This window comes from Thermocatellispora tengchongensis, assembly GCF_014202315.1.
Lineage (GTDB): Bacteria > Actinomycetota > Actinomycetes > Streptosporangiales > Streptosporangiaceae > Thermocatellispora > Thermocatellispora tengchongensis.
Map to the genome: position 1 here is coordinate 357,227 of NZ_JACHGN010000005.1, position 56,654 is coordinate 413,880.

The 56,654-nt window shown below is 73.0% G+C and carries 49 protein-coding genes (1 of these 49 cut by a window edge); 24 read left to right on the forward strand and 25 right to left on the reverse strand.

Annotation, left to right across the window (positions count from 1 at the left end; genetic code table 11):
• From HNP84_RS13745 to HNP84_RS13755, 3 genes are all read right to left on the reverse strand, one after another.
• Positions 1–1,033, reverse strand: a 1,033-nt coding sequence (locus tag HNP84_RS13745) for an amidohydrolase family protein (protein WP_185050046.1), incomplete at its 3' end; no start/stop codon positions are given.
• Positions 1,034–1,570: 537 nt separating this feature from the next.
• Positions 1,571–3,031, reverse strand: a complete 1,461-nt coding sequence (hflX, locus tag HNP84_RS13750) for a GTPase HflX (protein WP_246518117.1) — start codon at positions 3,029–3,031, stop codon at positions 1,571–1,573.
• A gap of 98 nt (positions 3,032–3,129) precedes the next feature.
• On the reverse strand, positions 3,130–3,834 hold the full coding sequence (locus HNP84_RS13755) for a DUF4097 family beta strand repeat-containing protein (RefSeq protein WP_185050048.1): 705 nt from the start codon (positions 3,832–3,834) through the stop codon (positions 3,130–3,132).
• Positions 3,835–4,082: 248 nt separating this feature from the next.
• On the opposite strand from HNP84_RS13755, the gene aceB reads away from it, so the two are divergent.
• The 5 genes from aceB to HNP84_RS13780 are packed head-to-tail and all read left to right on the forward strand — an operon-like array spanning position 4,083 to position 10,462.
• Positions 4,083–5,672, forward strand: a complete 1,590-nt coding sequence (gene aceB, locus HNP84_RS13760; protein WP_185050049.1) for a malate synthase A — start codon at positions 4,083–4,085, stop codon at positions 5,670–5,672.
• A gap of 38 nt (positions 5,673–5,710) precedes the next feature.
• A complete protein-coding gene (locus HNP84_RS13765) occupies positions 5,711–7,159 on the forward strand; it encodes an FAD-linked oxidase C-terminal domain-containing protein (protein WP_185050050.1) in 1,449 nt (482 codons plus the stop codon).
• On the forward strand, positions 7,159–8,427 hold the full coding sequence (locus HNP84_RS13770) for an FAD-binding oxidoreductase (protein WP_185050051.1): 1,269 nt from the start codon (positions 7,159–7,161) through the stop codon (positions 8,425–8,427). Before HNP84_RS13765 ends, HNP84_RS13770 begins: the two co-directional genes overlap by 1 nt.
• The gene (locus tag HNP84_RS13775; RefSeq protein WP_185050052.1) at positions 8,427–9,704 is read left to right on the forward strand and encodes a (Fe-S)-binding protein; all 1,278 of its coding nucleotides are present in this window, start codon (positions 8,427–8,429) and stop codon (positions 9,702–9,704) included. Before HNP84_RS13770 ends, HNP84_RS13775 begins: the two co-directional genes overlap by 1 nt.
• Positions 9,701–10,462, forward strand: coding sequence for an IclR family transcriptional regulator (locus HNP84_RS13780; protein WP_185050053.1), 762 nt, complete (start codon positions 9,701–9,703; stop codon positions 10,460–10,462). The genes HNP84_RS13775 and HNP84_RS13780 overlap by 4 nt, the downstream gene beginning before the upstream one ends.
• Here the strand turns inward: HNP84_RS13780 and HNP84_RS13785 are convergent.
• Positions 10,443–11,225: a VOC family protein gene (locus tag HNP84_RS13785; RefSeq protein WP_185050054.1), complete on the reverse strand. Its 783-nt coding sequence runs from the start codon at positions 11,223–11,225 to the stop codon at positions 10,443–10,445. The genes HNP84_RS13780 and HNP84_RS13785 overlap by 20 nt on opposite strands.
• A gap of 125 nt (positions 11,226–11,350) precedes the next feature.
• On the opposite strand from HNP84_RS13785, the gene HNP84_RS13790 reads away from it, so the two are divergent.
• Positions 11,351–11,569, forward strand: a complete 219-nt coding sequence (locus HNP84_RS13790; protein ID WP_185050055.1) for a DUF2277 domain-containing protein — start codon at positions 11,351–11,353, stop codon at positions 11,567–11,569.
• Positions 11,570–11,575: 6 nt separating this feature from the next.
• On the opposite strand, the gene HNP84_RS13795 is transcribed toward HNP84_RS13790, so the two are convergent.
• The 3 genes from HNP84_RS13795 to HNP84_RS13805 form a co-directional block, all read right to left on the reverse strand.
• Positions 11,576–12,538 carry an SPFH domain-containing protein gene (locus HNP84_RS13795; protein WP_185050056.1) on the reverse strand — a complete coding sequence of 321 codons (963 nt, stop codon included), beginning with the start codon at positions 12,536–12,538 and terminating at the stop codon, positions 11,576–11,578.
• Positions 12,539–12,618: 80 nt separating this feature from the next.
• The gene (locus tag HNP84_RS13800; protein WP_185050057.1) at positions 12,619–13,413 is read right to left on the reverse strand and encodes an SAM-dependent methyltransferase; all 795 of its coding nucleotides are present in this window, start codon (positions 13,411–13,413) and stop codon (positions 12,619–12,621) included.
• Between the two features lie 93 nt (positions 13,414–13,506).
• Positions 13,507–14,025: a septum formation initiator gene (locus tag HNP84_RS13805; protein ID WP_185050058.1), complete on the reverse strand. Its 519-nt coding sequence runs from the start codon at positions 14,023–14,025 to the stop codon at positions 13,507–13,509.
• A gap of 94 nt (positions 14,026–14,119) precedes the next feature.
• Between HNP84_RS13805 and HNP84_RS13810 the strand changes: the two genes are divergently transcribed.
• Genes HNP84_RS13810 through HNP84_RS13820 form a run of 3 tightly spaced genes read left to right on the forward strand, consistent with a single transcriptional unit; the run spans position 14,120 to position 16,429 of the window.
• Positions 14,120–14,800, forward strand: a complete 681-nt coding sequence (locus HNP84_RS13810) for a response regulator transcription factor (RefSeq protein ID WP_185050059.1) — start codon at positions 14,120–14,122, stop codon at positions 14,798–14,800.
• A gap of 10 nt (positions 14,801–14,810) precedes the next feature.
• A complete protein-coding gene (locus HNP84_RS13815) occupies positions 14,811–16,079 on the forward strand; it encodes a sensor histidine kinase (protein ID WP_185050060.1) in 1,269 nt (422 codons plus the stop codon).
• Positions 16,080–16,126: 47 nt separating this feature from the next.
• Positions 16,127–16,429, forward strand: coding sequence for a PepSY domain-containing protein (locus HNP84_RS13820; RefSeq protein ID WP_185050061.1), 303 nt, complete (start codon positions 16,127–16,129; stop codon positions 16,427–16,429).
• Positions 16,430–16,456: 27 nt separating this feature from the next.
• Here HNP84_RS13820 and HNP84_RS13825 read toward each other — a convergent pair whose 3' ends face one another.
• Together HNP84_RS13825 and HNP84_RS13830 are read right to left on the reverse strand one after the other, a co-directional pair.
• Positions 16,457–17,155, reverse strand: a complete 699-nt coding sequence (locus HNP84_RS13825; protein ID WP_312924711.1) for an HNH endonuclease family protein — start codon at positions 17,153–17,155, stop codon at positions 16,457–16,459.
• An 85-nt stretch (positions 17,156–17,240) separates the two neighbouring features.
• Positions 17,241–18,155 carry a TetR/AcrR family transcriptional regulator C-terminal domain-containing protein gene (locus HNP84_RS13830; RefSeq protein ID WP_185050062.1) on the reverse strand — a complete coding sequence of 305 codons (915 nt, stop codon included), beginning with the start codon at positions 18,153–18,155 and terminating at the stop codon, positions 17,241–17,243.
• A gap of 111 nt (positions 18,156–18,266) precedes the next feature.
• Here HNP84_RS13830 and HNP84_RS13835 point away from each other — a divergent pair, with 111 nt between their 5' ends.
• A complete protein-coding gene (locus tag HNP84_RS13835; protein ID WP_185050063.1) occupies positions 18,267–19,457 on the forward strand; it encodes an FAD-dependent monooxygenase in 1,191 nt (396 codons plus the stop codon).
• A gap of 36 nt (positions 19,458–19,493) precedes the next feature.
• Here HNP84_RS13835 and HNP84_RS13840 read toward each other — a convergent pair whose 3' ends face one another.
• The 5 genes from HNP84_RS13840 to HNP84_RS13860 form a co-directional block, all read right to left on the reverse strand.
• Positions 19,494–21,827 (reverse strand): ATP-binding protein, encoded by a 2,334-nt coding sequence (locus HNP84_RS13840; protein WP_246518118.1) that lies wholly within the window; start codon positions 21,825–21,827, stop codon positions 19,494–19,496.
• A 97-nt stretch (positions 21,828–21,924) separates the two neighbouring features.
• Positions 21,925–22,680: an SCO6745 family protein gene (locus HNP84_RS13845; RefSeq protein ID WP_246518119.1), complete on the reverse strand. Its 756-nt coding sequence runs from the start codon at positions 22,678–22,680 to the stop codon at positions 21,925–21,927.
• A 74-nt stretch (positions 22,681–22,754) separates the two neighbouring features.
• Positions 22,755–23,564, reverse strand: coding sequence for a diaminopimelate epimerase (dapF, locus tag HNP84_RS13850; RefSeq protein ID WP_185050064.1), 810 nt, complete (start codon positions 23,562–23,564; stop codon positions 22,755–22,757).
• Entirely contained in the window at positions 23,552–24,442 is an 891-nt protein-coding gene (miaA, locus tag HNP84_RS13855) for a tRNA (adenosine(37)-N6)-dimethylallyltransferase MiaA (RefSeq protein ID WP_376771876.1), read from the reverse strand. The genes dapF and miaA overlap by 13 nt, the downstream gene beginning before the upstream one ends.
• 53 nt (positions 24,443–24,495) lie before the next feature.
• Positions 24,496–25,023: a methylated-DNA--[protein]-cysteine S-methyltransferase gene (locus tag HNP84_RS13860; RefSeq protein ID WP_185050066.1), complete on the reverse strand. Its 528-nt coding sequence runs from the start codon at positions 25,021–25,023 to the stop codon at positions 24,496–24,498.
• Between the two features lie 76 nt (positions 25,024–25,099).
• On the opposite strand from HNP84_RS13860, the gene HNP84_RS13865 reads away from it, so the two are divergent.
• Together HNP84_RS13865 and HNP84_RS13870 are read left to right on the forward strand one after the other, a co-directional pair.
• Positions 25,100–25,417 (forward strand): hypothetical protein, encoded by a 318-nt coding sequence (locus HNP84_RS13865; protein ID WP_185050067.1) that lies wholly within the window; start codon positions 25,100–25,102, stop codon positions 25,415–25,417.
• Positions 25,418–25,819: 402 nt separating this feature from the next.
• The gene (locus HNP84_RS13870) at positions 25,820–26,746 is read left to right on the forward strand and encodes a ribonuclease Z (protein ID WP_185050068.1); all 927 of its coding nucleotides are present in this window, start codon (positions 25,820–25,822) and stop codon (positions 26,744–26,746) included.
• Positions 26,747–26,752: 6 nt separating this feature from the next.
• Here HNP84_RS13870 and HNP84_RS13875 read toward each other — a convergent pair whose 3' ends face one another.
• Positions 26,753–27,487: a class III extradiol dioxygenase subunit B-like domain-containing protein gene (locus HNP84_RS13875; protein ID WP_185050069.1), complete on the reverse strand. Its 735-nt coding sequence runs from the start codon at positions 27,485–27,487 to the stop codon at positions 26,753–26,755.
• Between the two features lie 381 nt (positions 27,488–27,868).
• Between HNP84_RS13875 and HNP84_RS13880 the strand changes: the two genes are divergently transcribed.
• Positions 27,869–28,492 (forward strand): hypothetical protein, encoded by a 624-nt coding sequence (locus HNP84_RS13880; protein WP_185050070.1) that lies wholly within the window; start codon positions 27,869–27,871, stop codon positions 28,490–28,492.
• Positions 28,493–28,811: 319 nt separating this feature from the next.
• Here the strand turns inward: HNP84_RS13880 and miaB are convergent, their stop codons facing one another.
• Positions 28,812–30,314: a tRNA (N6-isopentenyl adenosine(37)-C2)-methylthiotransferase MiaB gene (gene miaB, locus HNP84_RS13885; protein WP_185050071.1), complete on the reverse strand. Its 1,503-nt coding sequence runs from the start codon at positions 30,312–30,314 to the stop codon at positions 28,812–28,814.
• Positions 30,315–30,502: 188 nt separating this feature from the next.
• Between miaB and HNP84_RS13890 the strand changes: the two genes are divergently transcribed.
• The 5 genes from HNP84_RS13890 to HNP84_RS13910 all read left to right on the forward strand — a co-directional run bounded on the left by HNP84_RS13890 (position 30,503) and on the right by HNP84_RS13910 (position 35,982).
• Positions 30,503–31,258: an amino acid ABC transporter ATP-binding protein gene (locus tag HNP84_RS13890; RefSeq protein ID WP_185050072.1), complete on the forward strand. Its 756-nt coding sequence runs from the start codon at positions 30,503–30,505 to the stop codon at positions 31,256–31,258.
• 109 nt (positions 31,259–31,367) lie between these two features.
• A complete protein-coding gene (locus HNP84_RS13895; RefSeq protein WP_185050073.1) occupies positions 31,368–32,264 on the forward strand; it encodes a glutamate ABC transporter substrate-binding protein in 897 nt (298 codons plus the stop codon).
• 96 nt (positions 32,265–32,360) lie between these two features.
• Positions 32,361–33,029, forward strand: a complete 669-nt coding sequence (locus tag HNP84_RS13900) for an amino acid ABC transporter permease (protein ID WP_185050074.1) — start codon at positions 32,361–32,363, stop codon at positions 33,027–33,029.
• Positions 33,026–33,934 (forward strand): amino acid ABC transporter permease, encoded by a 909-nt coding sequence (locus tag HNP84_RS13905; RefSeq protein WP_185050075.1) that lies wholly within the window; start codon positions 33,026–33,028, stop codon positions 33,932–33,934. The genes HNP84_RS13900 and HNP84_RS13905 overlap by 4 nt, the downstream gene beginning before the upstream one ends.
• A gap of 122 nt (positions 33,935–34,056) precedes the next feature.
• Complete coding sequence (locus tag HNP84_RS13910) at positions 34,057–35,982, forward strand: S9 family peptidase (RefSeq protein ID WP_185050076.1); 1,926 nt, start codon at positions 34,057–34,059, stop codon at positions 35,980–35,982.
• A 4-nt stretch (positions 35,983–35,986) separates the two neighbouring features.
• Here HNP84_RS13910 and rny read toward each other — a convergent pair whose 3' ends face one another.
• Together rny and HNP84_RS56025 are read right to left on the reverse strand one after the other, a co-directional pair.
• Entirely contained in the window at positions 35,987–37,609 is a 1,623-nt protein-coding gene (gene rny, locus HNP84_RS13915; RefSeq protein WP_185050077.1) for a ribonuclease Y, read from the reverse strand.
• Between the two features lie 425 nt (positions 37,610–38,034).
• Positions 38,035–39,300 (reverse strand): regulatory protein RecX, encoded by a 1,266-nt coding sequence (locus HNP84_RS56025; protein WP_312924835.1) that lies wholly within the window; start codon positions 39,298–39,300, stop codon positions 38,035–38,037.
• On the opposite strand from HNP84_RS56025, the gene HNP84_RS56030 reads away from it, so the two are divergent.
• Positions 39,226–39,390, forward strand: coding sequence for a hypothetical protein (locus HNP84_RS56030; protein WP_185050307.1), 165 nt, complete (start codon positions 39,226–39,228; stop codon positions 39,388–39,390). The two genes, HNP84_RS56025 and HNP84_RS56030, sit on opposite strands and share 75 nt — an antisense overlap.
• 1,128 nt (positions 39,391–40,518) lie before the next feature.
• On the opposite strand, the gene recA is transcribed toward HNP84_RS56030, so the two are convergent.
• Entirely contained in the window at positions 40,519–41,640 is a 1,122-nt protein-coding gene (gene recA / locus HNP84_RS13930) for a recombinase RecA (protein WP_185050078.1), read from the reverse strand.
• 247 nt (positions 41,641–41,887) lie between these two features.
• Here recA and HNP84_RS13935 point away from each other — a divergent pair, with 247 nt between their 5' ends.
• Positions 41,888–42,160 (forward strand): hypothetical protein, encoded by a 273-nt coding sequence (locus HNP84_RS13935; protein ID WP_185050079.1) that lies wholly within the window; start codon positions 41,888–41,890, stop codon positions 42,158–42,160.
• A 37-nt stretch (positions 42,161–42,197) separates the two neighbouring features.
• Here HNP84_RS13935 and HNP84_RS13940 read toward each other — a convergent pair whose 3' ends face one another.
• The 3 genes from HNP84_RS13940 to HNP84_RS13950 form a co-directional block, all read right to left on the reverse strand.
• On the reverse strand, positions 42,198–44,195 hold the full coding sequence (locus HNP84_RS13940; protein WP_312924719.1) for an ABC1 kinase family protein: 1,998 nt from the start codon (positions 44,193–44,195) through the stop codon (positions 42,198–42,200).
• 78 nt (positions 44,196–44,273) lie between these two features.
• A complete protein-coding gene (locus HNP84_RS13945; RefSeq protein ID WP_185050080.1) occupies positions 44,274–44,468 on the reverse strand; it encodes a DUF3046 domain-containing protein in 195 nt (64 codons plus the stop codon).
• Positions 44,469–44,764: 296 nt separating this feature from the next.
• The gene (locus HNP84_RS13950) at positions 44,765–45,253 is read right to left on the reverse strand and encodes a VOC family protein (RefSeq protein ID WP_185050081.1); all 489 of its coding nucleotides are present in this window, start codon (positions 45,251–45,253) and stop codon (positions 44,765–44,767) included.
• Between the two features lie 166 nt (positions 45,254–45,419).
• On the opposite strand from HNP84_RS13950, the gene HNP84_RS13955 reads away from it, so the two are divergent.
• The gene (locus tag HNP84_RS13955; RefSeq protein ID WP_376771881.1) at positions 45,420–50,438 is read left to right on the forward strand and encodes an Lhr family helicase; all 5,019 of its coding nucleotides are present in this window, start codon (positions 45,420–45,422) and stop codon (positions 50,436–50,438) included.
• A gap of 196 nt (positions 50,439–50,634) precedes the next feature.
• On the opposite strand, the gene HNP84_RS13965 is transcribed toward HNP84_RS13955, so the two are convergent.
• From HNP84_RS13965 to HNP84_RS13975, 3 genes are all read right to left on the reverse strand, one after another.
• Positions 50,635–51,735 carry a carboxylate-amine ligase gene (locus tag HNP84_RS13965; protein ID WP_185050082.1) on the reverse strand — a complete coding sequence of 367 codons (1,101 nt, stop codon included), beginning with the start codon at positions 51,733–51,735 and terminating at the stop codon, positions 50,635–50,637.
• Between the two features lie 400 nt (positions 51,736–52,135).
• Positions 52,136–52,792, reverse strand: a complete 657-nt coding sequence (locus HNP84_RS13970) for a M15 family metallopeptidase (protein WP_185050083.1) — start codon at positions 52,790–52,792, stop codon at positions 52,136–52,138.
• A 151-nt stretch (positions 52,793–52,943) separates the two neighbouring features.
• Positions 52,944–54,098 (reverse strand): ROK family transcriptional regulator, encoded by a 1,155-nt coding sequence (locus HNP84_RS13975; RefSeq protein WP_185050084.1) that lies wholly within the window; start codon positions 54,096–54,098, stop codon positions 52,944–52,946.
• Positions 54,099–54,239: 141 nt separating this feature from the next.
• On the opposite strand from HNP84_RS13975, the gene HNP84_RS13980 reads away from it, so the two are divergent.
• The 3 genes from HNP84_RS13980 to HNP84_RS13990 form a co-directional block, all read left to right on the forward strand.
• A complete protein-coding gene (locus HNP84_RS13980; protein ID WP_185050085.1) occupies positions 54,240–55,568 on the forward strand; it encodes a sugar ABC transporter substrate-binding protein in 1,329 nt (442 codons plus the stop codon).
• 104 nt (positions 55,569–55,672) lie between these two features.
• On the forward strand, positions 55,673–56,590 hold the full coding sequence (locus tag HNP84_RS13985) for a carbohydrate ABC transporter permease (protein ID WP_312924722.1): 918 nt from the start codon (positions 55,673–55,675) through the stop codon (positions 56,588–56,590).
• On the forward strand, positions 56,587–56,654 hold the 5' portion of the coding sequence (locus HNP84_RS13990; protein ID WP_185050087.1) for a carbohydrate ABC transporter permease. 784 nt of this gene lie beyond the right edge of the window; the window shows 68 of its 852 coding nt (coding positions 1–68); the start codon lies at positions 56,587–56,589; its stop codon lies off the right edge, out of view. Before HNP84_RS13985 ends, HNP84_RS13990 begins: the two co-directional genes overlap by 4 nt.

The following is a 56,654-nucleotide window of genomic DNA, read 5'->3' on the forward strand; positions in this document are numbered from 1 at the left end:
GGGCGTCGCCGACGCTCATGCCGAACGCGGCGACGGCGAGGCTGATGACCAGCGACATCGAGGTGATGCCGCAGTGGCCGGGGTTGTGGTCGCTGCGGAGGGCGATCGGAACGCCCTGGGCGATCATGCGGCGGACCGGCGGGATGCTGCCGTCCTGCAGCGCGGTGCCGGGGCACAGCACGGCCGGTACGCCGTAGCGGGCCAGGACCGCGATGTCCTCGTCGGAGACGTGGTGCAGCAGGTCGGCGGAGGCGCAGCCCAGCTCGGCGGCGAGCTGCACGGCGCCGCGGCGGCTGTGGGCGCCGGCGTGGATGCGCGGCAGCAGGCCGACGTTGCGGCCGGAGGCGAGCACCCAGCGCGCCTCCTCGGTGGTGAAGTGGCCCTCGTCGCAGTAGACGTCCACGCTGTCGGCCCCGGCCGCCGCCGCGTCGGCGCACCACGCGCCGACCGCCTCGACGTAGTCGCGCTGGCGTCCGAAGTACTCCGGCGGCACGACGTGCGCGGCCAGGAAGGTGACGTGCACCCGCGGCATCATCGGCTCTTTCTCGAGCTCGCGGAGCAGGCGGACGTCGGCCAGCTCGCCGTCGCGGGTGAGGTGGAAGCCGGTCTTGGCCTCGACGGTGGTGGTGCCGCTGAGCAGCCACTCGCGCAGGCGCTCGCGGACGCCGTTGCACAGGGTCCACGGGTCGGTGCCGCGGGTCACGGTGACGGTGGAGCCGATCCCGCCTCCGGCCGCGGTGATCGCGCTGGCCGAGGAACCGCCCGAGCGCATCGCCAGCTCGGCGTAGCGGTTGCCCGCGTAGACGGGGTGGGTGTGGGCGTCGATCAGGCCCGGGGTGACCAGGGCGCCGCCGAGGTTCTCCACGTGGTCGACGTCGACGATGTCGTCCACGACGCCCGGCACGCTCTGCGGGAGGTCGGCCGCGCGGCCGACCCACGCGATCCGGTCGTTGTGCACCAGGATCGCCGCGTTGCTGCACACATCGTTGCCGGTCCAGAGCCGGCCGATGTTGGTCAGCAGGCGAACGGTCATCGCATCACCGCCCGCGTGGAGGACACCCTGCGGGAGCAGCCCCATACCACCGCGGGCGCACTGCCCATGGGGTCCGCTCTGCGTCCGGACGGCATCGGGGGTCTCCTGCTTCTCATCCGCAATAGGGTCTTAGCGGTGACCGTATCGCCGAGATCATCGTCTGGCGATTTCAGTTCAGTTACGTTATTTCACAGGTCGGCTTGGTGTACAGGGTGATTGGGGAAGAACGCCGCCTCTATTCGAGGGTCCTGAGGCCGCTCCGTGGACCTCCCCACCCTTCCCACCATCGCGTTTCGGCACCTCAGGCACGTCTTACCCGACCAGCACCACGACTCTCAGCAGGCATCACGTGGAACCTACGCCAGAAGGGGGTCGCGAGGCTGGGGCAATAGTAGCAATCCCCACCCTTCCCCGACCACTGTCGCAATCATCACTAGCTGCGTGGTTTCCCCTGCACCAGGCGTACGCACGGGGCCGGACGCGCGCCGCCGGCGGCACCGCGTGGGTACCGCCGGCGGCGTGGGTCTGGTATGGGGCCTAGACGGTCTCGACCGGCTTGGCGTGGCGGTCGAGCTCCACCTGGAGGGTGGGCAGGACCCGCGCGTGCAGGATCGTGCCGTCGGCGGTGTGCTCGATCGACAGCACCTCGGCCTCGCGGTGGGCCCGCGAGATGAGGTCGCCGCGCTCGTACGGGACCAGCACCCGCACCTCGTGGTCCAGCCGCGGCAGCTCGCGCTCGATGAGCCGCATGAGCTCGTCGATGCCGGCGCCCGTGCGCGCGGAGACGACCACGCTGTGGCGCTCGCGGGACGTCAGGTTGGCCAGGGCCACCGGGTCGGCCGCGTCGGCCTTGTTGATCACCACGATCTCGGGGATGCCGCCCGCGTCGACGTCGGCGAGGACCTCGCGCACGGCGGCGAGCTGCGACTCGGGGTCGGGGTGGGAGCCGTCCACGACGTGCAGGATCAGGTCGGCCTCGGCGACCTCCTCCAGCGTGGAGCGGAACGCCTCGATGAGCTGGTGCGGCAGGTGGCGTACGAAGCCCACCGTGTCGGCCAGCGTGAACAGGCGGCCCTCGGGCGTGCGCGCGCGGCGCACGGTCGGGTCGAGGGTGGCGAACAGGGCGTCCTCGACCAGCACGCCGGCCCCGGTGAGCCGGTTGAGCAGCGAGGACTTGCCCGCGTTGGTGTAGCCGGCGATTGCCACGGCCGGCACCTCGCGGGTGCGCCGCCTGGTGCGCTTGGTCTCGCGCGCGGTGGACATCTCGCTGATCTGACGGCGCAGCTTGCCCATGCGCTCGCGGATCCTGCGCCGGTCCAGCTCGATCTTGGTCTCACCGGGGCCGCGGCCGCCGATGCCGACGCCGCCGGCGGCCCGTCCGCCGACCTGGCGGGACAGGTTGCCACCCCAGCCGCGCAGGCGCGGCATGAGGTACTGGAGCTGGGCCAGCTCGACCTGGGCCTTGCCCTCGCGGCTCTTGGCGTGCTGGGCGAAGATGTCCAGGATCAGGGCGGTCCTGTCGATCACCTTGACCTTGACCACGTCTTCGAGCTGCCGGAGCTGGCCGGGCGTCAGCTCGCCGTCGCAGATCACCGTGTCGGCGCCGGTGGCGGCCACGATGTCGCGCAGCTCGACGGCCTTGCCGGACCCGATGTACGTGGCCGGGTCGGGCCGCTGCCGTCGCTGGATGAGCCCTTCGAGCACCTGGGAGCCCGCGGTCTCGGCGAGGAGCTTGAGCTCCAGCAGCGAGTTCTCGGCGTCCACGGCGCTGCCGGTGGTCCAGACACCGACCAGGACGACCCGCTCAAGCCGGAGCTGACGGTACTCGACCTCGGTGATGTCCTGGAGCTCGGTGGAAAGACCCGCCACGCGGCGCAGGGCCTGGCGGTCTTCGAGGTCCAGTTCGCCGACCTCCGGGACCTCGAACTCCTTGGGGTCGAGGTCGTCCCACTGGCGGGCGGTGTCACGGGTGAAGCGAGTACGGGAATCGTTCTGCATAAATGTCATCTCTGTGAGGTCAACGCCTGGACACCGTGGTGTCTTCCCCGATGGTGACACGACACTCGCCGGGCGTTCACCTGGTTATCGGATCGGGATCAGGAGGTCGCCTTCAGGACGCTGGCGTCGCCGGCGCCGGTGCTGACCTTGATCTTGCGCGGCGACTGGTCGTCGTCGGTCACCTCGGTACGCCCCTCGCCCGCGCCCGACTCGGTGGTGACGGCGTACGTGCCGTCGGGCAGCCGGACGACGGCGTCGCCGGCCCCGCTCTCCAGGGTGACGTCGTCGGGGGCGGTGACGAACTTCAGATCGATGTCGCCCGCGCCGGTCTCGGCGTAGGCGCTCTTGCCGCCCAGCCCGGCCGCCCGGATGTCGCCCGAGCCGGTCTTGGCGGTCACCGGGCCGGTGAGCTGCCGGAGGGTGATCTCGCCGGAGCCGGTGTCGACGGTCACCGCCACGCCCTTGGGCACCTCGACCTTGTAGTCCACGGCGCAGCTGTGGAAGCCGATCTTCTCCGGGCAGTCGTAGCTCAGGGTGAGCTGGTCACCCTCGACGGGGTGGGCGGTCTCGGGCTTGCCGTCGCCGCGCCAGTGCAGGGTCTCGGTGACGCGCACACCGGTGCCCCCGGTCTCGTTGACGACGACGTCGCCGGCGCCGCTGCGCACCTCCAGCTTGGTCACGTTGGCGACGTCGTAGCTGTTCACGCTCTGGTTCTCGGGACGGCCGATGTTCTGCAGGCCGCATCCGGTGAGCACCACCACGCCGGAGCCCAGCAGCGCACCGGCGAGCAGCAACCTCTTCATCTCCACACCCTCGATTCTCGGATTCGCCCCGCCCCCGCGTACCGAGGTTCGGGCGTACGCGTCAAGGTTGGCCGATCGTGTCGGGGTGGCCCATCCGGAAAGAACCCCATCTGTCCCCTGATGCCGCCGGGCACTCCCTCAGGGAAGGCCCCCCGGCTTTGACCGGGATTTCAGGGTGAAGTAGCGTCTCTTCCGTAATCCAGAAGAAGTTTTCCACTTCATGGAAAAGTACGCGGAAAGGTGGGCCCATGGGCAGCGTCGAGATCACCGGTCCCGTCCTCGAACGGTTCGACGAGATCCTCACGCCCGAGGCGCTGGAGTTCGTGGCGGCGCTCCAGCGCGAGTTCGGCGGGCGGCGGCTGGAGCTGCTCGACGCCCGCCAGGCCAGGCAGGCCGAGCTGAACGCCGGTGCCACCTACGACTTCCTGCCCGAGACGGCCTCGATCCGCGAGGACGACTCCTGGCGCGTGGCGCCGCCCGCGCCCGGCCTGGTGGACCGCCGGGTGGAGATCACCGGGCCGGTGGACAGGAAGATGACGATCAACGCGCTCAACTCCGGGGCCAAGGTCTGGCTGGCCGACTTCGAGGACGCCAACTCCCCGCTGTGGGAGAACTGCGTCAACGGCCAGCTCAACCTGCGCGACGCGCTGGACCGCACGATCGACTTCTCCACCGGCGGCAAGGAGTACAAGCTGCGCCCCGACGAGGAGCTGGCCACGATCGTGGTGCGCCCCCGCGGCTGGCACCTGGACGAGAAGCACCTGCTGGTGGACGGCGCGCCGGTCTCGGGCTCGATCTTCGACTTCGCGCTGTACTTCTTCCACTGCGCCCGCCGCCAGATCGCCAAGGGCCGCGGCCCCTACTTCTACCTGCCCAAGATCGAGTCGCACCTTGAGGCGCGGCTGTGGAACGACGTGTTCGTGCGCGCCCAGGATCTGCTGGGCGTCGAGCGCGGCACGATCCGGGCCACGGTGCTGATCGAGACCTACCCGGCCGCCTTCGAGATGGAGGAGATCCTCTACGAGCTGCGCGAGCACTCGGCCGGGCTGAACGCGGGCCGCTGGGACTACCTGTTCAGCGTGATCAAGAAGTTCCGCACCCGGGGCCGGGAGTTCCTGCTGCCCGAGCGCAACGCGGTGACGATGACGGCGCCGTTCATGCGCGCGTACACCGAGCTGCTGGTGCGCACCTGCCACAAGCGCGGCGCGCACGCGATCGGCGGCATGGCCGCCTTCATCCCCTCGCGGCGTGACCCCGAGGTGAACAAGGTGGCGCTGGAGAAGGTGCGCGCCGACAAGACCCGCGAGTCCGGCGACGGCTTCGACGGCTCCTGGGTGGCCCACCCCGACCTGGTGCCGGTCTGCCGCGAGGTGTTCGACTCGGTGCTCGGCGACAAGCCCAACCAGCTCGACCGGCTGCGCGAGGACGTCAAGGTCACCGCCGCCGACCTGCTCGCGGTCTCGCAGACCCCGGGCGAGATCACCGAGGCGGGCCTGCGCAACAACGTGGACGTGGCGCTGCGCTACCTGGCGGCCTGGATGGGCGGCAGCGGCGCGGTCGGCATCCACAACCTGATGGAGGACGCCGCCACCGCGGAGATCTCCCGCTCGCAGGTGTGGCAGTGGATCCACAACGGCATCGAGCTGGCCGACACCGGCGCCGTGGTCACCAAGGAGCTGGTGGAGCGGATCATCGGCGAGGAGCTGGCGCAGATCGCCGCCGAGCCGGGCTACGACGAGAAGCTGTACGACCAGGCGGCGGCGCTGTTCAAGGAGGTGGCGCTCGACGACGACTTCGCCGAGTTCCTGACCCTGCCCGCCTATGCCCGGATGCCGTGATGCGCGCATGATGGCAAGGTGAGACGGGAGGGAAGACGATGAGCCTCCGGGAGATCACCGAGCGGCTGGCCGGGGTCCTGGACCGCGACGCGGTCATCACCGACCCGGTCAGGCTGCGCACGTACGAGTGCGACGGGCTGACCTACCACCGGGCCACCCCCGGGCTCGCGGTGCTGCCCGACACGGCCGAGCAGATCGCCGCGGTCGTACGGCTGTGCAACGAGTACGGGGTGCCGTTCGTGGCCCGCGGGTCGGGCACCGGCCTGTCGGGCGGGGCGCTGCCGCGCACCGACGGCGTGCTCATCGTGACCTCCCGGATGCGGCGCATCCTGGAGATCGACCTGCCTAACCGGCGGGCCGTGGTCGAGCCCGGCGTGACCAACCTGGCGATCACTGAGGCCGTGCGCGACCGGGGCTACTACTACGCGCCCGACCCCTCCAGCCAGCAGGTGTGCTCGATCGGCGGCAACGTGGCCGAGAACTCCGGCGGGGCCCACTGCCTGAAGTACGGCTTCACGGTCAACCACGTCGAGGCGCTGCAGGTGGTCACGCCCGACGGCGACATCGTCGAGCTCGACGCCCGCGATCCGGGCTACGACCTGCTCGGCGCGTTCGTGGGCTCGGAGGGCACGCTGGGCATCGCGACCAGGATCACCGTACGCCTGACGCGCGCCCCCCAGGCCGTCACGACGCTGCTCGCCGCGTTCCCCGACATCGAGACCGGGGGCGTGGCCGTGTCGCGGATCATCGCGGCCGGCATCGTCCCCGCGGCGATCGAGATGATGGACGCGCTGTCGATCGAGGCGGCCGAGGCGGCGGTGCGCTGCGGCTACCCCGAGGGCGCCGGGTCGGTGCTGATCGTGGAGCTCGACGGGCCCGAGGAGGAGGTGCGGCACCAGTTCGGCCGGGTCACCGCGATCTGCTCCGAGAGCGGGGCTTTCGAGGTGCGCACCGCCGACGACCCGGCCGAGCGGGCCGCGATCTGGCGCGGACGCAAGTCGGCGTTCGCGGCGGTCGGCCGGATCAGCCCGGCGTACATCGTGCAGGACGGGGTGGTGCCGCGCACCGCGCTGCCGCGGGTGCTGGCCGGGATCGACGCGCTGTCGCGGGAGCACGGGATCAGGGTCGCCAACGTCTTCCACGCGGGCGACGGCAACCTGCATCCCCTGGTCCTGTTCGACGACGCCGAGCCCGGGGCGGGCGAGCGCGCCGAGACCGTTTCGGGGCGGATACTCGACCTGTGCATCGAGAACGGCGGGTCGATCACCGGCGAACATGGAGTTGGGGTGGATAAATCGCGATATATGCCGCGGATGTTCTCCGACGACGACCTCGACACCATGCAGCTCGTCCGCTGCGCCTTCGACCCGCGCGGCCTGTCCAACCCGGGCAAAGTGTTCCCCACCCCGCGCCTGTGCGGCGAGGTGCCGGGGGTGCGCAAGGGCGTCCACCCGCTGGTCGCCTCCGGCCAGGCGGAGCAGTTCTGATGGGCACGGCCGCCGACGCGCTGGAGAAGACCGGGGTCACGGTGCGCGACGCCGGCGACGACGACGCCGTGGCCGGGGTGCGGCCCCGGTGGGTGGCGCTGCCCGAGTCGGCCGAGGAGGTCGCGGCGCTGATGCGGGCCTCGGCCGAGCAGGACCTCGCGGTGGTGCCCGTGGGCGGGGGCACCAAGCTGCACTGGGGACTCCCGCCCGAGCGGTGCGACCTGCTGATCGACACCTGCTGCCTGACCGCCCCGGCCGAGCACGCGGCGGGCGACATGGTGGTGCGGGTGGCCGCGGGGACCACCATGGAGGAGCTGGCGGCGCTGCTGGCCCGCAACGGGCAGGAGCTGGCGCTGGACGTGCCGCTGGAGGGCGCGACGGTCGGCGGCACCCTGGCCACCGCGACCGCGGGGCCGCGCCGCTTCCGCTACGGCACCGCGCGCGACCTGCTGATCGGCATCACGGTGGTGCTCGCCGACGGCACCGTGGCGCGCAGCGGCGGCAAGGTCGTCAAGAACGTCGCGGGCTACGACCTGGGCAAGCTGTTCACCGGCTCCTACGGCACCCTCGGCGTGATCGCCGAGGCGACCTTCCGGCTGCACCCGATCCCGGCGGCGCGCCGCTGGGTCACGGCCGCGGTCGCCCCGGGACGGCTGGCCGCGCACTCCCTGGCACTGGCCGCCTCGCAGGCCGAGCCGAGCGCCATCGAGCTGGACTGGCCGGCCGGCGGCCCCGCCACGCTCTCGGTGCTGGTGGAGGGCGCGGCGGCCGACGGCCGGGCCCGCACCGTGCTCGACCTGATCGGCGAGGGCCGGATCGAGGACGAGCCGCCGCCGTGGTGGGGCCGCCTCCCCGGCGGCGAGGGCGGCGAAGGCGACTGGAGCGACGGCAGCGACGGGAGCGACCGGAGCGACGGGAGCTACGAGAGCGTCGCGGAGGCGCTGGTGGAGCTGCGCGTGCCGCCCTCGCGCGCCGCCGACGCGCTGGCCGCGCTCCCCCGCCCCGCCGAGACCTCCGTACGCGGCGCGCTCGCCTCGGGCGTGCTCCTGCTCGCGCCCCCGCCCGGCGCCGCCCTGCCCGCGTACGTCACGGCGCTGCGCGCAGCGGTGCGCGAGCACGGCGCGCGGGCCGTGGTGCTGGCCGCGCCCGACCCCGCCGCCCTGGACATGTGGGGCGAGACCGGCGCGCTGCCGCTGCTCAGACGGGTGAAGGAGCGCTTCGACCCCGGGCGCAGGATGTCACCCGGACGCTTCGTGGGGGGAATCTGATGAGCGAGGACCTGAACGACCTCATCAAGGACTGCGTGCACTGCGGCTTCTGCCTGCCGACGTGCCCGACGTACGTGCTGTGGGGCGAGGAGATGGACTCCCCGCGCGGGCGCATCCACCTGATGAAGCAGCACGCCGAGGGCACCCCGATGACGCCCGAGATGGCCGGCCACTTCGACGCCTGCCTGGGCTGCATGGCCTGCGTGACCGCCTGCCCGTCCGGGGTGCGATACGACCGGCTGATCGAGGAGACCCGGGCGCAGGTGGAGCGGGAGCATGAGCGCGAGCCCGACGACCGCGCGCTGCGCGAGCTGGTGTTCGCGCTGTTCCCCTATCCGCGGCGGCTGCGCGCGCTGCGCCGGCCGCTGCGGCTGTCGGGCCGGCTGCGCGCGGCGCTCGCGCCGAGCCTGGAGCGGGTGAACCCGTCGCTGGCGGCCATGGCCACCCTGGTGCCCCCGGCGCAGCGCCGGGTGCGCCTGCCCGCCCGGGTGGAGGCCCGCGGCGCGCGGCGCGCGGTGGTCGGGATGCTCACCGGGTGCGTGCAGGGCGAGTTCTTCCCGCAGGTGAACGCGGCGACGGCCCGGGTGCTGGCGCTGGAGGGCTGCGACGTGGTGATCCCGCGCGGCCAGGGGTGCTGCGGCGCGCTGTCGGTGCACTCCGGGCGGGCCGAGCAGGCGCGCAGGCTGGCCAAGCGGACGATCGCGGCCTTCGAGCGGGCCGGCGTGGACACGGTGGTGGTGAACGCGGCCGGCTGCGGCTCGACCATGAAGGAGTACGCCGAGCTGCTGGCCGGCGAGCCCGGCTGGGCGTCCCGGGCGGCGGCGATCCGGGCCGTGGACGTCGCGGAGTTCCTGGCCGAGCTGGGCCCGGCCGCCGAGCGGCACCCCCTGCCGGTCAGCGTGGCCTACCACGACGCCTGCCACCTGGCTCACGCCCAGGGCGTGCGCGCCCAGCCGCGGGCGCTGCTCGCCGGCATCCCGGCGCTGGAGGTCAGGGAGATCGCCGAGTCGGCGATCTGCTGCGGCTCCGCGGGGACCTACAACCTGTTCCAGCCGCGGGCGGCGCGCGACCTGGGCGACCGGAAGGCCGAGCGGGTGCTGGAGACGGGGGCCGAGCTGCTGGTGTCGGCCAACCCGGGCTGCACGATGCAGATCACCTCGGCGCTGCGCCGGCTGGGCAAGGAGGAGATCCCGGTCGCGCACACGGTCCAGGTCCTCGACGCCTCGCTGCGCGGCCTCGGCGCCGCCGCGCTGATCGGCGCCGGGAGGGGCGCTTGAGCGGCGTACAGAGCGTGGACCGGGCGCTGGACGTGCTCGAAACGCTGGCCGAGATGGGCGGCGAGGCCGGGATCTCGGAGCTGGCGTCCCGCACCGGCCTGCCGTACGGGACGATCCACCGGCTGCTGCGCACGCTGCTGGCCCGCGGCTACGTGCGCCAGGAGTCCGACCGCCGCTACGCGCTCGGGGGCGCGCTGGTGCGGCTGGGCGGGGTCGCCGAGCGGATGGTGGCCGTGTGGGCGCAGCCGTACCTGGCCAAGATGGTGGAGCTGTCGGGCGAGACGGCGAACCTCGCGGTGCTCGAAGGCGACTTCATCGTCTACGTGGCGCAGGTGCAGTCGCCGCGCAGGCTGCGCATGTTCGCCGAGGTCGGGCGGCGGGTGCTGCCGCACAGCACGGCCGTGGGCAAGATCCTGCTGGCCGACCGGCCCGACCGCGAGGTGGTCGCGCTGATCGAGCGCACCGGCATGCCGCGGCGCACGGCGAACACGATCGTGGACCACGAGGCCATGCTGGAGGCGCTGTCGGCGGTGCGCGCCCAGGGCTACGCGCTGGACCTGGGCGAGGAGGAGCTGGGCGTGCACTGCCTGGCCGTGCCGGTGCACGACGGGGAGCGGGTCGTGGCCGCGATGTCGGTCTCGGGCCCGGCCGAGCGCATCGACGCGCTCGACCGGGAGGAGCTGGCCCGCGGCCTGCGCAAGATCGCCGATGACTTCGCGCTGGAGCTGGCCCCGAGGTTCAGCCGGCCGGGCGGATGATCGTGAAGATCGCGTCGGACGGGTCGCTCAGCACCGCCAGGCGCCCGTACGGGCTGTCGAACGGCTCGTGGTGCACCTCGCCGCCCAGCTCGCGGGCGCGCTCGGCGGCCAGGTCGCAGTCGGCCACCGCGAAGTAGGTCATCCAGTGCGGCGGGATGTCGCCCTGCTCCTGCCACTCCTCGCTCATCAGCATCCGCCCGGCCACCTGCCGGCCGCCGAGCGACCAGACCGTGTAGTCGAAGCCGGCGCCGTCGCCGATCTGCTCCTGCTCGTAGCCGAACAGGGCGCGGTAGAAGGCGTCGGCGCCGTACGCGTCGGTGGTGTTGAGCTCGTGCCAGGCCATCGCGCCCGGCTCGGCGTACCGGCCGGCGCCGGCGAAGGGGCCCTCCTGCCACAGGCCGAACACCGCCCCCTGCGGGTCGCACACGATGGCGAACCTGCCGAAGCCGGGCACGTCGCCCGGCGGTGCGAGGATCTTGCCGCCGTTGGGCTCGACCTTGGCGACGGTGGCCTCGACGTCCGAGGCGGACAGGTACAGCCCCCACGTCGCCGGGCCGGGCTCCTCCTCGGGCGGCTGCGGCGAGATCGCCGCGACCGGCCTGCCGCCGACCGAGCACATGGTGTAGTGCCCGAACTCCTCGCCCTGGTCCTCGCAGCTCCAGCCGAGCAGCCCCGAGTAGAACCGCACCGCCGCCGCGACGTCGTCGGTGCTCAACTCGGCCCAGCAGGGCGCCCCGTCCTGGTATGCGGTCACTTCGCTCATCGCAGTCTCCGTCGACCACTCCGATCACGAATCCGTGATCCCCCGTGTACGCTCCGTGAGCGTGATCTCACGATACACCGGCGGAGGGTCGTGACCAGCCGGGACACGGGCGCACAATGGGGGGCATGTGCCGAAGCATCAAGACCCTGCGCCCGCCGTTCACCGAGAGCGTGAGCGAGGAGGACATGCGCGCCGCGGCGCTGCAGTACGTGCGCAAGATCTCCGGGTTCCGCGCGCCCGCGCCGCACAACGCCGAGGCGTTCGAGCGCGCGGTGGCCGCGGTCACCGCGGCCACCGCCGACCTGCTGGCCACCCTGGAGGTACGCGGGGCGGCCAAGCGGTGAGCCGGATCACTGACGGCCGGTGTTCCCCCGCGGGCTGATCTCGATACTGCCGTTCTGCGGCACCGGGATCACCTCGACCTTGCCGTCCTGGATCGCCTTCCACAGGATGGCGCCCTGCGGCCCCAGCACGCTCACCAGATCCTTGATCGACTCAAGCTCGGTGCGCACCTTGGCGTTGCGCTGCGCCTGCGCCGCGTTCTCGGCCTTGGCCGCCTGCTCGGCCGCCAGCGCGTTGATCAGCGACTCCGGCGGCTCGGGCTTCTGGATGGTCAGCACCACGTCGCCGCAGTCGCCCGAGCCCGCGTAGTTGGGGTTGCAGAAGTAGTCGCCGCCGGAGGTCTCCTTGATGAACTGCCGGGCGAGCTGGCCCACCCTGGCCTCCCACTGCTGCTTGATCGTGGGGTCGTTGAACAGCTTCTTCCACTCGAACTCCTGCGAGGCGGCGTCCATCGCGCGGTCGAGCGGCTGCTTGAAGTAGAAGTTGAGCATCCGGTTCCAGCCGTCGTCGTCCTCGTCCAGGTACGCGCCGTACTTCAGGCCGATCTTCTCGTGGAACTGGCGCAGCGTCTTGCAGTCGGTGTTCAGCGTGAACGTCGCCGACCCGGCGACCCTCATCTCGACGTTGTCCTTCGACACCACCGAGATCACCTGCGACTCGGCGTCATCGGAGCCGGAGAAGTCGAAGGTGCGCTGGCCGTACGGGTAGGAGTAGGAGGTGTCGCCGGGCCCGAGCAGCGTGGCCCCGCTCGACGGGTTGATGCACCGCTCGAACTTGATCGCCTCGAATGTGCCGCCCGCGTAGTGCAGCAGCACCTCGTCGGGCTGGGTGCTCACCCGCGAGCAGCCGCTGAGCACGAACCCGAACAGCACCGCGGCCACCACGGCGCCGATCAGCCCCTTCACCAGCCACCCCTTGCCCCTGCCCGCCGAGGCGGCCGAGGCGGTGGCACCCGTCTTACGCGCGTTCATCGCTTCCCCTGCTTGGTGGTCCCTTTACCTGGGCGCTCACGGTACTGGAATCACCACCACAGGCGCGCGCCGGTGGCCGGCTAGGGCTTGCGGGCCACCGCGCCGAGCATCGCCGCGCTCCCGCCGGGGATGTCGGCGGCGGGGTCGTCGTCGGGGTGCCACTCCCAGACCGGGACCAGGCCGGGTTCGACCGGGTCCAGGCCGTCGAGCAGCGCGCCCACGGCATGCGGGCTCCGCTCCACGACCGGGTGGGCGGTGCCGGCGAACAGGGCCTTGACCGCGGCGGCGTCGGCGGGGGTCGTACGCGGGCCGCGTACGCCGTGGCTGAGCACGACCAGCCCGCCGGGGGCGAGCGCGTCGCGGAAGGCCGCCACGACCTCGGCCGCCTCGGGCACGAAGTGCAGCACCGACACGAACAGCACCGCGACCGGCTCGCCGAAGTCGATCAGCTCGCGCAGTTCCCGGTTGCCCAGCACCTCGCCGGGCTTGCGCACGTCGGCCTCGACGGCGACCACGCCGCCGGCGCGCGCCAGCAGCGCCCTGCCGTGCGAGACCACGATCGGGTCGTGGTCCACGTACGCCACCCGGGCGCCGGGGAGGATCTCCCGCGCGACCTCGTGGGTGTTGTCCCTGGCGGGCATGCCGGGGCCGATGTCCACGAACTGCCCGACGCCCCGGGCGGCGCAGTAGCGTACCGCGCGGCGCAGGAAATCGCGGTTGTGCCGGGCCAGCAGCGCGGCCTCGGGCACCAGGCCGAGCAGGCGGCGGGCCGCCTGACGGTCGGCCGCGAAGTGGTCCTTGCCGCCGAGCAGGAAGTCGTAGATCCGCGCGCCGCTGGGCACGCTCGCGTCGATCCCCCGAGGTGCCGGCTCCATCACGTATGGACCTCCCTCGCGGACCACTATCCCGGCCCCAGATCACAGGCGGTACCCGTTTTACCGCAAGCCATTCGCCGCGTCTGGATCGGGTCAGGCGGCGCGCGTGTGCGCCACCGGGTGGCCGTCGGCGCCGCACCGGATCTCCATCTTGACCTCCAGCTCGCGGCCGGAGTCGTCGTCGCCGTCGTCGGCCTCGAACTCGATGCGGGCGCGGGCGGCGGGGCCGCGCTCCACGTCGTCCACCTGGTACCCCTGGGCCGGGTTCCACGAGCGCAGCTCGGCCAGCCCGCCGGCGCAGCGCGCGATCACGGTGCCGCCCGCGCTCTCGATCACCTCGCTGACCGCCGGCGGCGTGGGCGCGATCGTGGGCGTGGCGGTGGCCGAGGGCGTGGGGGTGGTCGTGGGGGTGGTCGTGACGGTGGGCGCGGCCGTGGGGGACGCCGGGGGCGCGGCGGCCAGCTCGCGGCGTACGTCCTCGGCCGACAGCGGGCGGCCCGCGGGACCGCTCAGCGACTCGCCGAGCAGGTTGATCACGCCGACGCCGGCGCCCGTGGCGAGCGCCGCCGTCACCGCCCAGCCCGCCGCGGCGAGCGCCAGTCTCCTTCGCACCTCTTCACCCTCCCCCACCCAACGCTAAGCGAGGGTTAAGGGGCCGATAACGGGCTTCGAGCCCCGGGCCGGTTGCGGCTACCGTGGACGGCAAATGCCGAATGTCCTGCTCGTCGAGGACGACGTGACGATCCGCACCGCGCTCACGCGCGGCCTGCGCGAGCGCGGCCACGCCGTCTCCTCGGCCCCCACCGCCATGGACGGCCTGCGCCGGGCCGTCGAAGACCGGCCCGACCTGATCGTGCTCGACCTCGGGCTGCCCGACCTGGACGGCACCGAGATGCTGCGCATGCTGCGCGCGGTCAGCGGCGTGCCCGTGATCGTGGCGACCGCCCGCGACGGCGACGCGGCCATGGTCGGCGCGCTGGACGCGGGCGCCGACGACTACGTGGTCAAGCCGTTCAGCTCGGCGCAGCTCGACGCGCGCATCCGGGCCGTGCTGCGCCGCACGGGCGACGGCCGCGCCGACACCGCGATCGAGGTGGGCGCGCTGCGCCTCGACCCGCGCTCCCGGGAGGCCACGCTCGACGGCACCCCGCTGGACCTCACCCCGCGCGAGTTCGACCTGCTGCACTACCTGGCGGCCAGGCCGGGCGAGGTGGTCAGCAAGCGGGAGCTGCTCACGCAGGTGTGGCAGGTGCCGTACGGCGGGGCCGACAAGACGGTGGACGTGCACCTGTCCTGGCTGCGCCGCAAGCTCGGCGAGACCGCCCAGGCGCCGCGCTACCTGCACACCGTGCGCGGCGTCGGCGTCAAGCTCGTCGATCCGGAGTGAGCGGCCCGGCATGAGGAGATGGCTGGCGGCCCTGGTGGCGGCGACGACGTCGCTGGTGCTGATCGCGCTGCTGGTGCCGCTCGCCCTGCTGGTGCGGGCGGTGGCCGAGAACGGCGCGGTCGGCCGGGCCACCGGCGAGGCCGAGCTGGTCGCGGTCGTGGCGGGCTCGGTGGACCGCGACGCGCTGGCGCTCACCGTGGCCCGCGCCACCCAGGCCGGCGGGCACCCGATCACCGTGTTCCTGCCCGACGGGACCACCGTCGGCTCCCCCGCGCCGCGCAGCCCGGCGGTGGAGCTGGCCGCGCGCGGGCGCAGCTTCTCCGCCGCCGCCCCCGGCGGCCGGGAGATCCTGGTGGCGGTCCAGGGCGGCCCCGGAGGCACCAGCGTGGTGCGGGCCTTCCTCAGCGAGGCCGACCTGACCCGCGGCGTGTACGAGACCTGGCTCGGCATGCTCGCGCTCGGCCTGGCCCTGATCGGCATCGGCATCGCGGTCGCCGACCGGCTGGCCCTGCGGGTGACCCGCCCGATGACCGCGACCGCCGGGGTGTCGCACCGCCTGGCCGCGGGCGACCTGTCGGCGCGGGCGGAGGTGCCGGACGGGCCCCCCGAGGCCAGGGCGACCGCGCTGGCGCTGAACCACCTGGCCGGGCGCATCGGCGAGCTGCTGGACGAGGAGCGGGAGAACGTCGCCGACCTGTCCCACCGGCTGCGCACGCCGCTGACCGGGCTGCGGCTGGACGCCGAGTCGCTGCGCGACCCGGAGGAGGCGGCCAGGATCGGCGCGCGGGCGGACGACCTGGAGCGGGCGGTCACGGCCGTGATCGGCCAGGCGCGGCGGCGGTCCGGCGGACGGCAGCGGTGCGACGCGGCCGAGGTGGTCGCCGAGCGGGCGGCGTTCTGGTCCGCCCTGGCCGAGGACCAGGACCGGCGCATGGACCTGGACCTGCACCCGGGGCCGCTGCCCGTCGCGCTCGGCGCCGAGGAGCTGGCGGCGTGCGTGGACGCCCTGCTGGGCAACGTGTTCGCGCACACCCCCGAGGGCACCCCGCTGTCGGTGCGCCTGGCGCCCGGCGTGACCCTGGAGGTCGCCGACGAGGGGCCCGGATTCCCGGCCGGCCGCCTGGAGCGCGGCAGCAGCGGCGCGGGCTCCACCGGCCTCGGCCTGGACATCGCCCGCCGTACGGCCGAGGCCGCGGGCGGCGGCCTCACCCTCGGGTCGGGCCCCGGCGGCCGGGGAGCCCGGGTGACGGTCGTGCTCGCCCCCTTAGCTCCGTCTTAACGATCACCTAGCGCCCCGCTATCGCGGCCCCCGGCACGCTGGGGGACATGAAGACACATAGCAAGCTCATCATCGCCGGCACCGCCGCCGCGGCCGTCCTCGCGGGCGGCGCCGCCCTCACCCCCGCGAGCGCGGCCACCGCCGCGGCCGAGCGGCAGATCACGTGCGCGACCGCGGTGAAGATCGCCAAGAAGAAGGTCCCGGGCGCCCGCGTCACCGACGTGGAGCGCGAATGGGAGCACGGGCATCGCACCTGCAAGGTGGAACTGGTCAAAGGCGCCTACGAGTACGACGTGTACGTCTCCCTGAGCACCGGCAAGATCGTCAAGTTCGACCGCGACCGCGACTGAGCCCCGCCGGGGGCCGCCATGGGAGGGTCAGCAGCCGTCCAGGATGCGCTCCATGGCGGCCTTCTCGGCCGAGGTGACCCACAGCTCGTACTCGGCCTTGACGTCGATCTGCCTGGCCACGTACGCGCACCGGTACCCCCTGCGCGGCGGCAGCCACGTCGCGGCGTCGCCCGCGCCCTTCTGCCCGTTGAGCGGCCCGTCCACCGCGAGCAGGTTGTCGGGGTCGTTGGCGAACTCCTTGCGGCGCTCCTCGGGCCACCGCTGCGCGCCCTTCTGCCAGGCGTCGGCCAGCGCGACCACATGGTCGATCTGCACCTTAAGGCTGGTCTCCTGGCCGCGCCGGAACTCGATGGTCTTGCCGGAGTACGGGTCGTGCAGCGTGCCGGTGAGCACGATGCAGTCGTGCGTGCCCTTCTTGAAGGTCTCGTCCTCCAGGTCCCGCTTGAGGATGTCGTTGCGGGTGTCGCAGCCGTTGCGGTCCACGTCGGCCCAGGCGGGGCCGAACTCGTCGCGGTCGAAGCCGGTCATCGGGGCGCGGCCCTTGACCTCCAGCCCGGCGAGCTTGTCCCGCGCCTCGGCCACGTCCACCTTCACGTCGGACGACGACCCTCCCCCGCCGTCGCCGCGCGGCTCGTCCAGGTTCGCCGTATCGACGCTCACACATCCGCCCAGCCCGGCCAGCACCGTCGCCGCGGCCACCGCCGCGGCGAACGTCCGTGCGCCCACCTCACACGCTCCCTAGGTCAAAACTTCGCAAAACCCAGGTATAGCAGTACCCACTACGCCACGGATCAGGGCAAAGACCGCGTGACTACGGCGTGCCGCCGGTGCGGGCGACGTACGCCTCCAGACCGTCGAGCAGCCGGGCCAGGCCGAAGGTGAACAGGCTGTCCAGGTCGAGGTCCAGGCCGGGCCGGGAGTACACCTCGGCCAGCGCCGGGAACCGGCCGGAGAAGATGGTCTCGGCGAAGGCGGCCTGCTCGGCTTCGAGCCATTCCTCGTCGGTGACGCCGGTGTCCTGGCGGGCCCGCTGCTCGGGCTCCAGGTCGGCGGCCACGCCGCGTACGTACGCGAAGACGCTGGTCGCGATGTGCAGCACGGTGTTGGCATCCAGGCCCAGGCCCGACACCGCGCGCACGACCCGCTCGGTGCGCGCGATCCCGGCGGGCACCAGCGCGGGCCGGCTGAAGGACACCGTCGCGATCAGCCACGGGTGGCGCCGGTAGCGCTCCCACTCCACCCGCGCCAGGGCCTCCAGGCGGTCGCGCCAGCCCGCCGTCTCGGGGATCGGCGGGCCGGCCTCCTCGGCGTAGACGGCGTCGGCCATGAGCAGGATCAGCTCGTCCTTGTCGCGGACGTGCCGGTAAAGCGACATGGTGGGCACGCCCAGCTCGGCGGCCAGGCGGCGCATGGACAGGGCGCCCGGTCCCTCGGCGTCGGCGATCTCGACCGCCGTCCGCACCACCCGCGCCCGGTCGGGCGGGGCCGCCGGGGCCCGGGGCGCGCGTCCCTCGGGGGCCGGCGCGACGACGGTGCCCACGCCGGGGACGGCCCGGACCAGGCCCTCCTGCCGCAGCGCGGTGAGCGCCTTGGTGGCGGTGGCCATGGCGACCCCCCACTCGCGGGTGATCTGCCGGGTGGACGGGACGCGGTCGCCGGGACGCAACTCGCCGGCGGCGATCCGGCGGCGGATGTCGGCGACGATCCGCAGGTAGGGCGCGGTCATACTAGTGCACTATAGCGGTGCACTAGTGCCTTACGCTGAAAAACTCCCTGTTTACAGTGCTTTTATGTGTTTGTACGGTGTATCCGAAGACACCGTACGAAGGAGCAGGACATGCGCAGCGCACTGATCTGCGGGGCCGGCGTCGCCGGGCCCGCCCTCGCCCTGTGGCTGAGCCGGAGCGGCTGGCGGGTCACCGTCGTGGAGCGGGCCCCGCGCCCGCGCGAGGGCGGGCACGCCGTGGACTTCCGGGGCCGGGCCCAGCTCGGCGTGCTGGAGCGGATGGGCGTGCTCGAAGAGGTGCGCCGCAGGCAGACCGGCATGGGGGCGGTCACCCTCGTCGATGCCGCCGGGCGGCGCCGGGCCACGCTCCCGGCCGCGGTCATGAGCGGCGACGTCGAGATCCTGCGCGGCGACCTGGCCCGCGTCCTGTACGACGCGACCCGCGACTCCGCCGAGTACGTCTTCGGCGACTCGGCCATCTCGCTCACCGAGACCCCCGAGGGCGTCCGGGTCGCCTTCGAGCGCTCGGCGCCGCGGACCTTCGACCTGGTCGCCGGGGCCGACGGCATCCGCTCCACGGTCCGCGAGCTGGCCTTCGGCCCCGGCGGCGTGCACCACCTCGGCGTGTACGGCGCGTCGTTCACCGCCCCCAACCCCCTGGGGCTGCGCGACCGCGGCGTCATGTACAGCGCCCCGGGCCTGACCGCCGGCATGTACGCCCATGGCGACCGGGTCACCGGCACGCTCGACTTCGCCTCACCGCCGATCCCGCACGACCACCGCGACACCGAGGCCCAGCGGCGGCTGTGCGAGGAGGCGTTCGCCGGCGCCGGCTGGCACGTGCCGGCCCTGCTGCGGGCGATGCGGGAGGCGGAGGACTTCTACTTCCACGCCGCCGAGCAGGTGCGGCTGGACCGCTACTCGCGCGGCCGGGTCGTGCTGCTCGGCGACGCCGCGTACGGGCCGGGGCCGGGCGGCATGGGCACCGGGCTGGCGCTCATCGGAGCGTACGTGCTGGCGGGCGAGCTGGCCGCGGCCGGGGGCGACCACCGGCGCGCCTTCGCCCGCTACGAGGAGCGCATCCGCCCGTACGCCGCCGTGTGCCACAAGCAGGCGCGGGGCATCGACACCTACCTGGTGCCGAAGCGGCGGCGGCAGATCTGGATGCGCGAGCAGACCTTCCGCATGATGGGGCTGATGCCGGGCAAGGGCCTGGTGCGCGCGATGATCGCACGCGGCGCCGACGCGATCGAGCTGCCCGGCTACCCCCTGCCCGAGACGGCCGTGGCGGGGGCGGCGTGACGGCCGGCCCCCGCGGGCCTCGGTGAAACATCCGGCCTACAGGCCGTACTCCTTGACGATGCGCTCGTGCCGCTCGACCTCGACGCCGACCTCGCGGGCCAGGTCGAGCCAGGCCAGCGGGTGCACCCAGCGCTCGGTGGCGTCGTCGAGCAGGGCGTCGACCTCCACCGGGCTGACGTTCGGCGGCACCGCCACCCAGCCGAAGACGCCGGGCAGCCGCTCGCCGCTGGTCGGGTGGGTCACGGTGTAGTTCTCGTCGCTGTAGACCCACATCGGCCAGCCGCGTTCGGCCAGGACCTCGTTGAACTCGGCCCAGTCGTGCTCGCTCGGCGCGGCGCCGTCGAAGAACCAGCTCGTGTAGCCGCCGGGGCGGAGCATGCGCACCGCGGCGAACGGCGGCACGAAGCTCTCGCGCTCCTGCGGGTCGTCGGGCACGGGCTCCAGGAGCTGCGGGTCGAAGACGACGAGGTCGCCCGCGTTGTAGTCCATGCCGGGCGGCTGCGGGATGGCCAGGCGGGCGGTGGCCGGGCCGGTGCGGACGCTGATCACCTGCCGCTGGCTGCCGTCGGGGGCGGGCAGGATCACCCGGATCAGGCCCATCTCCTGCTCGATCGGACCCTCGCCCGGCTCGATCGGCATGCCGATCTTGGCGGCGCCACGGCGGACGGTGGCCCAATCCTCGGCGGAGGTGGCCAGCACGATCATGCGCCAGACGTCCTCGTCCTCCAGCTCGCCGGAGTCGAGCACGTCGGCGAGCACCTTGGCGCCCTTGGCGTTCTCGTCGAGCTGCTGCGCGGCGCCGGAGTAGAGCCTGCGCGCGTCGAGGCCCGCGCCGGCCTCCAGGGCCTTCTCGGCCTCGGCCATGGTCTCGGGCCAGCGCTCGCGCGCCCGGTGCAGCCGGGCCAGCGTGAGGTGCCGCTGCGCCTCCGGCAGCCGGGCGGCGAACTGCTCCAGCCGCTCGTCCTGGCGCGCCTCGATGAGCAGGCCCGCGAGGTAGGCCACGTCGTCGTCGGCGGCGTCGCCCAGGCGGTCGCCCTCGACCAGCATGGTCCAATAGATGTCGGCGCCGCGCGCCGGATAGCCGAGGAAGCCCAGCGTCGTGGTGTGGCGGCGGGTGGCCTCCAGGTCCTTGCCCGACAGGGGGGCCAGCCAGCCGACCCAGCGCTCGGGGTCGGCGTTGAAGCCGTCGGCGGCGTCGAACAGCCCGACCAGCTCCGCCTCCTCGCCCGGCGGCGGGAGCGGGGTGGTGGCGTCGGCGGCGGCGCGCAGCTCGGCGATGCGCTCGGGCAGCCCCTCGGTGGTCTTCAGCTCGGCCAGCCCGGTCTCGGCGATGTCGGCCAGGGCGCGGGCCTGCCAGACGCCCTGGCGGGCCAGGGCCATCTCACCGGCGATCAGGGCCAGCTCCACCCGGGCGCGGTAGCCGCCCATCATCGCGAAGTAGTCGATCCACTGGCGCAGCACCCGGCCGAGCTGCCAGGTGTTGGCGATCTGCTCGGAGCCCGCCAGCAGGCGCACGGTCTCGGCCCACTCGACGAACGAGCGCGGGTGGTCGCCCACCACGTCCAGGTCGGGCAGCGCCTCCACCGCCTCGGCGGTGCGGCCCAGCGTGCCGAGCACACGGGCGCGCAGCACGCCCTCGCGGTGCGGCTTGGCGATCGGGTCGTCGGGCTTGAAGCCGGTGGCGGCGTCGAGCGCGGCCAGCGCGTCCTCGGCGCGGCCGGCGGCGAGCAGGGCGCGGGCGGAGACGGCGGCGAGCTCCCAGCTCGCCTCCAGCTCGGCGGCGCGCAGCCGGTCGATGGCCGACTCGGCGTAGGCGACGGCCTCGTCGGCCTTGCCCGAGTCGAGCAGGCCGGCGACGTACTGGGTGGTCAGCCCGGCGAAGGCCGGGGAGCCGGGCTCGACGTCGGCGAGCCTGGCGCCGAGCATGGCCAGCCGCTCCTCGGCGTAGCCCGGACCGTCGGCGTTGGCCTGGGCGACCGCGAGGGCCTCGTAGGCGGCCGGCACCGACGGGCAGTCGCGGACGTCTTCGCGTTCGGCGAACGCGACCAGCTCCGCCGCGTCCTTGAGCGCGACCGCGCCCTGCGCACGGTCGCCGATGCGGCCGATCAGGTGCCAGTAGCGGGCGTAGAACTCAAGCCAGGGCAGCTCCATGCTCTCGGCCTGATTCGCCACCGCGGGCGCCACGACGTCGAGCTGGGAGTACCGGCCTTCGTACGCCTGCGCGGGGATGTCGCCCAGCGCGATGGCCAGACCGGCGTTTCCGGCTCCGTGAAGTTGCCGCTGGGTGTCGCCGACCCAGGCCCAGATGTCCACGTCCATGGGCAGCCAGTCTGCCAGGTCGGCGGGCGTGTCCCAAACGGCGCGGCCCATCCGGGCCCTGTCCTGCGCGATACGTCCCTGTCATCCTGATTGGCGGTCATCCCGATCGGCGGTCATCCCGTTCGGACGGGGTGATCCGATCGGGCGGTCACAGGCCGCGGGCCCGGCCCAGCAGCTCGATCAGCTCGCCGGCCTGTGCGTCGTCCAGGACGGCGAAGGCGGGGGCGAGCAGCTCGTCGGTCAGCTCCTCCGCCCGCGCCCGCAGCTCGACGGCGCGGGCGGACGGCTCGGGGTACGGCTCGGGCCACTGCAGGAAGCGGGCCATGGCGACGCCGTCGGCCAGGCCGGTCGGGCTGCCGAAGTGGGTGCCGACCAGCGTCGCCTCCAGCGGCGACAGGCCCAGCGAGAGCACCGCCATCCCGTGCACGCCCCCGCGCAGCTCGCGGGCCACGTGCAGCATGTGCGCGGCCCGCGCGGGCGCGTCCGGCGGCGGCGGCAGCGCGCGCCAGCCGGCGAACAGCGGCGCGCCGAGCACGCTCGCCTCGGCGATCACGGGTTCGAGCAGGCCGGCCAGCCTCGCGCAGCCGTCGAAGCCGCCCAGTCTGCGCCGCCCCCAGGCGTGGCAGGCGGAGGCGTACATGTCGGCGGCCTTGTCCGCGGGCAGGGACCGGCCGCCCTCCCAGGACTCGCGGACGTGCCCGGCCGGGAAGAACACGCACGCGGCCGTCACGACGTCGGCGTCCACCTCGCCGAGCACGCCGCACCGGCCGCGGAAGTACATCTCGCGCCCGCCGAGCCCGTTCTGCTCGCACAGGGCCTTCGCCTCGCGCGACATCATGAAGCCGCCGCCGAGGACGCCGATCGCGTCCTTGACCGCCGCCGCCGTGTGACGTGGGTCCGCCATGCCACCCCTCCTCGGTTCGAATGATGAACCCAGCATGGCGGGGCAGAACAAGGTTCTGCAATACCCCCCGGAGGCTAGGGCAGCACCAGCTCGCCGTGGGCCACCAGCACGGCGGGGCCGGTGAGGTAGCTGGTCTCGGCCTCCAGCGTGACGGTGAGCAGGCCGCCCGGCACCTCGACCGCCCAGCTCCCCGTGGTCTCGCCGGTCAGGTGGGCCGCGGCCAGGGCGGCGGCCACCGCGCCGGTGCCGCAGGAGCGGGTCTCGCCGGAGCCGCGCTCGTACACGCGCATCACCGCGCGGCGCGGGCCCACCGCGTTGACCAGCTCGACGTTCACCCCGGTCGGGAAGATCGTGGTGTCGAAGCCGGGCTGGTGGGTCAGGTCGACCTGGGCGACCGGATCGCCGACCACGCAGGCCAGGTGGGGGTTGCCGAGGTCGATGTGCAGGCCGGTGTACTCGTGGCCGCCGAGCGTGGCGCTGCTCTCGCCCAGGATGCGCGGCAGGCCCATGTCGACCGTGACGTCGCCCTCGGCGCCCAGGCGCACCAGCTTGACGCCGCCCCTGGTCGCGATCGGCAGCTCGCCCGGCTGGGCCAGCCCCGAGTCGACCAGGTAGCGGGCGAACACCCGCGCGCCGTTGCCGCACATCTCGGCCATGCTGCCGTCGGCGTTGCGGTAGTCCATGAACCACTCCGCCTCGCCCGCGAGGTGGGCGACCTCGGGCGCCAGCTTGGTGCGCACCACGTGCAGCACGCCGTCGCCGCCGATGCCCGCCCGGCGCTCGCACAGCGCCGCCACCATCGCCGCCGTGACGTCGATCTCATTGTCGGGATCGGGCAGGATGACGAAGTCGTTCTCGGTGCCGTGCCCCTTTACGAACCGCATGTCCTCACCCTATCGACAGCCAGCTCCACCAGATCGGGCGCGTCGTACGGAAGCCAGGTCACGCGCGGGTCGCGCCGGAACCACGACTCCTGCCGGCGGGCGAAGCGCCGGGTCGCCCGGATCGTCTCCTCCATGGCCTGCTCCTCGGTCCATTCCCCGGACAGGAAGCGCAGCACCTGGGCGTACCCGAGGGCCCGGCTCGCCGTACGCCCCTCGGCCAGGCCGCGCGCGGCCAGCGCCCGCACCTCCTCCACCAGCCCCGACTCCCACATCCGGTGGACGCGCAGCGCGATGCGCTCGTCCAGGACCGGGCGCGGCACGTCCAGCCCGATCTGCACGCTGTCGTAGACCGCGTCGTACGACGGCATGGTGGCCGAGAACGGCCGTCCCGACAGCTCGATCACCTCCAGCGCCCGCACGATCCTGCGCCCGTTGCTCGGCAGGATCGCCGCCGCGGCCGTCGGGTCGAGGCCGCGCAGCTGCTCGTACAGGGGGGCGGGCCCCGAGCGCTCCAGCTCGGCCTCCAGCCGGGCGCGGATCTCGGGATCGGTGCCGGGGAACTCCAGGTCGTCGAGCACCGCGCGGACGTACAGGCCCGAGCCGCCGGCCAGGATCGGCACCACGCCCTCGCCGAGCAGCCGGTCCAGGATCGGGCGCGCCAGCCGCTGGAACTCCGCGACGCTGGCCGGCCGGGTCACGTCCCAGATGTCCAGCAGGTGGTGCGGCACGCCGCGCATCTCGGCCGGGGACAACTTCGCCGTGCCGATGTCCATGCCCCGGTAGAACTGCATGGAATCGGCGTTGACGACCTCCCCGCCGAGCCGGAGCGCCAGCTCCACGGCGAGATCGGACTTCCCGGCCGCGGTCGGTCCGACCACGGCGACGACTGGCGTTGGCTGTCCCACACCCCCAGTCTGTCAGCGCCCCGAGGTCACATCTCCCAGTCGAGGGTCGGCTGCAGATAGCCCTCCAGGGTCAGCAGCCACCGCTTGGACTCCACCCCGTCGCCGCCGCTGAACCCGCCCAGCCCGTTGCCGGCCACGACCCGGTGGCACGGCACCAGCACCGGGATCGGGTTCGACCCCATGATCGAGCCGATGCCCCGCGCGGGCACGCCGCTGCCGCTCAGCTCCGCCAGCTCACCGTAGGTGACGGTCCTGCCGTACGGCACGCGCTCGTACAGGGTGCCCAGCACCCGCCGCTGCGCCCGCGACGTCAGCCGCCAGTCGACCGGAACCGAGAACCGGGTCAGCTCCCCCGCGAAGTACGCCGCCATCTCGGCGCGGGCCACGGCCGTACGCGCCTCGTCGGCCACCTCGTCCAGGCCCAGCCGCGCCGCGATCCGCCGCCGCTCCCCGTCGGAGTCGCGGAACCCGGTGGCGGCCACCCCGTCCTCGGTCACGGCCACCAGGAACTCCCCCAGCGGCGTCCCCACCGCCCCGAACGCCACCGACCCCATGCCACAACACCCCCATCCCGCCCCACATCGTACGCCCGGCATGCGAGGGGAGCGCTCCAGCGGGCACACTGGGACCATGACCTCCAGGCCGCGCTACGCCGACCACCGCGCATACGTGGTGCCCGACCATCTCGGCGAGCTGACCGGCCCCACCGCGGGCGTCGTCACGCTGCCCAGCCACCTCGACTGGTCCGAGCAGCACACCTACGACTTGTCGGACGAGGCCCAAGCCGGCCTGATGTACGAACGCGTGATCCGCGAAGCCGTCCGCCCGGAAGACCTCCGCCTCCTGAACGCCGCCGTCCTCAAGCGCCTGTGGCGCCGGATCTTCCTCCCCCATCGCGCCCGCCAGGCCTGGGAGTCCCGCTTCTCCGACCTCACCCGAGCAGCCTGACAAGCATGGACGCGCTGCACGAACTCGCAACGAGAGTCGGCCTCGCCGCCATCGAGCGCTTCGGTTTCGCCCTCGCCGGGGGTTACGCCGTGCAGGCGCGGTCGCCGCGCTGTATGGCAGGGCCGAGGTACGCGACTTCGTCGACATCTACGCTGTGCTTCGCAGCGGGCGTTACACGCCGGACGACCTGATGCGCCTTGCCGCAGAGGCCGACCCGGGCTTCGAACGCGGGATGTTCGCCTGCGCCCTGTCGGCCCTGCGGCGCATCCCGGACCAGGCCCTGACTCACCACGGGCTCGGCCGGGACGAGGTGGGGGATCTGCGAGCGCGGTTTCGGGATTGGGAACGCCTGCTCGCCTCCCATCGGCGTTGAAGGCGCGGGAACGCCTAGCATCGGGGATTGTGTCGCTTCGTGAGCTTGTCGTGCTCGGCACGTCCAGCGCCGTGCCCACCCGGCGGCGTAACCACAACGGCTACCTGCTGATGTGGGACGGCGAGGGGTTCCTGTTCGACCCCGGGGAGGGGACCCAGCGGCAGATGGTGCTGGCCGGGCTGAGCGCGCACGACATCACCTGGATCTGCCTGACGCACATGCACGGCGACCACTGCCTGGGGGTGCCGGGGGTGGTCCAGCGCATCGCGCGCGACAAGGTGCCGCACACCGTCACGGCCACGTTCCCCGCGAGCGGGGAGACGTACTGGCGGCGGCTGCGGCACGCCGCCGTGTTCGGCGACACCGACGTGATCGCCGAACGGCCGCTGTCCGGGCCGGTGGCGGAGCTGCGGGCCGGGGAGCTGACGCTCACCGCGCGCCTGCTGTCGCACCCGGTCGAGGCGTACGGCTACCGGGTGCAGGAGCCCGAGGGGCGGCGCATGCTGCCCGAGCGGCTGGAGGCCCGGGGGGTGCGCGGGCCCCTGGTCGGGCGGCTCCAGCGGGAGGGCGCGGTGGTGGCCCCCGACGGCTCGACGGTCACGCTGGAGGAGTGCAGCGAGCCGCGCCCCGGGCAGAGCATGGCGTTCATCATGGACACCCGCGAGTGCGAGGGCATCGCCCCGCTCGCCGAGGGCGCCGACCTGCTGGTGATCGAGTCCACGTTCCTGTCGCCGGAGGCCGCGCTCGCCGAGCAGTACGGCCACCTGACGGCCGCCCAGGCGGGCCGGATCGCGGCCGAGGCGGGCGTGCGCCACCTCGTGCTCACCCACTTCTCCGAGCGGTACGACGTGAACGACGAGCCCCGCTTCCTGGCCGAGGCCGCGGCGAGCTACTCCGGCCCCATCACCCTCGCCCACGACCTGGACCGCATCCGGGTGCCCAGACGCGCCCGCTGAGCCCGCTCAGGGGGCGTCGGCGCGGCGGGTCCACAGGCTGACGAAGTAGCCCACGCCGTACGGCTCCTCGTAGTAGACCTTCCGCTCCCGGAAGCCGCCCCGCTCGCGGGCGTCGCACGCGGCCCCGGCCAGCACCTGCAGCGCCGCCCTGCCCGCGAAGGACAGCTCCTCGGCCTCCTCCGGGTCGAGCGCCGCCAGCGCCTGGGTGTCGGCGCCTTCGAGCACGTGCCGGACGTGGTCGTCGTAGGAGCGGGCGCGCGGATCGAGGTAGCCGGGGGCCTTCTCGCTCAGGCAGGCCGAGCCGTCGGCCATGACCAGCAGCGCCACCCGGGGGGCCGTACCGGCCAGCCGCCGTCCCAGCCTGGCGCACGCCTCGGGCGGGGCGTCGAACGCCACCGCCTGGAACCCGGTCACCCGGCCGTGCACCCCCTCCCGCTCCAGCAGCCACCGCCCGACGGCCAGGGACAGCGGCAGCACCGGCGCGCCGTCGCCGACGCGCACGTCCACGCCCCAGGGCGCGAACGATCCGGCGGCGTCGGGCGGGTACATCACGGTCGCGGGACGCCCTCCGCCCCCGGCGGCGCCGCCCACCACGATCAGGGCGTCGGGCTCGGTGCGTACCAGGGAGCGCAGCACCCGGCCGCAGGCCAGCCGCAGGTTGTCCAGCTCGCCCGCGGCCCGGCCCGCCAGCTCGGGCACGATCAGCGGCGGATGCGGGCACACGGCGGCGGCGACGATCACCGTTCCACGCTACCCCGACCGCGACCGGCGCGATCCGACGGCCTCGCACCGCCCGTTTCGGCCGTCCGTAAGCCGGGCGCGGCAGGGGCGAGAAGCGGCACCGAAGTGGGGTTTCACGGCGTACGGCGCGGCATATCGCGGGCCGCCGGGAGGCGGCGGAATTCCCATTGATCGTTCTCACCGGCGAGGGCCGCGGGGCCGTGAGACCGGTCACCGAGGGAGGGTCCGCCGCCGCTGACCTGCCCAACCACCGAAATAGACGACAAGTCGTGATTCCTCTGTGATTGGTGGGCAGTGGTTCCGTTATTGCGGCTACTGTGGTCGGGCACCCTCGGAAGCCGTGGAGGTTTCCCCCGATACGACCGCAGGGAGTTGTCATTCATGCAAGGCCACGTTGGATCATCGACGGGCCATCCCGACCAGCACGGCCCGACCGAATACCTCGACGGTCCGGGCTCCGGACCCGCCCCCGGCCCCCGTCCCAGGACCAGGGCGAAGCGCACGGGCGGACCCAAGGGCAAGCGCGGCCTGGCCATTGCCGCGGGCGCCCTCGTCGCCGTCCTCGCGGGCGGCGGCATCGCCGTCGCCGTCCTCAACGACGCCAGACCGGCGAACGACGGCGGCACCCCGGTAAGCCAACCGACCGACAGCGGCGCCGCGACCGGCGACGACGATCAGCCCCAGGAAGCCGACACCCCGGCCGACGCCGGCAAGGACAAGAACAAGGACAAGGACACCGGCTCCGGCGACGACGGCCTCCCCGCCGACGCCACCGACACCATCCCCAGAACCGGCGGCGGCACAGACGGCGGCACTGACGGCGGCACCGATACCGGCACCGACCGCGGCACCGACGAGCAGGCGCCCCAGCGAGGCAGCGCCGGCAAGAACAACGGCGACGGCACCACCAAGAACCAGAACCAGAACCAGGAGGAAGAGGAGGTGTCCGAGTGGCCGTTCGACGGTCCTCCGGGCTGGATCGCCCCCCAGGGCCCCGCGAACTGACCACTCCCACCCAGGGGTGACCCCCCACCACATCCACCGGCCCTACGGCCGGCCCCGCCGCCGCCCCGATCCCGAGCCGGGGCGGCGGCTCTTTCATCTCCCCCGGAATCACCTCGCCCGAAAAAGCCTCGCCGCCCATGGGCGAGCTTGCGCGGCATGGGCGAGCGCGGCGATTCGGGCAACGGGGAGCACCTGCCCCCGCCTGAGCCCTCAGGGCTCCGGGTGGAGGTCAGGGGCTGGTCAGGTCGCATCCCCGTGCCTCGCGCCGGCCGCTGTCGGGCGAGGGTGAGGCCGCCCGCTGCCCGACCGGCGCCGGGGGTCAGGGGGTGGGGGCGCAGGCGTGGGCTGGGGACGGGGTGGACGGGGGGCGGCCGATGGTGGGCATGCCGAGCATGACGCCCTTGGCGCCGGAGGGCTGGGGGGTCGCGTTGCGGGAGGCCCAGGCGTCGCCGGCGCGGGTGCGGCGTACGGATCTGGCGGGGGTGTCGGAGACCAGGTGGTGCGGGGCCGCGTAGGTGATCTCGACCTGGGCCACGTCGCCGGGGCGGGGGATCTCGTCGCCGGGGGTGAAGTGGACGAGGCGGTTGTCGGGGGCGCGGCCGGACAGGCGGTGGGTGGCGTCGTCCTTGCGGCCCTCGCCCTCGGCGACCAGGACCTCCACGACCTTGCCGACCTGGGCGCGGTTCTCGGCCCAGGAGATCTCCTCCTGGAGGGCCACGAGGCGCTCGTACCGCTCCTGGACGACCTCCTTGGGCACCTGGCCGTCCATGGTGGCGGCGGGGGTGCCGGGGCGGATGGAGTACTGGAAGGTGAAGGCGTTGGCGAAGCGCGACTGGCGGACGACGTCGAGGGTGGCCTGGAAGTCCTCCTCGGTCTCGCCGGGGAAGCCCACGATGATGTCGGTGGAGATGGCCGCGTCGGGCATGGCGGCGCGGACCCGCTCGATGATGCCGAGGTAGCGCTCGGCGCGGTAGGAGCGGCGCATGGCCTTCAGGATGCGGTCGGAGCCCGACTGGAGCGGCATGTGGAGCTGGTGCATGACGTTGGGGGTCTCGGCCATGGCGGCGATCACGTCGTCGGTGAACGCGGCCGGGTGGGGCGAGGTGAAGCGGACCCGCTCCAGGCCCTCGACGTCGCCGCAGGCGCGCAGCAGCTTGCCGAACGCGAACCGGTCGCCGAACTCCACGCCGTAGGTGTTGACGTTCTGCCCGAGCAGGGTGATCTCAAGCACGCCCTGCTCGACCAGCGCGCGGACCTCGGCCAGTACGTCGCCGGGGCGGCGGTCCTTCTCCTTGCCGCGCAGCGAGGGCACGATGCAGAACGTGCAGGTGTTGTTGCAGCCCACCGAGATCGACACCCAGGCGGCGTACGCCGACTCGCGCTTGGTCGGCAGGGTGCTGGGGAAGACCTCCAGCGACTCCTTGATCTCGACCTGGGCCTCACGCTGAACCCGGGCGCGTTCGAGGAGCGCCGGGAGGGAGCCGATGTTGTGCGTGCCGAAGACCACGTCGACCCACGGCGCACGGCGTACGATCTCGCCCTGGTCCTTCTGCGCCAGGCAGCCGCCGACGGCGATCTGCATGCGCGGGTTGCGCACCTTGGCGGGGCGCAGGTGGCCGAGGTTGCCGTACAGGCGGTTGTCGGCGTTCTCGCGCACGGCGCAGGTGTTGAACACGACCACGTCGGCGGCCTCGCCCTCGCCCGCGCGGACGTAGCCGGCGTCCTCCAGCAGGCCGGCGAGCCGCTCGGAGTCGTGCACGTTCATCTGGCACCCGTAGGTCCTGACCTCGTAGGTACGGATGCTCTCGTCGGTGGCATTCATCGCACTCCAAGACTAGGCGCTCCCCCGGGCGGCGGCAGCCACACCGGAGGCGTCCGGAGGATCACCGCGGTTCTTACGATCTGACATGGTTTGACTGACACGGGGCTCCAGCTCTTGGACATCCTGTGATCCGATCGGTACCCCTTGGTTAGTGACGGGTGCCCTAAGCATGCATAACGTTGACGACCATGACGGAGAACGGGGATGCGATTCCGCTCGTCAGGTTGGAAGCGGTCAACAAGCACTTCGGGGACCTGCACGTCCTGCGGGACATCGATCTGACGGTGGATCGTGGCGAGGTGCTGGTGGTCATCGGCCCTTCGGGCGGGGGGAAGTCCACTTTGTGCCGGACCATCAACCGGCTTGAGACCATCGACAGCGGCACCATCTACTTCGAGGGCCGGCCGCTGCCCGCCGAGGGCGCCGCGCTGGCGCGGCTGCGCTCCGAGGTCGGCATGGTGTTCCAGTCGTTCAACCTCTTCGCCCACAAGACGATCCTGGAGAACGTCACGCTCGGGCCCACGAAGGTGCTGCGCAAGCCGCGGCAGGAGGCCGAGAAGCGGGCCATGGAGCTCCTGGAGCGCGTGGGGATCGCCTCGCAGGCCCAGAAGTACCCCGCCCAGCTCTCCGGCGGCCAGCAGCAGCGTACGGCCATCGCCCGCGCGCTGGCGATGAACCCCAAGATGATCCTGTTCGACGAGCCGACCTCCGCGCTGGACCCCGAGATGGTGCAGGAGGTCCTGGACGTGATGATCGGCCTGGCCCGCGACGGGATGACGATGGTGGTGGTCACCCACGAGATGGGCTTCGCCCGCCGCGCGGCCCACCGGGTGGTCTTCATGGCCGACGGCCAGATCGTGGAGCAGAACACGCCCGACGAGTTCTTCACCAATGCCCGGACCGACCGGGCGAAGGACTTCCTGTCCAAGATCCTCACGCACTGACCTTCCCGGCCTCGCCGATCCCGGCGGCCGTCCCGGGCGGTCGGAGGCCGGAAACGCGCTTCACAAGCTCATCGGCTTGACAACGACATCAGCGGAAGAAGAGGTGGAAATGCGGGTACGACGTATCAGTGTGGTGCTGGCCGCGGCCGGCGCCCTGACCATGGGGCTTGCCGCCTGCGGCACTGACGGCGGCGGCGAGTCCGCGGCCACCGGCGGCACCGACCAGGCCACCACCTCCGTGGTCGACAAGGTCAAGAACACCAAGCGCATCGTCGTCGGCACCAAGTGGGACCAGCCGGGCCTCGGCCTGGCCTCCGGCACCGGCGAGCCCCAGGGCTTCGACGTGGACGTCGCGAAGTACATCGTCAAGGAGATCGCCGGCGACCCGAACGTGCAGATCGAGTGGAAGGAGTCGGCGTCCTCCAACCGCGAGCCCTTCCTGCAGAACGGCACGGTGGACATCATCTTCGCCACCTACTCCATCACCGAGGAGCGCAAGAGCAAGGTGACCTTCGGCGGGCCGTACATCGTGGCCCACCAGGACACGATGGTGCGCAGCGACGCCACCGACATCACCAAGGCCACCGACCTGAAGGGCAAGCGCATCTGCCAGGCGGCCGGCTCCAACTCCTACAAGCGGATCACCGACCCGCCGCCGGACGGCAAGCTCGACCTCGACGCCCAGCTCGTGGGCGCCAACAACTACTCCGAGTGCATCTCCAAGCTCAGCGGCAACAACCTGGACGCGGTCACCACCGATGACCTGATCCTGGCCGGTTTCGCCGCCCAGGGCGGAGACTTCAAGATCCTCGGTGACCCGTTCACCGACGAGAAGTACGGCGTCGGCCTGAAGAAGGGCGACATCAAGACCTGCGAGGCCGTCAACGCGGCCATCACCAAGATGTACTCCGACGGCACGGCCAAGCAGTTGTTCGACAAGTGGTTCGGCAAGGCGAAGGGCCTGACCCCGCCGACCGCCGCGCCCGCGTTCGAGGGCTGCTCGTAGTCATCTCCGACATCGACGCCAAGACGCCGATACGTACGGCGGCCGGTGGCCCGGCCCTGGGTCACCGGCCGCCGCCGTCCCCGTGGCTGGAGCACGATGGATGAACTGATCAGATACGCCCCGGACCTCGCGCGGGGCTTCGCGGTGAACATGCAGCTCGCCCTGGCCTCCGCGGTCCTGTCGCTGATCCTGGGCACGGTCCTGGTGGCGATGCGCGTCTCGCCCACCCCGGTGCTGCGCGCGGCGGGCGCCGCGTACGTCAACATCGTGCGCAACACACCGCTCACGCTGTTGCTGGCGTTCTGCGCGCTCGGGCTCAGCGACAAGATGGGCCTGGTCTTCTCCCAGAATCCGAGCACCAACGGCTTCCTGCTGGTGACCATGGGCCTGTCGCTCTACACCGCCACGTTCGTCTGCGAGGCGCTGCGCGCGGGCATCAACACCGTGCCGTTCGGGCAGGCCGAGGCCGCGCGGGCGATCGGGCTGACGTTCTCGCAGTCGCTGCGGCTGATCATCCTGCCGCAGGCGTTCCGGGCCGTGATCGCGCCGCTGGGCAGCGTGATGATCGCGATGATCAAGAACACGACGGTCGCCGTCGCCGCCGGTTACCTCGCCGACGTGGCGTTCGCCATGAAGGACACCTTCGACAAGACGGGCGTGTCGATTCCGATCTTCATCGGGATCGCGCTGGCGTTCATGGCCGTGGTGCTGCCGATCGGCCTGTTCACCGGCTGGCTGTCGCGCAAGCTGGCGGTGGCCCGATGAACCGGGCGAACGTCCTGTTCGACGCGCCCGGCCCCCGGGGGCGGCTGCGCAACCACCTGCTCACCGCGATCGGGCTCGTCGCGCTCGCCGCGATCGGCTACTTCATCTACTCGAAGTTCGAGCAGAAGGGCCAGTGGCAGGCGGAGGTCTGGGAGCCGTTCATCCAGCCCAGGGTCTGGACCGACTTCATCCTGCCCGGCCTGCGCGGCACGCTCGTCGCCGCCGGCCTCGCCGCGGTGTGCGCGCTGGCCTTCGGCGCGATCTTCGGCCTGGCCCGGCTGTCGGACCACGCCTGGATCCGCGTCCCGGCCGGGGTCGTGGTGGAGGTCTTCCGCGCCATCCCGCTGCTGCTGCTGATTTTCTTCATCTTCTACGTGATGCCGCAGTTGCTCGGCGGCGGCGACTACGTCCTGTTCGCGCTGGTCGCCGGGCTGACGTTGTACAACGGGTCGGTGCTGGCCGAGGTCGTGCGCGCGGGCGTGCTGGCCGTGCCCAAGGGCCAGTCGGAGGCGGCGTACGCGATCGGGCTGCGCAAGACCGGCGTGCTGTGGCGCATCCTGCTGCCGCAGGCGGTGACCGCGATGATGCCGGCGATCGTCAGCCAGCTCGTGGTGCTGCTGAAGGACACCGCGCTGGGCTTCATCATCTCCTACGTCGATCTGCTCAGCATGGGCTTCCGGATCATCCCGCCGAACTTCCGCCCCGCCGACACGCTCATCTCGGCGGCGATCGTCATCGGCGCCATCTACATCCTGCTGAACATGCTGCTCAGCGCTTTGGCCACCTGGCTGGAGCGGCGCAGCAGGCGCAGCAAGAAGACCGCGGCGCCCCCGGTCGCCCCGACCAACATCCCCGGCGGCCTGGGCGGCCGGCCCCCGGCCCCGGCGGCGCTGGGCAGCGAGTAGCAGTCCCCGATACACCCGTTTCCCCCCGTACGCCGGGCCCGCCCGGCGTACGGGGGACGCCTCCCGCCGCACACGCGCCGCTATCGGCCACACGCGGCGCGGATTTCCGGCAGGATGCGGCTATGTCCCCCGAGCAGTCCGCCGCGCCGTCGCCGGAACGGCCGGCCGTGCCGTATTCCTCGTGGCCGTCCCCGATCAGCACCGCCGACGTCGCGCGCTCCGGGCTGCGGCTGGCGTTCCCCACCGTCCTGGGCGAGGAGGTGTGGTGGGCCGAGGACCGTCCGTCCGAGGGCGGGCGTACCACGATCGTGCACCGCTCGGCCGACGGCTCCCGCCGTGAGCTGCTGGCCGCCCCGTGGAGCGCGCGGTCGCGGGTGCACGAGTACGGCGGCCGCTCCTACGCGGTGGCGCCGGGCCGGGGCGTGGTCTTCGCCAACCAGGCCGACCAGCGCCTCTACCTGCTCCCCGCCACCGGCGACGGTGAGCCGTGCCCGCTGACTCCCCCGCCCTCCGTCCCCGCCGGGGTCCGCTACGCCGACCTGGTGGTGCACGGCGAGGAGGTCTGGGCCGTGTGCGAGCGGCACCACGACGACGGCAAGATCGTCCGCTCGATCGTGTCGGTCCCGCTCGACCCGCTCGCGCCCGGCGGCGGCGAGCCTCGGGAGCGGGTCACGGGCAGCGACTTCTACGCCGCCCCCGCGATCTCCCCCGACGGCGAGCACCTGGCCTACATCTGCTGGAACCACCCGCGCATGCCCTGGGGCGGCACCGAGCTGCGGGTCACCCGCCTCGCCGACGGCCACTCCTGGACCGTCAAGGGCGGCTCGTCCGAGTCGGTGCTCGCCCCGCGCTGGCGCGACGACCGGCACCTCTACCTGATCTCCGACTGGTCCGGGTGGTGGAACCTGTACCAGATCGGCATCTTCGGCACTTCCTCCCAGGCGCTGTTCCCGGCGGAGGAGGAGTTCGCGCTGCCGCCGTGGGTGCTGGGCACCCGTCCGTACGAGGTGCTGGCCGACGGGCGGCTGGCGGTGCTGCACGGGCGCGAGGATCTGCGGCTCGGCCTGCTCGACCCCGAGACCGGGGCCCTGACCGACCTCGACGTGCCCTACGACGGGTGGCAGCCGATGCTGGCCGCCGACGGCACGACCCTGGCCGGCGTCGCGTACGGCGCGGCGGTGCCGTCCTCGGTGGTCCGGCTCGACCTCGTCACCGGCCGCGTCGAGGCGCTGCGCCGCGACATCGAGGAGCTGCCCGACGTCGCCTACCTGCCCCGCCCGCGGCCGGTGGAGATCGAGACCCGGCTCGGCCGATCCGTGCACGCGATCGTCTACCCGCCCGCCAACCCCGAGGTCACCGGCGACGGGGGCCCGCCGCCGTACGTCGTGTTCGCGCACGGCGGTCCAACCGCGCACAGCTCCACCGCGCTGGACCTGGAGAAGGCGTTCTTCACCAGCCGCGGCATCGGTGTCATCGACGTCAACTACGGCGGGTCCAGCGGCTACGGCCGCGCCTACCGCGAGCGGCTGCGCGGCCAGTGGGGCATCGTGGACGTCGAGGACGTGATCGCCGCGGCCGAGTGGCTGGCCGCCGAGGGGCTGGCCGACCCGGCGCGGATCGCGATCCGGGGCGGCAGCGCGGGCGGCTGGACCGCCATGGCCGCCTGCTGCGCCTCCACCGTGTTCGCCGGCGGGGTCTCCTACTACGGCGTGAGCGCGCTGGCCCCGCTCGCCGCCGCCACGCACGACTTCGAGTCGCGCTACATGGAGTGGCTGGCCGGGCCTCCCGACCCCGCCGTGTACGCCGCCCGCGAGCCGCTGGGCCGCGTCGAGGGCATCACCTGCCCCATGCTGCTGATGCAGGGCCTGGACGACCCGGTCGTGCCCGCCTCGCAGTCGGAGGCGTTCGCCGCCGCCCTCGACGCGCGCGGGGTGCCGTGCACGTACCTCACCTTCGAGGGCGAATCACACGGCTTCCGCCGCACCGAGACCCGCAGCGCCGCCCTGGCCGCCGAGCTGGCCTTCTACCAGCAGCTCTTCCTGCTGTAGGGCGTCAGCGGGCGAACTCGATCGCCCGCGACTCGCGCACCACCGTGATCCGGATCTGCCCCGGGTAGGTCAGCTCCTCCTCGACCTGCTTGGCCACGTCACGCGCGATCACCTGGGCCTGGATGTCGTCCACCGCGTCGGGCTTGACCATCACCCGGATCTCGCGCCCGGCCTGCATCGCGAAGACCTTCTCCACCCCGTCGTAGGACTGGGCGATCTCCTCCAGCCGCTCCAGCCGCTTGACGTACGCCTCCAGCGACTCGCGCCGCGCGCCGGGACGGCTGCCGCTGATCGCGTCGGCCGCCTGGGTGAGCACCGCCTCGACCGTGCGCACCTCGACCTCGTTGTGGTGGGCCTCGATCGCGTGCACGACGTCCTCGTGCTCGCCGTAGCGGCGGGCGATCTCGGCGCCGATCAGGGCGTGGCTGCCCTCGACCTCGTGCGTGAGCGCCTTGCCGATGTCGTGCAGCAGCGTGCACCGCTTGAGCAGCATCGGGTCCATGCGCAGCTCGCTGGCCATGATCCCGGCGATGTGGGCCGACTCGATGAGGTGCTTGAGCACGTTCTGCCCGTAGGAGGTGCGGTAGCGGAGCTGCCCGAGCAGGGTGATCAGCTCCGGGTGCATGTCGGTGATGCCCAGCTCCACCAGGGCGTCCTCGCCGGCGCGCACGCACAGGTCCTGCACCTCGGCGCGGCTGCGCTCGTACGCCTCCTCGATCCGCTGCGGGTGGATGCGCCCGTCGAGCACCAGCTTCTCCAGGGTGAGGCGGGCGGTCTCGCGGCGTACCGGGTCGAAGCACGACAGCAGCACGGCCTCCGGCGTGTCGTCGATGATCAGGTTGACCCCGGTCGTGGACTCGAACGCGCGGATGTTGCGCCCCTCGCGCCCGATGATCCGGCCCTTCATCTCGTCACCGGGCAGGTGCAGCACGCTGACCACCGACTCGGCGGTCTGCTCGGTGGCGACCCGCTGCACGGCCAGCGTCACGATCTTGGTCGCGCGCTTCTCGCCCTCCTTGCGCGCCGCCCCCTCGATCTCGCGTACGATCAGCGCCGCCTCGCGCTTGGCCTGGTTCTCGATCTCCTTGACCAGCTCGGCCTTGGCCTGCTCGGCGGTGAACCCGGACACCCGCTCCAGGATCGCCCGCCGCTCCTCCTCCATGCGCAGCAGCTCGGCACGCCGGTCGGCCAGCTCGGTCTCGGTCTCGGCGAGCTGCCGCCCCCGCTCGGCCTGCCGCTTGGCCTCCTCGTCAAGCCGCTGCTCCCGCTCGGCCAGCCGCTTCTCGCGCCGCTCCAGGTCGGAGCGCAGCTCCTTGAGCTCGTTGCGCAGGACCCGGGTCTCCTCCTCGACCTCCTTGCGCAACTGAACGGCCGTACGCTCGGTCGCCTCCGACCGGGTGAGGATCTCGCTGGCGTCGGCCTCGGCCTTGGTCCGGATCTCCCCCGCCTCGCGCCGGGCCTTCTCCAGCTCGGCCTGCACGACGCTGAGCTGCTCCGGGGTGGGCTCGTCAGACCGGTTCGGGCCCGCGGCTCCGGTGCGGCGCACCAACACGACCAGCGCGGCGATCGCCACAAGCGCGAACACCAGCACAGCCACCGTCAGTGCGACGACAACCGCAGTCTCCATGCGCGCCCAACCCTCCTCGCGTCGCGACCCAAAGCACGCGAGGTGTCACACGCACGGCACGGAAAAGCCAACCGATGGCGCCATCAGGACAAATATCAAACCGCGATGGACCAGGCACCGACCGTCACGGCCGACACCCCGTCCGCCTCGCCCCATCGAGCTCGCTCGTCCGTCATACACCGTTATGGCAATCCGCGCAGCGCGGAGTAACTCCTCACTGCCGTCGAGATTAGGTGTCAAACAGGCCACGAGCAAGCAAAGGAAGCCTGACAGGCCAGTTTCGCCCGGCCCCGGAGCCCGGTACGGCCCACCCGGAACCAGGCGTCCTCCGCCGCCTACAGACCGCCCAAAGGAGGAGGAAACGCGGCGAGAGAGGCTGCCCGGAGGAGACATGACCAACGAAGACGCCACTTTCGGAGAAAACCTCACCCGAAGGAGTCGTCGGGAAGGCCGTCCACGGATTCGCCCTCGGCCTCCAGCGCCTCCCGGATCACCCGGTAGGCGAGGGAGCCCGAGTAGCCCTTACGGGCCAGCATGCCGGCCAGCCGGCGGGTGCGTACGGCGGGGTCGAGGCCCCGGGTGGACCGCAACTTGCGGGCCACCAGCCCCCGGGCGGTCTCCAGCTCCTGCTCCGGATCAAGCTGATCGACCGCGTCACGCACGGTGTCGTCGTCGACACCGCGCCGCCGGAGCTCGGCGGCCAGAGCACGACGGGCCAGCCCCCGCCCCGCGTGCCGCGAACTCACCCAGGCCGCCGCGAACGCCTCGTCGTCGATCAGCCCCACGTCGGTGAAACGCGCCAGCACCCGCTCGGCGACCGCCTCAGGCACCTCCCGCTTCCGCAACGCCTCCGCGAGCTGCGCCCGGGTACGCGGCGCGAGCGTCAGCAGCCGCAGACAGATGGCCCGCGCGACCGCCTCCGGGTCGGCATCGGGCCCCTGACTCGCCACCGACCCCGGCACCGGCCCCTCCGGCCCCCGGTCACCCCCACGACGCCGCCCACGCCCACCCCGATCCGAGGCCCGCCGCCCACCACGCCCAGAGGACTCCCACCCTTCGGCAGAGCCACCCCCGACCACAGAGCCGTCCCGACCATCGGAACCGTCCGCAGCGGCGAAGTCACGCCCGCCGTCGAAGCCCTCCTCGGCAGCGGCACCACGCCCAGCAGCAGACCCACCTCCCACAGCGAAGCCACGGCCGACAGCAGAGCCACGGTCGGCAGCGGAGCCACCTCCCACAGCGGAGCCACGGCCGGAAGCGGAGCCACGCCGGGCCGCGAAGCCGTCCCCACCAGCGCTGCGGTCCCCACCATTGAAGCCGTCCCCACCAGCGAAGCCACGCGCAGCAGCGGAACCACGCCTGCCGCGCGAGCCCCGCCCGGTGGCGGAGTCACGCCCGCCAGAAGCTCTGCCGCCTTCCGCGACCTCGTCCGGGTCGTCTCCGTCCCAGAGGGTTCCCCAGGAGCCGCCACGCCGCCCCTGAGGGCTCCCACCGGCGTCCGGCCAGGGCGGCGACGCGGCGAAGCCCGCGCCCGACGCCGGGTCCGACTCCCCCTCCCCCCAGTCAGAACCGGCCCTCTCACCCCAGCCCGAATCCGGGAAGTCACCATCAGGGACGTGACCGTGGGGGACGCGGCCATCGGGCACGCGACCATCGGGCACGCGACCGTCGGGCACGCGACCATCGGGCACGCGACCGTCGGGCACGCGACCGTCGGGCACGCGACCGTCGGGGAAGTCGCCCAGCCGACGCGCCCGCGCCGCCCCCTTGCGACGGCGTGACGACGCCCTCCGCGAGCCCTCCCCGACCGCAGCCCGGCCGGCCCCGTCCTCATCCCACGCCGGGACCGAGGGTCGCCTCCGCCGAGACGCCCCCGAAACGCCGGTACCACGCCGCACGGAGGGCGCTGCCGCATCCCCCTCACCGCCACCGGGCGCCGCGTCACCCGCGAAGCCCGGTCCACCTGCCGAGCCCGGCCCACCTGCCAAACCCGGCCCACCTTCGGGGCCCGCCTCGCCCGCAGGAGCCGCCTCATGGGTGGAATCGGCATCGGGGGCGAAATCCTCGTCACGGGCGAATGGCGTGTCGTGGGCGAAGTCTGCCTCGCCGGGGAGGTCCTCGGTGCGCAGGGAGTTCAGGTCCTGCCAGGAGTCACCGGGGCCCTCGGCCGGTTCGGGGGCCGCGTGCCACCACGGCTCCCCGGCGCTCGCATCCGCAGGGGACGCCTCCTTCGGCCACGAACCGCCCGCGTCGGCACCCCAGGCCGGGTCCGCGCCCCACGACTGGGCCGAGGGTGCATCCCGTGAGGAGTCGGCCGCCTGCCGCTCCTCGGGATCGGTACCTGGTGAGGAGCCGGCCGAGGTCCACCCCACAAGCGGAGACGCCTCATCCGGGCGCGGAGCGGCCGGATCAACAGTCCACCACTGCGCCCGGACGGCATCCCCCGACGAACCCACCGAGCGCCGCTCCACGGGGCCGGTATCCCGTGAGGAGCCGACCGACCGCCACCCCGCAAGCGGAGACACCTCATCCGGGCGCGAAGCGGCCGGATCAACGGTCCACCACTGCACCGGGGCGGCATCCCCCGACGAACCCACCGAGCGCCGCTCCACGGGATCGGTATCCCGTGAGGAGCCGGCCGATCGCCACCCCGCAAGTGGAGACACCTCATCCGGGCGCGGAGCGGCCGGATCAACGGTCCACCACTGCGCCGGGGCGGCATCCCGCGAGGAACCGGACGAGCGCCGGTCCTCGGGGTCGGTGTCCCGGGAGGAGGGGGCCCCGGCCTGCCACCACGGTACGGGGCCGTCGGCCTCGGGGGTGGGGGATGGCCGGGGGTGCGGGGCCGGGTTGTCGGGATGGTCGGGGTGGTCAGCGGTCGGGTCGCTTGGGGCCATGGGTCAGGCCGATCAGACGTCACCCGGCTTCGGAGCGGTGGCCGCCTTGGCGGTGCGGGCGCCTGCGGGGGCGGTGGTCCTGGCGGCGGGCGGCGGGGGCGTGGCGGCGGAGGGGGCGGGGTCGGCGGGGGCGTCGATGCGGGGGCCGACGCCCAGCTTCTCCTTGACCTTCTTCTCGATCTCGTTGGCGATGTCGGGGTGGCTCTTGAGGAAGTTGCGCGCGTTCTCCTTGCCCTGGCCGAGCTGGTCGCCCTCGTAGGTGTACCAGGCGCCGGACTTGCGGACGAAGCCGTGCTCCACGCCCATGTCGATCAGGCCGCCCTCGCGGGAGATGCCCATGCCGTAGAGGATGTCGAAGTCGGCCTGGCGGAAGGGCGGGGCCATCTTGTTCTTGACGACCTTGACCCGGGTGCGGTTGCCGACCGGCTCGGTGCCGTCCTTGAGGGTCTCGATGCGGCGCACGTCGAGGCGGATCGAGGCGTAGAACTTCAGCGCCTTGCCACCGGTCGTGGTCTCGGGGCTGCCGAACATGACGCCGATCTTCTCGCGGAGCTGGTTGATGAAGATCGCGGTGGTGCCGGTGTTGTTGAGCGCCCCGGCGACCTTGCGCAGCGCCTGGGACATCAGCCGGGCCTGGAGGCCGACGTGGCTGTCGCCCATCTCGCCCTCGATCTCGGCCTTGGGCACCAGGGCCGCCACCGAGTCGATGACGATGATGTCGACGGCGCCGGAGCGGATCAGCATGTCGGCGATCTCCAGCGCCTGCTCGCCCGTGTCGGGCTGGGAGACCAGCAGCGCGTCGGTGTCGACGCCGAGCTTCTTGGCGTACTCGGGGTCGAGGGCGTGCTCGGCGTCGATGAACGCCGCGATGCCGCCGGCCCGCTGCGCGTTGGCCACCGCGTGCAGGGCGACCGTGGTCTTACCGCTGGACTCGGGCCCGTAGACCTCCACGATCCGGCCGCGGGGGAACCCGCCGATGCCGAGCGCGACGTCGAGGGCGATCGACCCGGTCGGGATCACCTCGATGGGAGCCCGGGACTCGTCGCCGAGGCGCATGACCGAGCCCTTGCCGAACTGGCGCTCGATCTGGGCGAGCGCCGTCTCAAGGGCCTTCTCGCGGTCGTTGGCTGCCATGAATGCCCCCTGGGAGGGTCGTGGTCCTGTCGTTTCCGTCGCGTGCAAGCTACGGGGTGCCGCCGACATTTTCCGGCTCTCGCCGGAATCGGCTCCTCCAAATATAGCCGAACGGCTGTTCGATCATCCGGGGAACACGCGCGAGCGCGCCGAACCTCCAGGCGACATTCCCGGGCATTCCGCTTCCCCTGTTGTCAGCGCGCTGAGCTGGGGAGATCCTTAAGGGGAGCCGACCTTGAGGTGCCAGGTGACAAGCACGTTCGCCGAGCAACGCCGTGCCCATCTCCAAGCGCTGTCCGCCCAGCTCCCCGACCGGGGGCTCGTCGGCAGGACTCTCGGGGGCGAGGATCCCGTGTTGTGGATCTGGCACCCCCGCACCGGTAAACAGACGATCGTCTTCGCCACCCCGTCCACCGACGGCTGGCTGTTCCTGTGGTCCCCCGGGGGCCAGGAGGACGCCGCGAATCCGGCCCAGACCGCCGACCTGATCGAGAAGCTGCTCTCCGAGGGCGATGGGTGACGGGCGACGGGTGACGCGTGATCGTTGACTGGACGGGTCAGGCGCCGCCCGAGCGGCGGAAGATCCCGGCCAGTACGCGCAGCGCCAGGATCATGCTGATCACGAGCAGGTTGTAGCCGAGGAACTCGTACAGCCCCACGGCGTCGGTCATCCGGGGCCCGGAGTCGATGCCGAGCAGGAGCACGGCCATGAGCCCGCCGGTGGCGGCGAGCACCGTGATCAGCACCTGGTGCAGCATCGCGGCGACGTGGCCGCGATCCCGCTCGTCGGCGAGCAGGCGTACGTTGACCGCGAACCTGCCGTGCTCGGCCGCGCTCAGGATGCGGTCCACCCTGCGCGGCAGCCGGCGCAGCATGGGCAGCAGGGCCAGCAGCTCCCGGGTGGCCATCTCGCGGGCCGCCTCCGGGCCCAGGCGCTCGGCGAGGTACGCGTCGCCGAACGCGCGCGCCTCGGCGACGATGTCGAACCCCGGCGACAGCGACGCCAGCGCCCCTTCGACGGTGGCCAGGGCCCGGAACACCGCGGCCACCTCCGCCGGCACCGACAGCCCGTACGCCGCGACGATGCGGAACAGGTCGGTGAACATGCGCACTCCGGGCGTCTGCCCCGCCCCCAGGTGCCGGGCCAGGAACTGGCCGAGCGCCCGTTCCAGCCGCTCCTGGTCGATCTCCTCGGGCCGGGCGGCGATCTCCAGCAGCACGTCGGTCACGGCCAGCGGGTCGCCCCGGTCGAGCGCGAGGAGCAGCCGCCGCAGCGCCTCGCGCAGCGCCACGTCCAGGCGGCCGACCGAGCCGAAGTCGAGCAGGGCGAGGCGCCCGTCGTCCAGCAGGAGGACGTTGCCGGGGTGCGGGTCGGCGTGGAAGACGCCGTCCACCATGATCTGCCGCAGCAGGGAGCGGAGCAGGCGGCCGGCCAGCTCGCCGGGGTCCAGCCCCAGCCGCGCGATCACGTCGCCGGCCGCGGCCAGCGAGGTGCCGGAGAGCCGTTCCATGACCAGCACGCGCCGCGAGCACAGTTCCAGGTGCGGCGCGGGCACCCGTACGCCGGGCGCCCCGCCGTCGCCCCCGTCCGCCGCGGCCGAGGCGGCGGCGACCGCCACCATGTTGTCGGCCTCGACGCGGAAGTCCAGCTCCTCCCGCAGCGCCTCGGCGAACCCGTCGGCCAGCTCCCGTACGCCGATCGCGTGGCCCCATCGCGTACGGGTGGCGATGGTGCGGGCGAGCCTGTCCACGATGTCCAGGTCACGCGCCACCACGTCCTCGATGCCCGGCCTGCGCACCTTGACCACCACGTCCTCGCCGGAGCGCAGGCGGGCGGCGTGCACCTGGGCGATCGAGGCGGCCGCCAGGGGCTCTCGGTCGAAGGCCGCGAACACCTCGTCCACGGGCGCGCCGAGCTCGGCGGCGAGCGTACGCTCGACCTCCGGCCACGGCGCGGGGGCCACGTTGTCGCGCAGCCGCCCCAGCTCGTCGATGAACTCGGGGGGCAGCAGGTCGCGGCGGGTGGAGAGGATCTGGCCGAGCTTGACGAAGGTGACGCCGCCCTCCTCCAGCGCCTCGCGCAGCGAGCGCGCCAGGCGTTCGGCGGTGGTCCCGGTTCCGGCGCCGGAGCCGGTTCCGGAGCCGCGCAGGTACGGTCCCAGGCCGTGCCGGACGGCGATGCGCATGATGTGGAGGTACCTGCGCGTACGCAGGACGCGGCGGCGCAGCCCGCGCACCGCCTCCACCGGGCCCGGGATCGACCCGGTCGGCGCCAGCGCCTCGGCGACGGCGAGCACGACCATCGCGGCGAGCACCGCGGTGATCACCGACAGGACGATCACCCAGAAGCGGACGGAGTACGGGATGCTCTCCACGCCGTCCGGCGGGATGAACGCGCCGACGATCGGCTGCGACATCAGGAAGCCCACGACGCCCGCCGCCACCGTGCGGACGACGCCGAAGCGCAGGTTGAGCAGCCGTCTCGCCACGGCCGCCAGGGCGAGGACCGTGACGACGGTCATCACCACGATGAGCGCGACCAGCAGGCCGTCCACGCGATCCCTCCCCCGGGCGTTCGGCCGTCGGAAACGGCAATTATGCCGGGAAAAGGCGGTTCGGGGGGTTGGGGTGGGTCAGCGGAGCTTGGGGTCCACGTCGGTCACTTCGCAGACCGCGCGCCACACCGTCTTGGCCGACTCGCCGTCGGCGAGCGCCTGCATCACCGTACGCCCGCCCAGCTCGGCCAGCACGAAGTCGCGGGCCCACGACTCCGCGTACCGCTCACCGAAGTGGCGGTTCATCCGGTCCCAGAAATCTGTCAGGCGCATATGCCCAGTATGGGTCCGGCCGGACCATGACCGGGCCGTTCTGGACGACCATGGCCCAGTCCGTGACCGGCCCGTGCCTCCTGCGACCGCCCGCGGGATGCGCGCTGTGAGAAGGCGTGCGGGATGCGCCGCGCCAGGGCCCGTGAGGTGCCTTCTGCGCCGCCCATGGCATGCGCCGTGTGACGGTCCGCACAAGGGGGTGACGGCCCGTCGCCCTCCGGCGGCGGGCGGACGGCACGGGTGCCGGTCACGGGCCCGTACCGCCTGGGATCATCCGCCCGCGGATCGTCACGGCGTCACAGGACGCGTGAGCCGTACATCTCGCCGAGCGGGTCGGCGAGCAGTTCCAGGCGGGTGCCGTCGGGGTCGCGGAAGTAGATGGAAGCGCCGCTCTCGATCTGGTGCGGCACGCTGGCCGCCTCCAGCTTGCCGCGCAGCCGGTCCCAGGTGGAGGGATCGACGGAGATCGCGATGTGGTGCAGGCCGCCGAGCACTTCCCGGTACGGCCCGAGGTCGAGGCCGGGGAAGTCGAAGAAGGCGAGGAGGTTGCCGTTGCCGATGTCGAAGAAGAAGTGGTTGGACCCGGGGTAGTCGCGGTTCTCGAAGATCTCGGTCAGGGGGAACTCCAGGAGGTCCTGGTAGAACCTGATGGTGCGCTCCACATCTGAGGAGATCAACGCGAAGTGGTGCAGGCCACGGGCGCTGCTGGGCGGCCGGTGCTCGCGGAGGTGGGCGGCCCGGATGCGGTCCCGCGTCTCTGCGATGGCCGCGTGATCGATGCTCATATCGCTGTTCTTTCCCCTATAAGGGGAACAATCCCTATTTACCGAGATGGATGTCCCGGGTAAGAGCGCGTTCCGCTCGCCGGCGATCATGGGCGCGGCGTTTTCTGTCGGTGGCGCGAGGCATTATGGGCCCGTGGACGGTTCGGCACTCGACGATTTCACCGCGATGACCAGGGAGTGGTTCCGCGGCGCGTTCGCCGCGCCCACGCCCGCCCAGGAGGGGGCCTGGGCCTCGATCGCGCGCGGCGACAACACCCTTGTGGTCGCCCCCACCGGTTCGGGCAAGACGCTCGCGGCCTTCCTGTGGTCGCTCGACCGGCTGGCCGCCGAGCGTACGGGCGACGCCGACCCTGGCGAGGGTACGCGCGAGGGCGGCGCCCAGCGCACGGGCGACGGTGACGGCGCGCGGCGTACGGGCCAGGGCGGCGCGGCGCGGCGCGCGGGCGAGGGCGGCCGTACGCGAGACGGCGGCGGCGCGGAGCGGCCGCGCGGGTGCCGGGTGCTGTACGTCTCGCCGCTCAAGGCCCTCGCGGTGGACGTCGAGCGCAACCTGCGGGCGCCGCTGGCCGGGCTGAAGCAGGCCGCGCGGCGGCTGGGGCTGCCCGTGCCCGAGATCTCGGTGTCCATCCGCTCCGGCGACACCCCGGCCGAGGACCGCAGGCGGTTCTCGGCCCGGCCCTCCGACATCCTGATCACCACGCCCGAGTCGCTGTTCCTGCTGCTCACCAGTCAGGCGCGCGAGGCGCTCGCCTCGGTCGAGACCGTGATCGTCGATGAGGTGCACGCGGTGGCGGCGACCAAGCGCGGCGCCCACCTCGCGCTGAGCCTGGAGCGGCTCGACGCGCTGCTGCCCAAGCCCGCGCAGCGGATCGGGCTGTCGGCGACCGTGCGCCCGGTGAGCGAGGTGGCGGCCTTCCTCGGCGGCACCCGCCCGGCCACGGTGGTGCAGCCGCCGTCCGAGAAGGTCATCGAGGTCGAGGTCGTCGTCCCGATCGAGGACATGACCGAGCTCGACACCCCGGTGGGCGGCCCGGCCGGTCCCGGCGCCGATCCCGCGCCCGGGGCGGCCCCCGCCGAGGAGCTGCCGTGGCAGCCCGAGTCCACCCGGCGCTCCATCTGGCCGCACGTCGAGGAGCGGCTGCTCGACCTGATCGAGGGCCACCGCTCCACCATCGTGTTCGCCAACTCGCGACGGCTGTCCGAGCGGCTGTGCACCCGGCTCAACGAGCTGGCGTACGAGCGGGCGGGCGGCGAGCTCACCGAGTCGGCGGCGCCGGCCGAGCTGATGGCGCAGGCCGGCGCGAGCAAGGGCGCGATCCCCGAGGTGGTGCGCGCCCACCACGGGTCGGTGTCCAAACAGGAGCGGGCCCAGATCGAAGAGGCGCTCAAGTCGGGCCGGCTGCGTGCCGTGGTGGCCACCTCCAGCCTGGAGCTGGGCATCGACATGGGCTCGGTCGAGATGGTCGCGTGCGTGGAGGCGCCGCCGAGCGTGGCCAGCGGCATGCAGCGCATCGGCCGCGCCGGGCACCAGGTCGGCGCGGTGTCCCATGGCGTGATCTTCCCGAAGTACCGCGGCGACCTGATCCAGACCGCCGTCGTGGCCGAGCGGATGAAGGCGGGCGTGATCGAGGAGCTGCGCTACCCGCGCAACCCGCTCGACGTGCTGGCGCAGCAGATCGTGGCCATGGTCGCGCTCGACGAGTGGACGGTGGACGACCTGGAGGCCCTGGTCAAGCGGGCCGCCCCCTACGCCACGCTGCCGCGCGGCGCGCTGGAGGCCGTGCTCGACATGCTGGCCGGGCGCTACCCGAGCGAGGAGTTCGCCGAGCTGCGCCCGCGCGTGGTGTGGGACCGCGTGACCGGCACCCTGCGCGGCCGGCCGGGGGCGCAGCGGCTCGCCGTGACCAACGGCGGCACGATCCCCGACCGCGGCCTGTTCGGCGTGTTCCTCGTCGGCGAGAAGGGCTCGCGGGTCGGCGAGCTGGACGAGGAGATGGTGTACGAGTCCCGCGTCGGCGACGTGTTCGTGCTCGGCGCCACGTCCTGGCGGATCGAGGACATCACGGCCGACCGGGTGCTGGTCTCCCCCGCGCCCGGACAGCCCGGCAAGCTGCCGTTCTGGCACGGCGACACGCTCGGCCGGCCGGCGGAGCTGGGCCGGGCGATCGGGGCGTTCCTGCGCGAGGTGTCGAGCGGGAGCGGCGAGGAGCGCCTGCGCGCGGCCGGGCTCGACGACTACGCGGTGGCCAACCTGCGGGCCTACCTCGCCGAGCAGCGCGAGGCCACCGGCTACGTCCCCGACGACCGCACCCTGCTGGTGGAGCGGTTCCACGACGAGCTGGGCGACTGGCGGGTGGTGGTGCACTCGCCGTACGGCGCCCGGGTGCACGCGCCGTGGGCGCTGGCGATCGGCAGGCGGCTGCGCGAGCGCTACGGCACCGACGTCCAGGCGGTGCACTCCGACGACGGCATCGTGGTGCGCGTGCCCGACACCTTCGACGGGGCGCCGTCCGACGTGGCGGTGTTCGACGCCGACGAGATCGAGCAGATCGTGGTGGAGGAGCTGGGCGGCTCGGCGCTGTTCGCCGCGCGGTTCCGCGAGTGCGCGGGCAGGTCGCTGCTGCTGCCCCGGCGCAGCCCCGGCAAGCGCACCCCGCTGTGGCAGCAGCGCCAGCGCGCCGCCCACCTGCTCGGCGTGGCGGGCGCGTACGGCTCGTTCCCGGTGGTGCTCGAAACCATGCGCGAGTGCCTGCAGGACGTCTTCGACGTACCGGGCCTGGTCCGCCTGATGCGCGACATCGCCGCCCGCAGGGTGCGCGTGGTGGAGGTCGAGACCGGCCAGGCGTCGCCGTTCGCCGCCTCGCTGCTGTTCCACTACATCGGCGCGTTCATGTACGAGGGCGACGCGCCGCTGGCCGAGCGGCGCGCCCAGGCCCTCGCCCTCGACACCAGCCTGCTGGCCGAACTGCTCGGCCAGGCCGACCTGCGCGAGCTGCTCGACCCCGACGTGATCGCCGACACCGAGCGCGAGCTGGCCCGGCTCGACCGGCCGCTGCGCGACGCCGAAGACCTCGCCGACCTGCTGCGCTCGCACGGCCCGCTGGTGCCGGCCGACGTCAGCGTGCGCGAGGGCGACCCCGCCTGGCTGGAGGAGCTGGAGCGCGCCCGGCGCGCGATCCGGGTCAGGGTGGCCGGCCAGGAGCAGTGGGCGGCGATCGAAGACGCCGGGCGCCTGCGCGACGCGCTCGGCACACCGCTGCCGGTGGGGGTGCCGCTGGCGTTCCTCGACCCGGTGGCCGACCCGCTCGGCGACCTCGTGGCCCGGCACGCCCGCACCCGCGGCCCGTTCGCGGCGGCCTCGGCCGCGGCCCGGTTCGGCCTGGGCGTCGCCGTGGTCGCCGACGCGCTGCGCCGCCTGGCCGCGACCGGGCGCGTGGTGGGCGGCGAGTTCCGGCCCGGCGGCCGGGGCGAGGAGTGGTGCGACTCGGGCGTGCTCCGGCTGCTGCGCCGCCGCTCCCTGGCCCGGCTGCGCAAGGAGGTCGAGCCGGTCCCGCCCGAGACCCTGGCCGCCTTCGCCCCGGCCTGGCACGGCATCACCGGCCCCCGTCCGAAGGCGGGCGCCGCCGGCCCGGGCAGGTCCATGGACGCCCTGGTCACCGCGATCGAGCAGTTGCAGGGCGCGGCCGTGCCCGCGTCCGCGCTGGAGACCCTGGTGCTGCCCTCGCGGGTGCCCGGCTACTCCCCCGCGCTGCTCGACGAGCTGACCGCCTCGGGCGAGGTGATCTGGGCCGGGCAGGGATCGCTGCCGGGCGGCGACGGCTGGGTGGCGCTCTACTTCGCCGACACCGCCCCGCTCCTGCTGCCCGAGCCCGATGAGATCACCATGACGCCGCTGCACGAGCAGATCCTCGACCTGCTCGGCGGGGGCGGCGCCCTGTTCTTCCGCGAGCTCGCCGACCGCGTCCTCGCCGCCTCACTCGCCCCCGCCGACCCGGAAACCGGCCCTGGGGAGAACGAGCCCGGTCCCGCGGGCCACCGGCGAACGCCCACGCCGGGCGCCTACGGCCCCTCGGGCATCTCGGCGGCATCAGAGGTCTCGGCGGCGTCAGGCATTCCGGCGGCGTCGGACGGCTCCGGCCTCTCGGACGGCTCCGGCCTCTCGGACGGCTCCGGCCTCTCGGACGGCTCCGGCCTCTCGGGCGTCTCCGCCAGGCGGGGCCGCGTCCCGGGCGCGGCACCGGGCACGGGACAGCGGGCGATGCGCGGTGGCGGCGCGAGGGGGGCCGGCGGTGGTGTCGCCGGTGTGGACGAGGCGCTGATCGTGGCGGCGCTGTGGGATCTGGTGTGGGCTGGGCGGGTGACCGGCGACACGCTGGCGCCGCTGCGGGCCACCCTGGGCACCGGACGCCCGGCGCACCGGCCGGCCACCACGCGCAGGCGGCGGGCCGTGCTGCCCACCCGCACCGGGCCGCCGACGGTCAGCGGCCGGTGGTGGCTGCTGCCCGAACCGGCGGCCGACGCCACCCACCGGGCGCAGGCCCAGGCCGAGGTGCTGCTTGAGCGGCACGGCGTGGTGACCCGCGGCGCGGTGACGAGCGAGCGGCTGCCGGGCGGCTTCTCTGCCGTCTACCAGGTGCTGCGCGCGTACGAGGAGAGCGGCCGGTGCCGCCGGGGGTACTTCGTGGAAGGGCTGGGCGGCGCCCAGTTCGCGCTGCCCGGCGCGGTGGATCGCATGCGGGCCATGTCGGCGCCGGCCGCCCCGTCGCCGTCGGAGTTCGACGACCTGTGGGCCTCCCCGCCCCCGGAGAAGCGCGACGACCGGCGCGTGGTGGTCCTCGCCGCCGCCGACCCGGCCAACCCGTACGGAGCCGCCCTGCCCTGGCCCGCCCACCCGGGCGACGTCGCGCACAAGCCCGGCCGCAAGGCGGGCGCGCTGGTCGTGCTCGTGGACGGGCACCTGATCCTGTACGTCGAGCGGGGCGGCAAGACCCTGCTGTCGTTCGCCGAGGACGACCGCGTGCAGCCGGCCGTGGACGCGCTGGCGCTGGCCGTACGCGACGGCGCGCTCGGCAAGCTCACCGTCGAACGCGCCGACGGCGCCGCCATCATCGACTCCCCCCTTGCCGCCGCCCTGGAGGCCGCGGGCTTCCACCCCACTCCCCGCGGCCTCCGCATCCGCGGCTGAGGCACGCCCGGGGGGCGGGCGAGGGCGAGCGAAGGCGAGAGTGGTGGGCAGAGGGGGAGGCGCCGGGTCAGGACGAGGTGCCGGGTCAGGACGGGGGCAGGGCGGGGTCACGGACGGGGTGCCGGGTCAAGAGGGGTGCAGGGCCAGGACGGGGTGCCGGGTCAGGAGGGGTGCGGGGTCGGGACGGGGTGCCGGGTCAGGCGGCGGTGGCCTCGATGAGGTCGTCAACGACATCGGGGAGGCTGGAGCGGCGGGCGTAGGACTTGCGCTGGCGAACGGCGCCGGAGCCGCGGCCGAGCATGCGCGCCATGCCGTCCTCGATCAGGGGCAGGTCGCCGATCTCGGCCAGGGACGGGCGTACGTGGTCGAGGAGGCGGCGGGCCAGGACCGAGGCGGGGACCAGGGCGGCGCGTTCGATGTCGAGGGCCTCGCCGTGCAGGCCGTCCCGGGCCGCGCGCCAGTACGCGGCGCGCAGCACCTCCGCCGGGTACGGGGAGCCGAGGTCACCGCGGGCCACCGCGGTGAGGGCGGTGACCACCAGGCCGCGGATCAGGCCCACGATGGTCATGCTGTCGTCCACATGGGAGGGGACGTCGGCGACGCGGACCTCGATGGTGGGCAGGCGGGGCGAGGGGCGGGCGTCCCAGAAGACCGTGCCGGGGTCCATGACCGCGCCCGACTGCGACATGGCGGCGATCGAGTTCTCGTAGTCGGCGTACGAGGCGAAGTACGGCGGGGCGCCCGCCACCGGCCACCTGCCCCAACTGATCACGCGCCAGGAGGCGTAGCCGGTGTCGCGCCCGGCGAAGTACGGCGAGTTGGCGGCCAGGGCGATCAGGATGGGCAGCCACGGGCGCAGGTGGTTGCCCACGTAGACGGCGTGCTCGGGATCGGGGACATCGACGTGCACGTGTAACGCGCAGATGCTCATCTCGTCGTTGAGCTGGCCGTAGATCCGCTGCCCGCGCTGGTAGCGGTCGTCCTCGGTCATCGGCGGCGGGATCACCGGCCCGAGCACGGGCATCCCGCACGCCATCACGGCCAGCCCGCGCGACCTGGCGGCCCTGGCCACCTCGGCGCGGGTGTGCCTGAGCCTCTCGCCCAGTTCGGCGAGGTCGGTGGACGGCGGCGTGCGCACCTCCACCTGAAGCCGGGTGATCTCCTTGGCGACGTTGTCCCCCAAAAGCGGCCCGGCCGCTTCGAGCACCTCACGGGCGGCCGGCACGGCATGCCTGCTCACCGGGTCCACGACGAGGTACTCCTCCTCGATCCCGAGCAACGGCAGAGCCTCGATCATCGCGTCTACTCCCTCGCCGGAGAAGCGGATCCGTAGAAGATGTTCCCGCTCGGGCAGCGCCCCACGCGCGGCGGAGGCACCGAGATGATCAGACCGGCCGGCCCCGGACGGCCGCCCGCGTCCGGCTCTCGGGAGGGAGAGGGTCGGGGGCGCCGCCGGCGTCCTCGCGAGCGCAGAGGGCACGCGGCGGCGGCCCGGCTTCTCAGGCGCGGAGGTCAGGCTCGGTCTGGCAGGCGCGGAGGTCAGGCTCGCTCTGGCAGGCGCGGAGGTCAGGCTCGCTCTGGCAGTCGCGGGGGTCAGGGGCGCCACCGGCGTCCTCGCGAGCGCGGAGGTCACGCGGCGCGGGCCGAGGACTCGCGGGCGAGGACGGTGGGGCCCCCAGGACGCACGCGGCGGGTGGCTAGAGTTCCCGTGGGCCGTAGTGGGCGGCGGGGGCGCCGGAGGTCATGGCCCAGTAGCGGTCGCCGTAGGACCAGTGCCACCACTCGGTCGGGTAGTTGACCAGGCCGGCCTCCTCCAGCGCGGCGCCGAGGATCTTGCGGTTGGCGCGGGCCTCGGCGGAGATGTTGGCCGCGCCGGTGTAGCAGGCGCCGTCGCTCTCCTCGGGGTTGGCGTTGACGCGGGTGCCCATGTCCAGCTCGGTGTGGCCGCTGCCGTCGTACGCGCACAGCGTGAGGTCCACCGCGGCGCCGGCGGTGTGCGGGGCGACCTCGATCGGCGAGACGTACCTGCTCGCGGCGACATGGAGCTCGTCGGGCGACATTTCGGGGAAGGTCCCGCGGAGCTGGTCCTTGTACTCCTCGAAGTACCGCCGCTGCAACGACGGCGGCCGGTAACCCTCGACGACCAGGAGCCGGTACCCCTCGGGCAGCGCCCGCTCCGCCTCCAGCAGCCGTGTGAACAGCCCTTCACGCAGATGCGCGTACGCCCCGGCCGCGTCGGCCAGCCGGCCGTCCACCAGCAGCCGCCCCCGTACGTCGATCAGCGCCTCGCCGCTCTCCTCCACGGGCACCGCCGCCACCCGCGCGTCCGAGATCAGCACGATGTCATCACGCATGATCCCCCATCCTCGCACATCCCGGAGAACACCCGGCTTCCCACCGGCCACACCCGCGGGACGGCCGGAAAGGGCGAGGTGAACAAAGGGGTGCACGAAAGGGGTGGGCAAAAGGGGTGCGCAAAAGGGGTGGACAAAGGGGTGGACAGGGTCAGGTGGAGAGGGTGGTGGTGAACAGGTCGTCGCGGCCGCGGACCAGGGCGGTCTCCAGGGCGCCCATGAGCACGGGGCTGCCGGTCACCTGGGTCGTGGTGACGCGGGGGGTGCTGGGGCAGATGCGGGACACGGCGCGTTCGACGCGGGCGGCCAGGGCGGGGCCGCCGGCGCGGCCGACCGCGCCGCTGAGCACGACGAGGCCCGGGTCGAGGACCACCGCGACCGCGGCGACGCCGATGGCGAGGCGGGCGGCGACCTCGTCCAGGAAGCCGGGGTGGCCGGAGGCGACCTGTTCGGCGACGGGGCCCGGGGGCAGGCCGTGCGCGGCGGCCAGGGCGCTGAGGGCCTGGCCGCCCACCAGGCGCTGGAAGGAGCCCGACTGGGGTTCGGTCACGTCCACCGGCAGGGGCTCGCCGGGGACGGGGAGCCAGCCGATCTCGCCCGCGCCGCCGGTGCTGCCGCGGTGCAACCGGCCGCCGAGCATGACGCCGAGGCCCTGGCCGACGCCCGCCCAGACCAGTACGAAGTCCGACAGGCCGCGCGCCGCGCCGTGCGCGTGTTCGGCGATCACGGCCATGTTGACGTCGTTCTCGATCACGACCGGCAAGCGGAGGCTGCGTTCCAGGGCGGGCAGGACTCCGCCGTGCCAGGAGGGCAGGTCCACGGAGAAGCGCACGTCGCCGGTGCTGGAATCGACGACGCCGCGGGTGCCGATGACGACGGCGCGCAGCCGGTCCGGGTCGATCCCGGCCGCGCCGCACGCCTCCTCCAGGGCGCCGCGCACGACCTTGACCGGGTCCTTGTGGCCCTGCGGATCGACGGTCACCTCGGCCACGACCCGGCCGGTGACGTCGGCGACCGCGGCCATGACGCTCTCGGGCAGGACCTCCAGGCCGGCGACGTACGCGCTGGAGGGCACCAGGCCGTAGAGGGCGGCGTTGGGGCCGCGCCCGCCCGCCTGCTCGCCGACGACCGTGACCAGGCCGTGGCCCTCCAGGCGAGACAGCAACTGGCCCGCCGTGACCTTGGACAGTCCGGTGCGCTCCCCCAGCTCGGCCCGGGTGAGGGGGCCGTCGGCGACCAGGAGCTCCAGCGCGGCCCGGTCGTTCAGCTCGCGCAGCAGCCGCGGGGTTCCCGGGCGTCTGGACAAGGATCGGCCCCCCTCTCGTCACGAAACGCTAACGGCAGTTTCTTTTAAGAAAGTTTCTTGTTAGTTTAGCCGCTGTCACCCCCGCCCGCATCCCCGATGGAGCGCGACCCCCGACGCGAAGCCGGGAAGGGAGAAACCGAAGTGAAGATCTCGAAGATCGCGGTAGCGACGGCCACCACCGCCGCGCTGGCCCTGGGCCTGGCCGCCTGTGGCTCCGGCGAGCCCGCCGAGGCGCCCAAGTCCGACGCCCCGGCGTCCGGCCCCAAGTACGCCGGGCAGACGCTCACCGTCTGGCGCCTCGGCGCGCCCAACGAAGTTTTCGAGAAGTACATGACCGACCTGAACACCAAGTTCACCGAGGTCACCGGGGCCAAGGTGGATCTGCAGTGGATTCCCTGGCCGGACGCGCAGAAGAAGTGGACGGCCGCACTGGCCAGCGGCGAGGGCCCGGACGTCACCGAGTTCGGAAACGACCAGGTCGCCGCCTGGGTGGCGCAGGACGCGCTGGCCGACATCACCGAGATCGCCAAGGGCACCCCGGACTTCCAGCAGATCCCGCAGAACCTGTGGGGCTACGAGACGATCGACGGCAAGGTCTACGCCGTGCCGTGGGGCGGCGGCACCCGCGCCGTTCTCTACCGCAAGGACTGGTTCGAGGAGCTGGGCATCTCCGAGCCCAAGAACTGGGACGAGCTGCGCGCCGCGGCCAAGAAGATCGTCGAGGAGAAGGGCTCCGACGTCGACGGCTTCGCCTTCAACGGCGGCTCCGACGCCAACATGTCGCTCTCACCGTTCGTCTGGTCGGCCGGCGGCGACTTCGCGGCCTTCGAGGGCGGCAAGTGGGTGGGCAAGCTCACCGAGCCGGGCTTCAAGGAGGGCTTCGAGTACTACACCGGCCTGGTGTCCAAGGACGGCGTCTCCGGCAAGTCCCGGCTGAACCTGAACTCGGTGGAGATCAGCCAGCGCTTCGCGGCCGGCAAGGTCGGCATGTACGTCACCGGCGGCTGGGACATCGCCACCATCAAGGAGCAGAGCAAGGGCAAGATCGACGAGAAGCAGATGGGCTTCTTCTCGATCCCGGCCAAGGACGGCAGCGGCCCGGCCCCGGCGTTCCAGGGCGGCAACGACATCGCCATCTGGAAGGACACCGACGCGCCCGAACTGGCCGCCGAGTACATCAAGCTCGCCGCGGGCAAGGAGTTCGGCGTCCGGTACGCCAAGGACAACGGCCTGCTCCCGCTCTACCCCGACGCGCTCGCCGAGCTGGCCGCCGACCCGGCGCAGAAGGCGTTCGCCGACACCTTCGCGGTCGCCAAGGGCTTCCCGGCCGACCCGAACTGGGCCGAGGCCAACGACACCAAGGCCGTGCTGCAGAACGCGGCCCGCGCGGTCATCAAGGGCGAGAAGGACGTGGACACCGCCCTCGCCGACGCCAACAAGGAACTCGAAGAGATCCTGAACCAGCAGTAGCCATGGCGCCTACCCCAACCATCGCACGGGGCGGAGGGTCCTCCTCCGCCCCGCCGCGGGGCGCGCGCCCCCGGCCTCCGCGCCGCCGCGGACTGCCCGCCTGGGTGATCCCCTACGCGTTCCTGCTCCCCGGTGTGCTGGTCATCGCGGCGCTGCTGCTGTATCCGATCGCGCAGATGGTCCAGATGTCCTTCCAGGAGGTCGGACTGCGGCAGTTCCGCGCCCGGAACCCGCTCCCGGCGGAGTTCGTCGGCACGGAGAACTACCGCCAGGTCTTCGAGTCGGAGCTGTTCTGGTCCAGCCTGCGCAACACGATGCTGTTCGCCCTGGTGGCGGTGGCGCTGACCCTGGTCTTCGGCACGCTGGTCGGCCTGCTGCTACAGCGTCTCGGCCCGAAGATGTCCACCACCGTGGTGGTCGGGATCATGGCCGCCTGGGCGGTCCCCCCGGCCTCGCAGGCCGTGATCTGGAAGTGGCTGTTCGACGCCGACGCGGGCGTGGTCAACTGGGCCCTGAACCTGCTGCCGGACTGGCTGTCGCGGCTGGTGTTCGGCCGCGCGGAGTGGAGCGGCGAGCCGTGGCTGAACGACCCGCTGCCCATCTACACCGTGCTGACGGTGGCGGTGGTCTGGGCCTCGTTCCCGTTCATCGCGGTCTCGGTGCTGGCCGGGCTGAAGAGCATCCCCTCCGAGCTGTACGAGGCGGCCCGGGTGGACGGTTCGACCGGGTTCCGCACGTTCCGGGCGATCACCTTCCCGCTGCTGCGCCCGGTGTTCTCGGTGCTGATCGTGCTGTCGATCATCTGGGACTTCAAGGTCTTCACCCAGCTCTTCCTGCTGGCCGGAGGCACGAACATGCCGCGTGAGGCGTACAACCTGTCGCTGTGGAGCTACGTCGAGGCGTTCAGCTCGCCGCCGGACATGGGGCTGGGCGCGGCCATCGCGGTCGTGCTCACCGTGATCCTGCTGCTGATCACCTTCGTGTACGTGCGCCAGATCGTGAAGTCGGAGGACGTGCGATGAGCCCCCTCGTACGCCGGCGGCTGGGCCGCGTCGCGCTGAACTCGGCCGGCGTGGCGGTGCTGCT

Bases quoted from the DNA above. Each gene is read 5' to 3' on its own strand.
- hflX (WP_246518117.1), bottom strand. From the start codon at position 3,031: ATGCAGAACGATTCCCGTACTCGCTTCACCCGTGACACCGCCCGCCAG.
- HNP84_RS13755 (WP_185050048.1), bottom strand. From the start codon at position 3,834: ATGAAGAGGTTGCTGCTCGCCGGTGCGCTGCTGGGCTCCGGCGTGGTG.
- aceB (WP_185050049.1), top strand. From the start codon at position 4,083: ATGGGCAGCGTCGAGATCACCGGTCCCGTCCTCGAACGGTTCGACGAG.
- HNP84_RS13765 (WP_185050050.1), top strand. From the start codon at position 5,711: ATGAGCCTCCGGGAGATCACCGAGCGGCTGGCCGGGGTCCTGGACCGC.
- HNP84_RS13770 (WP_185050051.1), top strand. From the start codon at position 7,159: ATGGGCACGGCCGCCGACGCGCTGGAGAAGACCGGGGTCACGGTGCGC.
- HNP84_RS13775 (WP_185050052.1), top strand. From the start codon at position 8,427: ATGAGCGAGGACCTGAACGACCTCATCAAGGACTGCGTGCACTGCGGC.
- HNP84_RS13785 (WP_185050054.1), bottom strand. From the start codon at position 11,225: ATGAGCGAAGTGACCGCATACCAGGACGGGGCGCCCTGCTGGGCCGAG.
- HNP84_RS13790 (WP_185050055.1), top strand. From the start codon at position 11,351: ATGTGCCGAAGCATCAAGACCCTGCGCCCGCCGTTCACCGAGAGCGTG.
- HNP84_RS13795 (WP_185050056.1), bottom strand. From the start codon at position 12,538: ATGAACGCGCGTAAGACGGGTGCCACCGCCTCGGCCGCCTCGGCGGGC.
- HNP84_RS13800 (WP_185050057.1), bottom strand. From the start codon at position 13,413: ATGGAGCCGGCACCTCGGGGGATCGACGCGAGCGTGCCCAGCGGCGCG.
- HNP84_RS13810 (WP_185050059.1), top strand. From the start codon at position 14,120: ATGCCGAATGTCCTGCTCGTCGAGGACGACGTGACGATCCGCACCGCG.
- HNP84_RS13815 (WP_185050060.1), top strand. From the start codon at position 14,811: ATGAGGAGATGGCTGGCGGCCCTGGTGGCGGCGACGACGTCGCTGGTG.
- HNP84_RS13820 (WP_185050061.1), top strand. From the start codon at position 16,127: ATGAAGACACATAGCAAGCTCATCATCGCCGGCACCGCCGCCGCGGCC.
- HNP84_RS13830 (WP_185050062.1), bottom strand. From the start codon at position 18,155: ATGACCGCGCCCTACCTGCGGATCGTCGCCGACATCCGCCGCCGGATC.
- HNP84_RS13835 (WP_185050063.1), top strand. From the start codon at position 18,267: ATGCGCAGCGCACTGATCTGCGGGGCCGGCGTCGCCGGGCCCGCCCTC.
- HNP84_RS13840 (WP_246518118.1), bottom strand. From the start codon at position 21,827: ATGGGCCGCGCCGTTTGGGACACGCCCGCCGACCTGGCAGACTGGCTG.
- HNP84_RS13845 (WP_246518119.1), bottom strand. From the start codon at position 22,680: ATGGCGGACCCACGTCACACGGCGGCGGCGGTCAAGGACGCGATCGGC.
- dapF (WP_185050064.1), bottom strand. From the start codon at position 23,564: ATGCGGTTCGTAAAGGGGCACGGCACCGAGAACGACTTCGTCATCCTG.
- HNP84_RS13860 (WP_185050066.1), bottom strand. From the start codon at position 25,023: ATGGGGTCGGTGGCGTTCGGGGCGGTGGGGACGCCGCTGGGGGAGTTC.
- HNP84_RS13865 (WP_185050067.1), top strand. From the start codon at position 25,100: ATGACCTCCAGGCCGCGCTACGCCGACCACCGCGCATACGTGGTGCCC.
- HNP84_RS13880 (WP_185050070.1), top strand. From the start codon at position 27,869: ATGCAAGGCCACGTTGGATCATCGACGGGCCATCCCGACCAGCACGGC.
- miaB (WP_185050071.1), bottom strand. From the start codon at position 30,314: ATGAATGCCACCGACGAGAGCATCCGTACCTACGAGGTCAGGACCTAC.
- HNP84_RS13890 (WP_185050072.1), top strand. From the start codon at position 30,503: ATGACGGAGAACGGGGATGCGATTCCGCTCGTCAGGTTGGAAGCGGTC.
- HNP84_RS13895 (WP_185050073.1), top strand. From the start codon at position 31,368: ATGCGGGTACGACGTATCAGTGTGGTGCTGGCCGCGGCCGGCGCCCTG.
- HNP84_RS13900 (WP_185050074.1), top strand. From the start codon at position 32,361: ATGGATGAACTGATCAGATACGCCCCGGACCTCGCGCGGGGCTTCGCG.
- HNP84_RS13905 (WP_185050075.1), top strand. From the start codon at position 33,026: ATGAACCGGGCGAACGTCCTGTTCGACGCGCCCGGCCCCCGGGGGCGG.
- HNP84_RS13910 (WP_185050076.1), top strand. From the start codon at position 34,057: ATGTCCCCCGAGCAGTCCGCCGCGCCGTCGCCGGAACGGCCGGCCGTG.
- rny (WP_185050077.1), bottom strand. From the start codon at position 37,609: ATGGAGACTGCGGTTGTCGTCGCACTGACGGTGGCTGTGCTGGTGTTC.
- recA (WP_185050078.1), bottom strand. From the start codon at position 41,640: ATGGCAGCCAACGACCGCGAGAAGGCCCTTGAGACGGCGCTCGCCCAG.
- HNP84_RS13945 (WP_185050080.1), bottom strand. From the start codon at position 44,468: ATGCGCCTGACAGATTTCTGGGACCGGATGAACCGCCACTTCGGTGAG.
- HNP84_RS13950 (WP_185050081.1), bottom strand. From the start codon at position 45,253: ATGAGCATCGATCACGCGGCCATCGCAGAGACGCGGGACCGCATCCGG.
- HNP84_RS13955 (WP_376771881.1), top strand. From the start codon at position 45,420: ATGACCAGGGAGTGGTTCCGCGGCGCGTTCGCCGCGCCCACGCCCGCC.
- HNP84_RS13965 (WP_185050082.1), bottom strand. From the start codon at position 51,735: ATGATCGAGGCTCTGCCGTTGCTCGGGATCGAGGAGGAGTACCTCGTC.
- HNP84_RS13970 (WP_185050083.1), bottom strand. From the start codon at position 52,792: ATGCGTGATGACATCGTGCTGATCTCGGACGCGCGGGTGGCGGCGGTG.